General features: G+C 45.8%; 52 protein-coding genes and 3 tRNA genes (1 of these 55 running past the window's edge). 26 read left to right on the forward strand and 29 right to left on the reverse strand.

Annotated features, from left to right (window positions below):
• Positions 1–818: 818 nt before the first annotated feature.
• The 3 genes from J4N23_RS04340 to J4N23_RS04350 form a co-directional block, all read right to left on the reverse strand.
• Positions 819–1,268: a hypothetical protein gene (locus J4N23_RS04340; protein ID WP_207425805.1), complete on the reverse strand. Its 450-nt coding sequence runs from the start codon at positions 1,266–1,268 to the stop codon at positions 819–821.
• Positions 1,255–1,653 carry a hypothetical protein gene (locus J4N23_RS04345; RefSeq protein ID WP_207425806.1) on the reverse strand — a complete coding sequence of 133 codons (399 nt, stop codon included), beginning with the start codon at positions 1,651–1,653 and terminating at the stop codon, positions 1,255–1,257. The genes J4N23_RS04340 and J4N23_RS04345 overlap by 14 nt, the downstream gene beginning before the upstream one ends.
• A 260-nt stretch (positions 1,654–1,913) precedes the next feature.
• On the reverse strand, positions 1,914–2,255 hold the full coding sequence (locus J4N23_RS04350; protein WP_207425807.1) for a VOC family protein: 342 nt from the start codon (positions 2,253–2,255) through the stop codon (positions 1,914–1,916).
• 179 nt (positions 2,256–2,434) lie between these two features.
• Between J4N23_RS04350 and J4N23_RS04355 the strand changes: the two genes are divergently transcribed.
• The 5 genes from J4N23_RS04355 (at position 2,435) to J4N23_RS04375 (ending at position 6,502) form a co-directional block, all read left to right on the forward strand.
• Entirely contained in the window at positions 2,435–2,641 is a 207-nt protein-coding gene (locus tag J4N23_RS04355; protein WP_207425808.1) for a DUF551 domain-containing protein, read from the forward strand.
• A 197-nt stretch (positions 2,642–2,838) separates the two neighbouring features.
• Entirely contained in the window at positions 2,839–3,543 is a 705-nt protein-coding gene (locus J4N23_RS04360; protein ID WP_242689115.1) for a cysteine hydrolase family protein, read from the forward strand.
• A gap of 247 nt (positions 3,544–3,790) precedes the next feature.
• Positions 3,791–4,189, forward strand: a complete 399-nt coding sequence (locus J4N23_RS04365; RefSeq protein ID WP_207425809.1) for a rhodanese-like domain-containing protein — start codon at positions 3,791–3,793, stop codon at positions 4,187–4,189.
• Between the two features lie 417 nt (positions 4,190–4,606).
• Positions 4,607–5,116, forward strand: coding sequence for an AraC family transcriptional regulator (locus J4N23_RS20925; RefSeq protein WP_242689117.1), 510 nt, complete (start codon positions 4,607–4,609; stop codon positions 5,114–5,116).
• Positions 5,117–5,548: 432 nt separating this feature from the next.
• Complete coding sequence (locus tag J4N23_RS04375; protein WP_207425810.1) at positions 5,549–6,502, forward strand: hypothetical protein; 954 nt, start codon at positions 5,549–5,551, stop codon at positions 6,500–6,502.
• 64 nt (positions 6,503–6,566) lie between these two features.
• On the opposite strand, the gene J4N23_RS04380 is transcribed toward J4N23_RS04375, so the two are convergent.
• The 3 genes from J4N23_RS04380 to J4N23_RS04390 form a co-directional block, all read right to left on the reverse strand.
• Positions 6,567–6,731, reverse strand: a complete 165-nt coding sequence (locus J4N23_RS04380; protein WP_207425811.1) for a hypothetical protein — start codon at positions 6,729–6,731, stop codon at positions 6,567–6,569.
• Positions 6,732–7,085: 354 nt separating this feature from the next.
• Positions 7,086–7,409: a hypothetical protein gene (locus tag J4N23_RS04385; RefSeq protein ID WP_207425812.1), complete on the reverse strand. Its 324-nt coding sequence runs from the start codon at positions 7,407–7,409 to the stop codon at positions 7,086–7,088.
• Between the two features lie 113 nt (positions 7,410–7,522).
• Positions 7,523–8,869 carry a hypothetical protein gene (locus J4N23_RS04390; RefSeq protein ID WP_207425813.1) on the reverse strand — a complete coding sequence of 449 codons (1,347 nt, stop codon included), beginning with the start codon at positions 8,867–8,869 and terminating at the stop codon, positions 7,523–7,525.
• A 772-nt stretch (positions 8,870–9,641) separates the two neighbouring features.
• Between J4N23_RS04390 and J4N23_RS04395 the strand changes: the two genes are divergently transcribed.
• The 3 genes from J4N23_RS04395 to J4N23_RS04405 all read left to right on the forward strand — a co-directional run bounded on the left by J4N23_RS04395 (position 9,642) and on the right by J4N23_RS04405 (position 13,103).
• Complete coding sequence (locus J4N23_RS04395) at positions 9,642–11,147, forward strand: MFS transporter (RefSeq protein WP_207425814.1); 1,506 nt, start codon at positions 9,642–9,644, stop codon at positions 11,145–11,147.
• Positions 11,148–11,407: 260 nt separating this feature from the next.
• Positions 11,408–12,052: a DNA alkylation repair protein gene (locus J4N23_RS04400; RefSeq protein ID WP_207425815.1), complete on the forward strand. Its 645-nt coding sequence runs from the start codon at positions 11,408–11,410 to the stop codon at positions 12,050–12,052.
• A gap of 604 nt (positions 12,053–12,656) precedes the next feature.
• Entirely contained in the window at positions 12,657–13,103 is a 447-nt protein-coding gene (locus tag J4N23_RS04405) for a GyrI-like domain-containing protein (RefSeq protein WP_207425816.1), read from the forward strand.
• Positions 13,104–13,362: 259 nt separating this feature from the next.
• On the opposite strand, the gene J4N23_RS04410 is transcribed toward J4N23_RS04405, so the two are convergent.
• From J4N23_RS04410 to J4N23_RS04425, 4 genes are all read right to left on the reverse strand, one after another.
• On the reverse strand, positions 13,363–14,289 hold the full coding sequence (locus tag J4N23_RS04410) for a GyrI-like domain-containing protein (RefSeq protein WP_207425817.1): 927 nt from the start codon (positions 14,287–14,289) through the stop codon (positions 13,363–13,365).
• Between the two features lie 377 nt (positions 14,290–14,666).
• Positions 14,667–15,791 carry an alpha/beta fold hydrolase gene (locus J4N23_RS04415; RefSeq protein ID WP_207425818.1) on the reverse strand — a complete coding sequence of 375 codons (1,125 nt, stop codon included), beginning with the start codon at positions 15,789–15,791 and terminating at the stop codon, positions 14,667–14,669.
• Positions 15,792–15,874: 83 nt separating this feature from the next.
• The gene (locus J4N23_RS04420) at positions 15,875–16,267 is read right to left on the reverse strand and encodes an SPW repeat protein (RefSeq protein ID WP_207425819.1); all 393 of its coding nucleotides are present in this window, start codon (positions 16,265–16,267) and stop codon (positions 15,875–15,877) included.
• A gap of 369 nt (positions 16,268–16,636) precedes the next feature.
• Positions 16,637–17,152: a GNAT family N-acetyltransferase gene (locus tag J4N23_RS04425; protein WP_207425820.1), complete on the reverse strand. Its 516-nt coding sequence runs from the start codon at positions 17,150–17,152 to the stop codon at positions 16,637–16,639.
• A 267-nt stretch (positions 17,153–17,419) separates the two neighbouring features.
• Here J4N23_RS04425 and J4N23_RS04430 point away from each other — a divergent pair, with 267 nt between their 5' ends.
• The 4 genes from J4N23_RS04430 to J4N23_RS04445 all read left to right on the forward strand — a co-directional run bounded on the left by J4N23_RS04430 (position 17,420) and on the right by J4N23_RS04445 (position 22,348).
• On the forward strand, positions 17,420–17,749 hold the full coding sequence (locus tag J4N23_RS04430) for a GntR family transcriptional regulator (RefSeq protein WP_207425821.1): 330 nt from the start codon (positions 17,420–17,422) through the stop codon (positions 17,747–17,749).
• Positions 17,750–18,271: 522 nt separating this feature from the next.
• Positions 18,272–19,558, forward strand: a complete 1,287-nt coding sequence (gene tyrS, locus J4N23_RS04435) for a tyrosine--tRNA ligase (protein WP_207425822.1) — start codon at positions 18,272–18,274, stop codon at positions 19,556–19,558.
• 34 nt (positions 19,559–19,592) lie between these two features.
• A complete protein-coding gene (locus J4N23_RS04440) occupies positions 19,593–21,539 on the forward strand; it encodes a KUP/HAK/KT family potassium transporter (RefSeq protein WP_207425823.1) in 1,947 nt (648 codons plus the stop codon).
• 107 nt (positions 21,540–21,646) lie between these two features.
• Complete coding sequence (locus J4N23_RS04445) at positions 21,647–22,348, forward strand: dihydrodipicolinate reductase C-terminal domain-containing protein (RefSeq protein ID WP_207425824.1); 702 nt, start codon at positions 21,647–21,649, stop codon at positions 22,346–22,348.
• Positions 22,349–22,607: 259 nt separating this feature from the next.
• Here the strand turns inward: J4N23_RS04445 and J4N23_RS04450 are convergent, their stop codons facing one another.
• The 8 genes from J4N23_RS04450 to J4N23_RS04485 all read right to left on the reverse strand — a co-directional run bounded on the left by J4N23_RS04450 (position 22,608) and on the right by J4N23_RS04485 (position 29,835).
• Complete coding sequence (locus J4N23_RS04450; protein WP_207425825.1) at positions 22,608–24,818, reverse strand: ATP-binding protein; 2,211 nt, start codon at positions 24,816–24,818, stop codon at positions 22,608–22,610.
• A 26-nt stretch (positions 24,819–24,844) separates the two neighbouring features.
• Entirely contained in the window at positions 24,845–25,210 is a 366-nt protein-coding gene (locus J4N23_RS04455) for a PleD family two-component system response regulator (RefSeq protein WP_207425826.1), read from the reverse strand.
• A 92-nt stretch (positions 25,211–25,302) separates the two neighbouring features.
• Positions 25,303–25,548 (reverse strand): hypothetical protein, encoded by a 246-nt coding sequence (locus J4N23_RS04460; RefSeq protein ID WP_207425827.1) that lies wholly within the window; start codon positions 25,546–25,548, stop codon positions 25,303–25,305.
• A gap of 99 nt (positions 25,549–25,647) precedes the next feature.
• Entirely contained in the window at positions 25,648–26,052 is a 405-nt protein-coding gene (locus J4N23_RS04465) for a DUF2809 domain-containing protein (protein ID WP_207425828.1), read from the reverse strand.
• Positions 26,053–27,462 (reverse strand): B12-binding domain-containing radical SAM protein, encoded by a 1,410-nt coding sequence (locus J4N23_RS04470; RefSeq protein ID WP_207425829.1) that lies wholly within the window; start codon positions 27,460–27,462, stop codon positions 26,053–26,055.
• Between the two features lie 42 nt (positions 27,463–27,504).
• A complete protein-coding gene (creD, locus tag J4N23_RS04475) occupies positions 27,505–28,866 on the reverse strand; it encodes a cell envelope integrity protein CreD (RefSeq protein WP_207425830.1) in 1,362 nt (453 codons plus the stop codon).
• Between the two features lie 49 nt (positions 28,867–28,915).
• A complete protein-coding gene (locus tag J4N23_RS04480; protein WP_207425831.1) occupies positions 28,916–29,218 on the reverse strand; it encodes a transcriptional regulator in 303 nt (100 codons plus the stop codon).
• Entirely contained in the window at positions 29,215–29,835 is a 621-nt protein-coding gene (locus J4N23_RS04485; protein WP_207425832.1) for a hypothetical protein, read from the reverse strand. The genes J4N23_RS04480 and J4N23_RS04485 overlap by 4 nt, the downstream gene beginning before the upstream one ends.
• A gap of 208 nt (positions 29,836–30,043) precedes the next feature.
• Here J4N23_RS04485 and J4N23_RS04490 point away from each other — a divergent pair, with 208 nt between their 5' ends.
• Positions 30,044–32,764: an outer membrane beta-barrel protein gene (locus tag J4N23_RS04490; RefSeq protein ID WP_207425833.1), complete on the forward strand. Its 2,721-nt coding sequence runs from the start codon at positions 30,044–30,046 to the stop codon at positions 32,762–32,764.
• 62 nt (positions 32,765–32,826) lie between these two features.
• On the opposite strand, the gene J4N23_RS04495 is transcribed toward J4N23_RS04490, so the two are convergent.
• Complete coding sequence (locus J4N23_RS04495; RefSeq protein WP_207425834.1) at positions 32,827–33,693, reverse strand: SDR family oxidoreductase; 867 nt, start codon at positions 33,691–33,693, stop codon at positions 32,827–32,829.
• Positions 33,694–33,805: 112 nt separating this feature from the next.
• The gene (locus J4N23_RS04500) at positions 33,806–34,564 is read right to left on the reverse strand and encodes an oxygenase MpaB family protein (RefSeq protein WP_207425835.1); all 759 of its coding nucleotides are present in this window, start codon (positions 34,562–34,564) and stop codon (positions 33,806–33,808) included.
• An 83-nt stretch (positions 34,565–34,647) separates the two neighbouring features.
• Between J4N23_RS04500 and J4N23_RS04505 the strand changes: the two genes are divergently transcribed.
• A complete protein-coding gene (locus J4N23_RS04505; protein ID WP_207425836.1) occupies positions 34,648–35,121 on the forward strand; it encodes a YdeI/OmpD-associated family protein in 474 nt (157 codons plus the stop codon).
• Here the strand turns inward: J4N23_RS04505 and J4N23_RS04510 are convergent, their stop codons facing one another.
• Positions 35,122–37,641 carry an AsmA-like C-terminal region-containing protein gene (locus J4N23_RS04510; RefSeq protein WP_207425837.1) on the reverse strand — a complete coding sequence of 840 codons (2,520 nt, stop codon included), beginning with the start codon at positions 37,639–37,641 and terminating at the stop codon, positions 35,122–35,124.
• 138 nt (positions 37,642–37,779) lie between these two features.
• On the opposite strand from J4N23_RS04510, the gene J4N23_RS04515 reads away from it, so the two are divergent.
• Positions 37,780–38,172: a hypothetical protein gene (locus tag J4N23_RS04515; protein WP_207425838.1), complete on the forward strand. Its 393-nt coding sequence runs from the start codon at positions 37,780–37,782 to the stop codon at positions 38,170–38,172.
• 41 nt (positions 38,173–38,213) lie between these two features.
• Here the strand turns inward: J4N23_RS04515 and J4N23_RS04520 are convergent, their stop codons facing one another.
• Together J4N23_RS04520 and mnmD are read right to left on the reverse strand one after the other, a co-directional pair.
• Entirely contained in the window at positions 38,214–38,618 is a 405-nt protein-coding gene (locus tag J4N23_RS04520; RefSeq protein WP_207425839.1) for a c-type cytochrome, read from the reverse strand.
• A gap of 50 nt (positions 38,619–38,668) precedes the next feature.
• Positions 38,669–39,346, reverse strand: a complete 678-nt coding sequence (gene mnmD / locus J4N23_RS04525) for a tRNA (5-methylaminomethyl-2-thiouridine)(34)-methyltransferase MnmD (RefSeq protein ID WP_207425840.1) — start codon at positions 39,344–39,346, stop codon at positions 38,669–38,671.
• Between the two features lie 82 nt (positions 39,347–39,428).
• Here mnmD and J4N23_RS04530 point away from each other — a divergent pair, with 82 nt between their 5' ends.
• The 3 genes from J4N23_RS04530 (at position 39,429) to J4N23_RS04540 (ending at position 41,709) form a co-directional block, all read left to right on the forward strand.
• On the forward strand, positions 39,429–40,451 hold the full coding sequence (locus J4N23_RS04530; protein WP_207425841.1) for a quinone-dependent dihydroorotate dehydrogenase: 1,023 nt from the start codon (positions 39,429–39,431) through the stop codon (positions 40,449–40,451).
• 224 nt (positions 40,452–40,675) lie between these two features.
• Positions 40,676–40,951, forward strand: coding sequence for a hypothetical protein (locus tag J4N23_RS04535; RefSeq protein WP_207425842.1), 276 nt, complete (start codon positions 40,676–40,678; stop codon positions 40,949–40,951).
• On the forward strand, positions 40,948–41,709 hold the full coding sequence (locus J4N23_RS04540) for an MBL fold metallo-hydrolase (RefSeq protein WP_207425843.1): 762 nt from the start codon (positions 40,948–40,950) through the stop codon (positions 41,707–41,709). Before J4N23_RS04535 ends, J4N23_RS04540 begins: the two co-directional genes overlap by 4 nt.
• On the opposite strand, the gene J4N23_RS04545 is transcribed toward J4N23_RS04540, so the two are convergent.
• From J4N23_RS04545 to trxA, 4 genes are all read right to left on the reverse strand, one after another.
• Positions 41,664–42,209, reverse strand: a complete 546-nt coding sequence (locus J4N23_RS04545) for a hypothetical protein (RefSeq protein WP_207425844.1) — start codon at positions 42,207–42,209, stop codon at positions 41,664–41,666. The two genes, J4N23_RS04540 and J4N23_RS04545, sit on opposite strands and share 46 nt — an antisense overlap.
• Before the next feature lie 29 nt (positions 42,210–42,238).
• Positions 42,239–42,321: transfer RNA gene (locus tag J4N23_RS04550), tRNA-Leu, on the reverse strand.
• An 87-nt stretch (positions 42,322–42,408) separates the two neighbouring features.
• The gene (locus tag J4N23_RS04555; RefSeq protein ID WP_207425845.1) at positions 42,409–42,726 is read right to left on the reverse strand and encodes a hypothetical protein; all 318 of its coding nucleotides are present in this window, start codon (positions 42,724–42,726) and stop codon (positions 42,409–42,411) included.
• Between the two features lie 41 nt (positions 42,727–42,767).
• The gene (gene trxA, locus J4N23_RS04560) at positions 42,768–43,073 is read right to left on the reverse strand and encodes a thioredoxin (RefSeq protein ID WP_207425846.1); all 306 of its coding nucleotides are present in this window, start codon (positions 43,071–43,073) and stop codon (positions 42,768–42,770) included.
• Positions 43,074–43,281: 208 nt separating this feature from the next.
• On the opposite strand from trxA, the gene J4N23_RS04565 reads away from it, so the two are divergent.
• The 3 genes from J4N23_RS04565 to J4N23_RS04575 all read left to right on the forward strand — a co-directional run bounded on the left by J4N23_RS04565 (position 43,282) and on the right by J4N23_RS04575 (position 46,641).
• Positions 43,282–43,354 (forward strand) — tRNA-Lys (locus J4N23_RS04565).
• Positions 43,355–43,445: 91 nt separating this feature from the next.
• Positions 43,446–43,518, forward strand: a tRNA-Lys gene (locus J4N23_RS04570).
• A gap of 360 nt (positions 43,519–43,878) precedes the next feature.
• On the forward strand, positions 43,879–46,641 hold the full coding sequence (locus J4N23_RS04575; RefSeq protein WP_207425847.1) for a response regulator: 2,763 nt from the start codon (positions 43,879–43,881) through the stop codon (positions 46,639–46,641).
• Positions 46,642–46,874: 233 nt separating this feature from the next.
• On the opposite strand, the gene J4N23_RS04580 is transcribed toward J4N23_RS04575, so the two are convergent.
• Together J4N23_RS04580 and J4N23_RS04585 are read right to left on the reverse strand one after the other, a co-directional pair.
• Entirely contained in the window at positions 46,875–47,867 is a 993-nt protein-coding gene (locus J4N23_RS04580) for a YhdH/YhfP family quinone oxidoreductase (protein ID WP_207425848.1), read from the reverse strand.
• 41 nt (positions 47,868–47,908) lie between these two features.
• Positions 47,909–49,174 (reverse strand): ROK family transcriptional regulator, encoded by a 1,266-nt coding sequence (locus tag J4N23_RS04585; RefSeq protein ID WP_207425849.1) that lies wholly within the window; start codon positions 49,172–49,174, stop codon positions 47,909–47,911.
• 208 nt (positions 49,175–49,382) lie between these two features.
• On the opposite strand from J4N23_RS04585, the gene J4N23_RS04590 reads away from it, so the two are divergent.
• The 5 genes in view from J4N23_RS04590 to J4N23_RS04610 are tightly spaced (at most 7 nt apart) and all read left to right on the forward strand, a layout consistent with a single transcriptional unit that may run on beyond the window.
• Positions 49,383–52,466, forward strand: a complete 3,084-nt coding sequence (locus tag J4N23_RS04590) for a TonB-dependent receptor (protein ID WP_207425850.1) — start codon at positions 49,383–49,385, stop codon at positions 52,464–52,466.
• Positions 52,467–52,472: 6 nt separating this feature from the next.
• Entirely contained in the window at positions 52,473–54,125 is a 1,653-nt protein-coding gene (locus J4N23_RS04595) for a RagB/SusD family nutrient uptake outer membrane protein (RefSeq protein WP_207425851.1), read from the forward strand.
• Positions 54,126–54,953, forward strand: coding sequence for an endonuclease/exonuclease/phosphatase family protein (locus tag J4N23_RS04600; protein WP_207425852.1), 828 nt, complete (start codon positions 54,126–54,128; stop codon positions 54,951–54,953).
• On the forward strand, positions 54,954–57,188 hold the full coding sequence (locus tag J4N23_RS04605) for an alpha-N-acetylglucosaminidase (RefSeq protein ID WP_242689119.1): 2,235 nt from the start codon (positions 54,954–54,956) through the stop codon (positions 57,186–57,188).
• A gap of 7 nt (positions 57,189–57,195) precedes the next feature.
• Positions 57,196–57,671, forward strand: partial view of a Gfo/Idh/MocA family protein gene (locus tag J4N23_RS04610; RefSeq protein ID WP_207425853.1) — the 5' portion only. 913 nt of this gene lie beyond the right edge of the window; 476 of the gene's 1,389 nt are visible here — the first part of the coding sequence; its start codon is at positions 57,196–57,198; its stop codon lies beyond the right edge, outside the window.

The following is a 57,671-nucleotide window of genomic DNA, read 5'->3' on the forward strand; positions in this document are numbered from 1 at the left end:
ACTTTGGAAGCAGCTGTTCCCATATAAAAAGCGGCCGAGCTGTGTTCGTAATCTTCAATACGTTCCACCAATGCGTTTTTACAATAGGTGACTCTGCGAGGAAGCAAGTTAAGATTTGAAACATCGAAGAAAGACGCAGAGTCCCTTCCTTTGCTATGGCTGCTGCACAGGAGACTCTGCGAGGAAGCAAGGAAGACGCAGCGTCCCTTCCTTTGCTATGGCTTACGCATTGGAGACTCTGCGAGGAAGCGAGGAAAGAGCGTATTATTCTTTCTTGTAACTGCTTTTTTCCGCAGAGTCTCCTTTAGGGACTCTGCGGTTCTACTGCCCTCATTAAATCTAGATCTTGTAATTGAAGAATAGAAGTCAGTGCCACTTTGGAAGCAGCTGTTCCCATATAAAAAGCGGCCGAGCTGTGTTCGTAATCTTCAATACGTTCCACCAATGCGTTTTTACAATAGGTGACTCTGCGAGGAAGCAAGTTAAGATTTGAAACATCGAAGAAAGACGCAGAGTCCCTTCCTTTGCTATGGCTGCTGCACAGGAGACTCTGCGAGGAAGCAAGGAAGACGCAGCGTCCCTTCCTTTGCTATGGCTTACACAGAGGAGACTCTGCGAGGAAGCAAAGAATCCTGAGAAAGATTTGAAACATAGAAGGAAGACGCAGAGTCCCTTCCTTTGCTATGGCTTACGCATTGGAGACTCTGCGAGGAAGCAAACATCGGAGGAAGACTAAGAGTCCCTTCCATTGCTATGGCTGCTGCACTGGAGACTCTGCGAGGAAGCGAGTATAAGCCGCCAAGCGTTCGCTTGGTTGTTCATATCCCCTCATCCATCTGATTTGGTGTCCATTTCCTTAGTCCACCGATCAAAAATAAAAGTCCAATAAAGACAGCAATAAGCGAGTAGGTTATTTCCAGAAATTGGTTTGCTTGTTGTTTTTCCAGGTCAAAGATTAGTTCTCCGATTCCGCGCACTAAATAAATACTAGCTATTACAAAAATTACCGGTCTCAAGAATGGTAATCGTTTAAAATGTTTGCCTGCTGAAAGTCCGTACAGTCCAAAAGTGAAAAAAACGATGGCAACAAAGATTGTTAGCAAATAAGGTAATGAAGCATGTGTTTGAGCGAGTTCTGTCATTTCTTTTCCGATGCCTGTTACTTCAAACATTTTATCGGCCCAAAATAGCCCTAAAATATGTGCGAATGCAATGAGTATGTTTATGTAACCGCCAAGCTTTAGCATACCTCCCTTAATTTGTTCCAAAGTAAATAAGTCCGCTAATAACTAATAGCAAAATCCACTGTCCAAGTTTCAAATAATTCTTTGGAAACTTTTTCGAAATGGCGATAGTCAAAGCCCAGGCAATCGAATAAGCTAGAAAATAAACTGCCAATAGTTGCAGGAGCGTTTTTTCATCTTCAAAGTAGTCTGAGAAATTAATCAGTGCAAGTCCGATCGTCGCCAACAGTAAGTCTACCGAAACCAGATGCCAGCCACCTCTTGCCATGGTCCATTTCTCCCTTTTCTGATAGTTGTCGTCAGTTTCGTTTGTCGGTTCGTTTACTTTCAACTCTTTGTCTCCTACAAACGTGTGAAGCGCAAAAGCGAGAAACGTTAAGATGTTGGCTATTAATATCGGTATATTCATTTGACTTTGTCTTTTTTAAAGTTGTGAGGTTTTAGTTCCAAGGCATGCTAATGACCTGGGGTTTAGGGACTTTGCGGTAAATCCGCATAGGTGACTCTGGGTAGAAGGAAGACAAACTGCTCACTCATTGATCCACCTCCGCCTATCGGCCCCTTTCCAGAAATTACATTCGGGAAAGGCTCGCCAGCGGAGGACCGCCCTGCTCAACCAACCTACTAATCCCAATTGCTGTTTTTTAGTTAACAGTTTTTAGGCTTCCGCTATTTATCTGACCATACCGCCAACTCATTTCCCGATGGGTCCAAAAAATGAAAGCGTCTGCCGCCCGGAAAGGCAAAGATTTCTTTTGAGATTCTACCTCCGGCTTGAAGGATCTTGTCTCTGACCAGGATTAAGTCCTCATGGTATAAAATCACCAGCGCTCCATTCACCACGTGCTCGCCGGACTGTTCAAAACCTCCCTCCAGTCCGCTTTCAGAAAAAGCGATGTAGTTGGGACCATAATCAATAAAGTTCCAGTCAAAGGCCTTTTTATAAAAAATCTTTATTTCCTGAAGGTCGCCCGCTCTGAACTCCACGTAGTTGATATGATTGTTCTTCATATAGAATTAGCAATACCCAAGTATCTTAAAAATTATAGGACTGTCAAAATTAAGTTTAGCTCCCTTTCAGTTGCAGGCCGGGACCTCTTCACCCACAAGTAGTTTTCCCGTTGTCGTCTGTATTAGTACCTGATTTTGAATCAGCAGAAGCAGATGAAATAGTGACTTGTTTTATAAAGATGGCTACAGAAAACTTGAATTGGATACCGGTAGCAGAGATAACGCCTGATGACCTGGTAGATATTCTTCTATTTGACGCAAAAGAAGGGCAATCGATTGGATTTTTTTTTGAAGAAACCGGTAGGTTCGTCCGGGCTGTGGACGGAGCAAAGCTCGAGCATATTACGCATTGGATGCCCTTGCCTGCCGATCCGGGTAGTAGATGATATGCAGTTTACTGACTGCCCCGACTGCTGATGTTCCAACACTGATAAAAGCGCTGCATTGGTCGCGCTCCGCATCTGTACTACCCCAATGGCCCCTTAAAATCATGGCCCAGAACTTCCAATCGTGAATGCTTGCAGGCATTTAGCTTATTCATGTTGAAATACACAATTGGATTATACATTGACCATTACTTCATATGGGATCTGCTGTTGGAGTAGATATAATTAAGATAATAGGTGAAGCCCTGAGAGGCGTGTACTTATCAAAATGGTACTATTTCAACTACTATTGGTACCCGGCGACAGAGCCGATGGGGCTAAATTTGCAACATCAAAATAACATTAAGAAAATCACGATGGCTAAAAAAGCATTAATTCTAATAGACATTCAAAACGAATATTTTGAAAAAGGCGCACTGGAACTTGTAAATCCGGTGCCTGCCAGCGAAAACGCAAGAAAGGTGCTTGAGCGTTTCCGCGAGCAAAACCTTCCCATCGTTCATATACAACACATCATGCCAGCTGGGGCTCCTTTCTTTATCGAGGGTACTAATGCGGTTGAAATTCACGACAACGTAAAGCCGAAGGATGGTGAAAAGCTTTTTGTAAAACAGTTTCCGAATAGTTTCCGGGATACTGGTTTACTGGAGCATCTTAAATCAAATGATATTACGGATCTGGTGATCCTTGGTATGATGACGCATATGTGCGTTGACGCTACGACCAGAGCTGCGTTTGATTTCGGATTTAATTGTACCGTTATAGGCGATGCCTGCGCAAGCAAAGACCTGGAGATAAAGAATCAGAAAGTCAAAGCAATAGATGTACATAATGCGAATCTAGCTGCACTGGATTTCTTTTATGCGAAAATTCAAGATACAGAAGAATATCTTTCTGCTTAATCGGCCCTATTAAAAAGGGTGTTAAAGGACACCCTTTTTTTGTCAATTCTGTATGTTTTAATGAAGACAAAAAGGAACCTTACATCATTTTCATCCTCTGTGGTAAGTTCTGGTCATGAAGGGTTGATTTAGATAATAAAAAGTCAGAGTTTCCTGTTTAAGAATAATGCTTCCCTATTTCCTCACTATTAGTACAGACCAGTTTGGTAGGAGAGTAATATAATTCTGGAATATGTTAAGTTGCAACATGAAAAATATTCTTGTATATATTCTTACACTGCTTGTTGCGGGCAGCGCCTTTAGTCAACAGAAAGAAGCTGTGGATGTGAAGGAATTCCGAAAAGGTATTAAACGAGAAAACGCTATTATCCTCGATGTAAGAACGCCCGAAGAATATGCAGAAGGACACCTTCGAAACTCGGTTAATATAAACTGGAAGAACCAGGAGGAGTTTAAGGCCAGGGTAGCAGGACTCGAGAAAACCAAAGCCTTCTTTGTGTATTGCCGCTCAGGCAGCCGGAGTGAAAAGGCGTCCGAATGGCTGCGTGTCAACGGATTTTATAACGTGAAAGACCTCAGCGGAGGTATACAGGCCTGGGAAAAGGCAGGTAAACCAGTGGTTAAGAATAAGGATCAAAGGCGATAGACGTCCTAAGGCAAAACTTGTTAAGTATTATTTGCTAAGGATTAATGAACAAGTGTATCGAATACCCTGAAATTCCATAAGACTGAATGCGGCGTAGATTTCCTGCTGAACGTATTAGCGAGCAAGCAGGTAAAGGACAGCTATATTGCTACTGATTTTCACAATACAGATTATTTTGAGATCATTTTCTTTGAAAAAGCAAAGGGTACATTAGTACTAAACCAAAAAAGTATTCCTGTTACAGATAACTCCGTAGTTTTTATCTCCACCTTCCAGAATAGAAAATGGACGCTGGATGCAGAATGCCTGGAATTCACCACATTAGTATTCCAGGAAGACTTTTTAAATGAGTTTTTTGAAGACAAACTCTTTACTTACCGGCTCTTGTACTTTTATCAGTTTGAATACCCCCTGATTATGCCGCTTTCTACAGCCGAGATGCTAAAGGCATGCGGTCTCTTATCGGAAATAAAAACAGAGCTGGTCGAAACAAAGCCCGACAGTGTGCACATTATTCGCGCACTGCTGTATTACTTACTCCAATCGCTTAATCGCCAGTATGCGAATCGAAATAACTTATCCTTAATCAAGTCGGAAAATAACTACGCCTATCAATTCAAGAGACTACTTGAAAATCATATTCGGAAGAAGCAACGTGTAAACGACTATGCAGAGATGTTGGGTATTAGCCGGATTTTTTTAAACAAGGCCGTCAAAACGCAGTTCAACCAAACGGCCACTGATATCATAAAGCAACGTCTCCTTATTGAAATCCAAAACCTGCTGATTTATTCCAATAAAACCCTTAGCGAAATTGCTTTTGAACTGGGTTTTTCGGAACCCAACCACCTCATGCGTTTCTTCAAAAGCCAAACAAATCAGACTACTTCGCAATTTCTGGCCGATCATCGGTCAGCCTTCAAGTAGATACTTTTCGAAAGACCGGTACTTTTACCTATCTGTACGCTCTTAAAGCTGCAATAGAATCACCAATAGAGACTACAACATCCCCTCTTAGGATGTGTGAACGGCTATTCTTTCCTATTCAACCTAAAGGTTAAAATAAGCAGCACTGATATGGAGCCCAAATCCCTACCCGCTGGCTCCCCGATTTTGTATGAGCCCTCTAAACTTCCGCATTTAATCCATATTGAGTCCACCTTATTGCATAAATAGGTGGACTCAATACCGATGCTATCCCGCAATAAAGAGGGTTCGAAAGAAGTCGGGGGGCCATCAGGGCAAACTCGGGTAGCAAGAAGTAATAGTTAAAATATTCTCTTTGTTTCGTGTGATAATTAACTAGTTAGTATATTTGATCAACAAAACCTTATTCATCTATAACCTAATAATTATCCAATGGCAGTCATTGACAAAAAAGGAGTACTCCACGGCTCCGTTTCCAACATTGTTTACCGCAACTGGCGTGATCTGAACGTTGTACAACTCAAACCGCATGAAGTGCGGCAAACGCTTGCCAGTAAAGAGGCAAGTCTTGAATTTGGTCTCTGCAGCAGTACCGCTAGAGTGATCCGCGAAGCGTTTAGCTGGGCTTATAGAGGCTATGATGGCGGAATGATTAACCGCTTTAGTTCGGCCGTGAGAAGGAGCGTCTATGCTTCCTCCAAAGCCAGGGGCGAGCGCGACATCCATGATGCGGACCTGAGTTTCCTGAAAGGTTTCCAGTTTAATACCAATTCACCGCTTGACAAGGTGCTGCGAGAGCGGCCCACAGCGGAAATGGACGAGGAAAACCGCGTCAGGGTTCAGCTGCCGGCTATCCGCATGTCGGATATCAAAGCTCCCTTTGCCCACCAATACGTCGTCCGGCTGCTGCTGGTGGCCTTCGATTTCCGCAAAGAAGTGTTTAGCTATGTGGGAAAGCGGGAGATAAAGATCAACGACCAACATCCGTTTGAGGGCGGCGAGCTGGTATTCGATGAAGTGATGCCCGAAGGCCGCCTGCTGGTATTAAGTATCTCTGTTCATGGCTATAAGGAGGTGTTGTCGGGCGACCTGGAGACGGTTAATTCAGCGGCTTGGAGCCCCGCAGAGCTGCTGGGAGCATGGCAGTTAGCCCGGGAGGAATCAGACCAATCGGCAGACCAGTCGGTTAAACCAGCCAGGCAAGCGGATACACCTTACCGGAATATTCCTTTTTCCAGCGAAAGCAACCAAATGAAGCAAAACATCGCAGGGCTACGGGAAGAACACCTCAAAAAGCAAAAGCCGGAACCCAGGCGACCGAACCAGGAGGTAGCAGAACGAACGGTCTTGCCGACAGGGGATGTGAGTTTTAAAAGGGGTAGGTAGGGATATGCTGTTTTGAGGTATTTGTCTTCTAAGAGAGTTGTTGATTGAAAAACGAGTATTCGGTTTAGTAAATGGTCGAGCAGCGCTGTCCTCCGCTGGCGAGCCTGCCCCGAACGTGATTTTCGGGAAGGTGCCGAAGGCGGAGGTGGATGAATGACTCGGCAATGTACTCGCGGTTAAAATACTTACCATTTAAGGACTTGCGGTTGATATGTGATGAGTGGCTCATCACTTTCAAGCTAGTTCCAGTGTGATAGAAAGCAGCGAGAATCATATCCGGCCAACCGCCAATGGCATTCAGGAAATGTTAAGAACGGGAGTCATATTGGTCAATGTCTGTTCCCATCCTACGTACCAGATTTGTATCCTTGATTCATTTTTTTCATATCTTTAGTCAACCTCGCCTTGGTTCGTGTCGCCACGAACCAACTTATTCCTGCCGCTTTGGTTCTTTAGGCTCCATACATAAGCCGACAGGAACAATAAGAACCCTACGCTGACAGTAAATAGGTACTCCCCCTGGCACTGCAGGGGCAGTGCATCAGACAAAATCCGTTAAAGCCTATATTCCCCTTACCTCAACCTACCTTTGCTCTTTCAGTCGCGCAATCCTTTTTAAGCTCCTTATCTCCTGTTGCTTCTTCAGTGAAGAGTTATAGATCTGTTCGTCAAACTGGAGGTCATATTTTCCAAAAGAGTAGAGGAATACCTTGTTGAAGGTTTCGATGGTAGGTTCAGACATCTGCTTGATTTTTGCCACTTCCAGCAGCCAGGTATATACCGGTTCCTCATGGTGCTGCAGCTGACTGATGGAGGATTTGGGGATGAACAACCTGTTTAACGTGTTCACATTGTTTACGATTCCTCCTTGTTGGACAGACCATTTACCAATTGTCATAATGTTCATTCTTAGATAGATTAAAAAACGGGGTCGACGGTATAAAGGTAAGGATCGCAGCAAGAACAACAAAGTTCAATCGAATCAGAAAAGCTGGCTATCGCCCCACCTATTCCTCTCTTCTACAAGACCCGTTTTTTCATTTTATCCAGCGCTTTCGCGAAATGAGTAGCGCCCGGCTTCGCCAGTTTTACAGCTTTCAGCTGCGTTTGCTCGGCCTCATGGTAGAGCTCCAGACGGTACAGAATATGAGCCAGGGTATCGTAGTACTCGGGCTTTGGATCCAGTTTCAGCGACTGTTGGCTCCACAGCAGGGCTTTACTCAGTAAGGCTTTGTCTTTCGAGAACAAGTACACACGCCAGGCGGCATTGTTGAGTTCCAGGGGAGCACGAAGTATGCGATTGGCTTGGGCACGACGAGCAAAGAGCCGGTTGGTCTCTTCATCGTATAAAGCCGGTGTCTCGTTACGTTCTGCCCGCAGTTCCCGAAGGATCTCCGGAAACTCCGTCTTGTATTTTTTAGTAGAATCAGCGGAGACACCGGAAAAGTTGCGATCGATAAAGTAGGGGAGATGTCCCAGGAATCGGGCGGTGTCTTTCACTGCCAGGTAGTACCTCAGCATCTGCTGGTCGTAGGCCACCTGGCCTTCTTTATAGTCGTTCTTCCGGATGTTTCGCTGGTACTGGGCGATCTTTTCGGCCAACAACTGGTTCTTTCGTTTGACGGCCTCCTCATGAGTATTGTAAATGATATTGCGGTTGATGATAGACCGTTCCCTAAGCGGAAAGCTAATCCAGGCACTGTCGGCGATACTTCTATTGGAATAGATCAGGTTATACAAGGGGCTGGTGTATACGGGACCGGTATGAAGTAAAAAAGCGGAGACAGGGATCGTATTGATACTTCTCAGAGGAAGCTGCCCGGCGTATTCTTCTGCCAGCCGATGATTAAGCTGGATGCCTAACCGCTGCCGTTCCCGGATGTATTCTTTCAGGAAAGTAGTGTCGCGCCTGCCCTCCTCGTGGCTCTTGTTGTACCACGAAAGGGTTTTGCTGCTGTTCAGTCGCCCGCTGGCTTTTTCGATCAGGCTCAGGATGCGTTCGCGGTTGTTGAAAGGAACAAAGAAACGATCGGCAATCTCGCCGTTTTTATCTACGAAGACCAGTCGCGGGCAGCACTCAAAAGGGAACCTGCTATTGAAGGCGATCCAGGCCGAATCTTTGGAGTCGGGTATAAAGTTGATGAAGCGCTGGTTCAGAACAACCGTTATGCTTTTGTCTTTTCGCAAATCGACGTAGCCTTCTGGAACTTTCGCCGTTGCGGAAGGGATGATCAGGACGCATAGCGGCTTATCTTGCTTTTCTGCTTCTGTAAGGGCCGATTTAAAACTTCCTTCATGGAGTTGAAGTTGCGCCTGTACGCCTGTAAAGATCAGGAGGCAGGTGATAAGGAGGAAAAGGTGTTTCATGGGTGTTAAGGTTACACCGTAAACATAGGAAATTTCGCACTGGAAAAAAATAGGATGGTGGTTGGTTCGGGGAGATATGAACGCAGGTGGAGAATGATGGTTGATGGCTAAGTAATAGCAAGAATTTAAGACCAGTATCGGAATCTAGTCTTAGCGAGAAGTAAGACAAACAAAGTGCCTTCGTCCGCCCTGGTCATGAACCAAGGCAGAGGCCCTAACCCTAAGGCTCCACAGGCAATACTGACCAATGCATTACTTCTGTCAGCGTATATCCATCGCATTCACGTATAAAAGAATTCTTCGGCGCATAGTAGTAGCCGATGGCTAGTCCTTGAATCTTATCAAATAATAACACATCCTTCATACATTCTGGCAACGCCTTGTCTAACTTGTTCCAACTCATGGTACTTAAACGTTTGGGATTAGAAAAAGGTGCAGATAGATTAAGATATATTCGAGGTGCTGGAAGGGGAGGCATCGACTTCGAAAATCGATCCTTTGGTTTGTGCCCTTCCTATACACCACATTGTTGGATCATTTCCTGTCTCGGGTGGAGGCGAGCAGATAATAAGATCAGGACAGGCGATTTTTACAAACCTATGCGACTACTTTTTTGCAGCTCTAATAGCAATACCTAGAGCAGGCCCGGGAACTATAGAGGCTTCCTGCAAATAAAAAAATAAATGTTGTAACATCTTAAATCTCACTTCGTAACAGTGCCTGAAAAACAAAAGAAAGGCGGATTTGCCAAAGCTTCGCCGGAATCTACTTTATGAAATTTTTAACACCAACAGCACAGCTTTCAGCGGCACAGACACAAAGCGGACTTCGTTACATCGTTAAAGAAAGTCTGGCAGGGGAGATCATGGTTAACCTGACAGGTGGAACTTTCCTGGTTTCTATGGCCATATATATGGGGGCAAGTAATTTTCAGATCGGGTTGCTGGCTTCGCTGCCTATTTTCACTAACGTTTTCCAGTTATTATCTATCTGGTTGGTGCAGCGATACAATAACCGGAGGGCCATAGCGGTATTAACTTCGTTTGTAGCGAGGATCGCCCTGCTCGTGGTAGGTTGTCTTCCCTTACTCTTTGGAAAAAGTGTTGATGTGAATGTGATCATCGTGCTGCTTACGGTGCACTATTTGTTTGGCTCACTTGCCTCGGCCAGCTGGAATTCATGGATGAAGGATCTGGTGCCCGAGAAGATCCTGGGTCAGTATTTTTCGTACCGTACCAAGCTGATGCAAATACTGAGCGTTTCGACGAGTCTGCTCGTTGCTTTTTTTATCGACTTCGTCGAGTCGCACTATCCGCAGAATTTGAATATAGCCTATTTCGTCATGTTCCTGCTAGGTGCGGGAGTCGGCATGGTGGGCGTCTATCTATTATCCAAAGCACCCGAACCGAAGGCTAAGCTGGAGAGGACACAGCTGTTTAAGTCGTTTCAGAAGCCTTTGAAGGATAAGAATTTTCGCAAACTGATTGCCTTCAATTCCTTTTGGAGTTTCGCCCTCGATCTGGCTATTCCTTTCTTCTCTGTTTACATGATGAAGACAATCGGTCTTTCTCTATCCTATGTGATGGCCTTTGTTATTCTGGGACAGCTGAGCAGCATCTTTTCAATCAAGATGTGGGGCCGTTATACGGATCGTTACAGCAATAAGACCATCATACGGATTTGTGCTCCGGTATATATCGTCTGCATTATGGCGATGGCTTTTACAGGGCTTCCTTCGGGTAAATTATACAGCATTGTGCTGCTGGCAGTGATCAATGTCCTGAGCGGGATCTCTACGGCGGGGATCAACCTGGCCATCGGAAATATTGGTTTGAAGCTGGCGCCGAGAGAAGATGCAATGACTTATATCTCGGTAAAAAACATTATCGTTTCTTTCTGCGGTGCGGTAGCGCCGTTGGCGGGTGGACTGCTGGCCGATTTTTTCGCCCATCACGAGCTGCAGTGGAACATCGAATGGCAGGGCGCCGAAGGGCTTACGGTGATTCACCTCATCAGTTTGAAGGGCCTGAATTTCTTCTTTATCATCGGTGGTCTGCTGGCCATGTTCTCCCTGCGTCTGCTACAGGACATCAAAGAAAAGGGCGAGGTGCAGAAAGAGCGGGTGGTAGGCTATATGCGACTGAAGGTTCGTTCAAGGATCAAGGATAATGCAGCCGTTCGCGGTATCAGCAATTATCGCCCCGGCGTACTCTCGCAGGGAGTCAGAAAGATGCTGAAGCAACCCATTTTCGATAAGAACCAGGGGGCGGAGGCTTAGCTTCCCGGTTGCCGGATTTATGGATGCCGGCTTTCACATAGCGCCCGGCGGATTGACAATAGCGCCGTGTGGCAGTGGCTTCTGCTGCCAGCCTCATAAACTCATTGCTAAGCCCGCCTGCCGTCATCCCCGGCGCCCGTGGGAAGTATTTGAAGGGGGACGATGGTCGAGAAAACACGAACCAGATGCGGGGTTTAAAAATTCTCACAACTTACAGCCTTTAATGTGTGTTAGATTCGAATAACCTTATATTCTGAACTATGAAGCTCTCTCCCAAAGCTGAAAGCGTATATGCGCAGTTGAATCGTAATGCCACCAAATTGGGCGACTTACGAACCACCGCCAAAGACATCAAAAAGGACCATCAACTGGCTATGGAACTATGGTCCACCGGCGAGTACTTGCCCCGGCAACTAGCCATTTTAATTATGGATAAAAAGCTCTTGTCGCAGGAACTGATCGATAAATTCGATCAGGACATACAGTGTCACGGGGAGGAGGAGCGGCTTCAACTAATGGATTGGCTGCTGGCGAACCAACTTTCCAAAGACAAGAAAACCATAGGGCTCATGGAAACCTGGGAAAATAGCCCTTCTGTACTGCAGAGACGAACGTTCTGGTACTACCAGGCTCGTTTGAGGTGGGTAGGGCAAACACCTCCTGCTAACAGTGAAGAACTGCTTGCTGCGATCGAAGAACGAATAGAAGGGGAGAAGCCGGAAGTGCAATGGGCGATGAATTTTACTGCCGCTCAAATTGGGATCTTTCAGCCCGAACTCCGAGCCAGATGTATTGCTCTTGGTAAGCGGACGGGTTTGTACCGGGATGAAATAGTACCCAGAGGATGTACACCCAATTATTTACCTGAATTAATATCTATACAAGTGACGAAGCTGAAGAAGTAGGGCATCTTCTGGTCGTAGTGTCTCTCCACGGTCATTTTCCAATTCACCGGGCTCGTTAGAATCGTTCTCTACTATTTGTTCCCTTTCGGGTTCTATCGACTTGATTCGTATCAAGCGAACCCGAAGTAGGGAGGAATAGTTCTCTTATGAGCTGTACTCAAACGGCACCTCATTAGAAAACATAAACCCTAATTTGCTTTCCTTTATTAATTCAAGCTATGGACATTAATAAGGCCTATGAATTAATAAACGCCAAGCTTAACCTTTGGCTACGCGAGTTTATCCGTCTGCTGCCCAATCTTGCAATAGCTGCACTGGTATTGGTTTTGAGGATATCTTGCACGACTGGCGAAAAAACTGGCCTCCGTGCTCTTCCGGCGGATTACTCATCATCAGGTCCTTAACTCTCTTTTTGCAAATTTTATTCATGTATTGGGAATCGTTATTTTTGAATTACATGATGCTCGAGAGGTGCCAGGTGGCGGCAAGCTGGTTCTCGAAAGTTTCTCTACATTAACTTTGTTTCAAGTGATAATGAGTGCTTAACCGCAAAACCTTACAATATTAGCGCTGAACTTGAAAAAACTTAAAGTCAAATTTCACAATGAAAGGTTTCAAACTGATAGGACTAAAATTAAAAGGCAAAACAAAGAACGAACACGGACAATCAGGAAAAGACTGTGGCGAATTGTGGCAGTATTTCGAAGCAAACAAGATTGCAGAACTAATACCGAATAAAACTTCGGGTGCAATTTATGCTGTTTACTATGACTATGAAAATGACGAGAACGGGCTTTTTTCGTATTTCATTGGCTGTAAAGTGGAAGAAAACACGGAAAAACCCGAAAATCTCGATGAACTAGTAATTCCCGAGCAGAGCTACCAGAAAGAAACTGCAAAAGGTCAGATGACTGCTTGTATAACAGAGGCCTGGAAACGGATTTGGAATTCGCCAACAAACCGAAAATTTGGGTTTGACTTTGAAGTGTATGACGAAAGAAGTCAGAATTGGAAGGATGCAGAAGTCGATATTTTCATCTCGGTAAAGTAAACACCTGCTGCTGGTCAAACCTCTCGCTACGATTATTTTCGTTGCGGCTCGAGTTGTTTAGTATTACCTATGATCCTTGCCTTTCCGACGAAGAAGGAGGAATCTTTCCTACTAATACTAGTCGATCTCTCCTGCTTCGAGATGACAAAGAAAGCGGTGACAAATGAAGACTAGTCTTATTGATCAAAGTGAAAAAAGCTCAGGATTCGGCTTTGTCCGTAATCCTGAGCTCCCGACCTGTCAGCTGCGGGTCCTGCAATTATCTCCTTACTGCTGCCTGAATAGACACCCACATCTCAAATACGAACAATCCCCTCGGATGCGTTTTGGGAGTGTCCAGGTGATTTAGGAATACCCCGCGGCTGTCTGGCTGGTAGCCACTCTCCGGCAGCCATTCCTTATACAAATAATCCCAGGCCTGGAAGCACTCAGCCATCGTCCCTTCTTTGTGCAGGACAACGTATTTGCCTCCCGGTATTAGTGTCTTCCCGATGGGGCCTTCAGCACGGGTCTGCCCCGGCACTGTCAAACAGACATCTGCCTGCACCCGTCCATCTTCATCGGGCATACTCCGATAAACCGTCAGAGCCTTCGTCTCTGGGAAATTGATAAGCTCTTTGGGTTTCGCCCAGGTGAATAAGGTTTCGAACATCGTTTCGAATCCTGCCGCATCATGTACGTGTATAGATAGATTTCTAAGATATACCACGTGCTGATCGCGTAGTTCTTTCACCTGGCAGTTGAAAAGATTTTTTTGTTCCATATCACTTGATTTTGGTAATACGGAACGAAAGTATTTGTCCTCCGCCTGCTGATGGTGTCCAATCTTGCTATATTTATTTAAATACATCATTCGCCAGTCGGAGGGACTCATCTGCGTACTTTTTTTAAAGCTTTTGCTGAACGAGGAGGTACTTGAAAAGCCAAGGTCGTAGGCAATTCTATTTATAAAGACCTCCCGGGGGAAGATCAACTGATAGCGGGCCCGCCCCAAACGCAGGCGCTGGTTGTACTCTCCCGGCGAACATCCGAGAAGGGTTTTAAATACCCGTGAAAAATGAAACTTTGAGAGTTGAGCTACTTCTGACAATTCCTCCAGTGACACCTGTCTGTCCAAATGAAGCCTCATAAAGTCGATCGCTGCATTGACCCTTTTTTGATACTCTATAAGCGACTGCTCCTTCATTATTTGTTAAATGACGAGCAAAACTAGGATCTTTGAGATGCTGGTCAAGTGTTTTTTTATCCCCTCATCCCTAACGTTTCTTCAATGGGAGAAGGGGAGCAAGCACTGCATGATTGGAAAAGCTATGCTTGGTATTCTTGTAGTAGTGGCTGTTATAGTCATTGTTGGCTTCTGGTTGAGTTGTTGGTATTGCTTACCTTCCTTGTCATTCCGACGAAGGAGGAATCTATTTCACCTATTGCTAGTAGATCTCTCCTACGTCGAGATGACAAAGTAAGTGCTGGCTAATCTTCATCGGTTCGAACTCCTCGGCCATATTTAAAAGAAGGCCAGTCTTAAATTTTTAAAGAAAAACGGGAGGAATAGCACGCTGCTCATCATGCGCCGCGGGAGCGAATAAATTCTGCTACCCCGTTATTCACCTCCTCGTGTCGCTCCATCAATCCCATGTGTCCGGCCGGTTTTAGAATTATCAATTCGCTACCAGGGATCCTGCCATTCATTTGTTCACTTGCTTCCGCTTTAGTTAAGCGATCAGAGCTGGCCGCAAAGATCATCACAGGGATATTGATCTCACTTAGTACAGGAGTAGCATCATAATTGAACATACCTAACACTCCTCTGGCCGTTACAGCAGGCGGCGCCATTGCCGATAGAAGGCTGGCAAAGTCAAGTTGAGATGGCGATTGAGTTCCTGCAAAGGTTAAGAATCGCGTCATTAGAAGCATGTTACCGTTGGCATAACTCATCCATCTGCTCAGCCAAACGAGTGGGGAGAACACAATCATTAACCAACAGATTGGTTTGAGAACCGGGTTTTGAATGGCGGCTAAAAGGCCGCTTAAAATAGCCGTTTTAGTAGGGTTGGTATAGGTAGTGTGTTGCAGAACCAGTCCTTTTATGCCGTTTAACTTTTGCCTGAACACCTTGCAGAAAGTTAAAATCGTCATTCCCCCAATACTGTGACCCCATAAAACAGGGTTTACTGGTTTCGTTTTTTCCAGCACATCATTTAATACCGACGCAAAATTCTCCAAAGAGAAATCCTTATTATCAGGCCTCCGCGATTTCCCCAAGCCGGGCAGATCAATCAAAATCAGATGGTAATCCTTTTCGAAGTATTTTTTTTGATAATACCATTGCATGCTGTTCGAATTCCAGCCATGAACAAATACAATAGCCTGTCGGCCCTTTATACCATAATGTTCTATATTAATGAGGGAACCATCAGCGCGTCTAAGTTCCTCTTGTTCCCGGCTCTTTTCCGGTCGTGGATCATCCTCATTCTGTCTCTTTTTGCTAAACAGGGCTTTAATGATGCTTTTGCCACCAAGAAAGATATAGATCAAAAGTGCAACTGCTCCAATCAGGCACTTGCGGGCGTATTCGTCATCCAATGTGTCGCGATTCAAGTACCACTCCCGCCAGAGGAAAATGTCCACTCCGAGGAAGACCAGAGACAATAAATCGGCAGCTAATAATCCTAGCAATAGTAAAGGCATAGTAAGATGTTGAGGTTATTTAACGTTTTGTTGCTTTCAAAAACAAAAAGCCTCCGGCAGGAAGCTTTTTGTCATTTAAATCACTAGTGGGAAGTGCTTATTCCTCTGTCTATATGATGGGTATGGGAGTGTTCCGATTGAGTAACGGTGAACAATCCTGCACCAATTTCCAGAATCCCCATAATCAGGTGAGGCAGATACACTTGTTCGTCAAAGTTGAGTAACCATGGAGATGCTGCGAGGAAGATACCGGCAATGACGTCCATGGTTAAGTGTCCCGACATAGGAAGGACCTTTTTTCCACCGCCCTCGTAATCTGTGATGAAAGACATCACAAGAATTAATACACCTACAATGACTGCCGACCACTTAGCCGCTTCAACATCTGCAAACCCTAAAATCCAGGGAGCTGCAATTAGTATGATCCCCGCCATATAATCTAATACTGCGTGGAACTTTCTGCTTATGAATCTCATAGATAAAAAAATTTAATTTCCACCTATGTAGACAATAGGCATGCCAGTTATGGAACGTGTAGAAATAAGAGTGAGAATGAGTAGGATTTGTATGAAAAGTCAATGGGGATTTACCTGTATCTATCGCCTTGGTACCTGTTTCCACAAATCAATTTGATGGTTTCATCGTCTGCTTAGATCTCTCCTGTATCGAGATGAAAAAGTAGGGGGAGGTAGACGAAGATGTGTCTTATTCGTACTGGGTCTAGAATCGGTATTGCGCACTTTCCTAGTCATTCTGACAAAGGAGGAATCTATGCCCAAGGATTACCAGAGGATCACTCCTGCCTCGAGATGACAAAGTATTATCTAACCTTACTACATCACCTGTTAAACTGCCTTCTGCAATACTTTCTCGTAGGCCCTTCTCGGGCTGCCTCTGAAGTACACTTCTCCGCAGTAGACATAGTCCAGTTTTTCAAAAGTCTTCATCATGGCGATATTGTCAAAATTCGTATCTGCTTTGATGCTATAGATCTCATTGCTAACAGCATAGTCTTCCACAAACCCAAGTATGCGTTTTGCTAAGCCTTTTCCTACGTGGCTTTCTGAAATGGCTACCCGGTGAATCACCACAAAATCGTCATTCGTTAGCCAGGTTCCTTCGATCTCGGCATAAGCTGGCTCGTCATTCACCAGCACTGTGCAATAACCAATAACAGTATCCCCCTCAGTCAGCACAAATCCAGCTCCCGCTTCAATGTCTTTTTTTATTACCTCCGGATTGGGATACCCATCCTGCCATTGATTGCTGCCATCCTCTTTTCTCCGAATAATAGCCTGGCGGATTATATCCCATATCGGTTGCAGCTCTTCCATTACTGCCTTCCTGAACGCGTATTCCATAAATGTCTAGTTGATGTGTAACCTGTAAGCTTTAATTTGTATGTCTTGATGCGGGTCCGTAAAAATACAAGCAGAAACGTCAAATGCGGAATTGCTGCAAGAAGAAATCAGAGAAATATCCTCGGGCGCCTCAAAAAAAGCGATCTTTTCGGAATGCTTCCAGATGTTTTTTGGCAAGAATGACTGTTTGGATCAAATAAATAACTTATAGTGCAAATCAAATTAGCATTTCACTACTAAGTTTGAATCGAATTATCAGACATCGTCATGAACCAATTCGATTTCAAACTTAATGTTATTTCTCTCCAACCCGTGCACTTGCAGCTAGCTTATGTACTGGAGCGAGCGATAGATTTGGGGAGGTTACCAGCCCATTCACGCTTGCCCTCGGTCAGAAGTCTTGCCGCTACATTTTCAATCTCAAAAACTGCTGTTCTGGAGGTTTATGGTAGCCTGGAGGATCAGGGTAAATTATACCGAGGAACTGAGGGGGATTTTTATGTAAGTGAAAGATATGATTTAAAAGGAAGAGCAGCTGCAGGTCTGAGGGGGCAGAATAAATTCAGACCGGTATCTGCAGGGCTTCCTTCCTCGTAGGGTCTCCTGTGTGGAAAAGCCACAGAAGGAAGGGACTTTGCGTCTTCCTTCGATGTTCTCAATCTTTCAGGATTCTTAAAACGTATGCTTGTCAAAAGAACTATTGATGCGGCAGGACATACTTACTGAAGGCAGTAGAACCGTAAAGTCCCGTAAAGGAGACGCTGCGGAGAAAGGAATGTCCTTTTTCTGGTCGTGCTGTTTCGCTTTAGCCCCCATGGTGCCCAATTTTTCCGGGTTGGGATCTTATCAAAAAAACTTACCTTTGCTGGCACAATGAAAACACCCATTTCTCATATCGATCTTAGGTATATGAGCCCTGTTCTTCCCAAAATCAGGGTGGTTGGTGTTATTCATACCCGCTGGAAGTAGTACTCTCTTCTGCAGTCAAAGTCTGATACTTTAATAAATAGCTTTTAATACTGTTAATCGGGATAAGTACGCCTCTCCATGGGTTCAGGTCTGCTTGTGAATGACTGCTCTATCACGATGCTCAATTGATAACATGATATTTAAATTAAAATGAATTTTATAGAGGAACTACGCTGGCGCGGAATGATTCAGGATATAATGCCCGGGACGGAGGATGAATTAACTAAAGAAATTGTTAGCGGGTATATCGGTTTTGACCCCACTGCAGAATCCCTGCACGTTGGGCACTTAACACAAATCATGACCCTGACCCACTTTCAACGCGCAGGACACAAGCCTTTCGCCCTGGTTGGTGGGGCCACAGGTATGATCGGCGACCCAAGTTTTAAAAGTCAAGAGCGAAACTTGTTGGATGAGGAAACCCTGCAAAAAAATGTAGCCGGGATTAAGGGACAATTGGAAAAGTTTCTTGATTTCGATTGCGGCGAGAATAGCGCCGAGATGGTAAACAATTACGACTGGTTCAAGGACTTCACTTTTCTGGATTTCATAAGGGATATCGGAAAATTAATCACCGTCAATTACATGATGGCTAAAGATTCGGTAAAAAAACGATTGGACGGAACCTCCGGCTTGTCTTTTACCGAATTTTCATACCAGCTATTACAGGGATACGATTTTTACTGGCTATGGAAGAATAAGGATATTAAGATCCAGATGGGTGGTTCTGACCAGTGGGGTAATATTGTTACCGGTACAGAAATCATAAGAAGAAAGGCTCAGGGAACCGCTTTTGGACTCACTACTCAGCTGATTAAGAAAGCAGACGGCACCAAGTTTGGGAAAACCGAAAGCGGTGCGGTTTGGCTAGATTCTAAAAGGACCTCGCCCTACAACTTTTACCAGTTCTGGCTAAATACAGCCGATTCGGATGCGAAGAACTGGATTAAAGTCTTTTCGGTGAAATCAAGGGCTGAAATAGAAACCCTGGAAGCCGAACATGATGCAGCTCCCCACTTGCGGGTTCTTCAAAAAGCCTTAGCTGCCGAAATCACAGAACGGGTACATAGTAAACACGCTTTGGAAACGGCGATCAAAACGTCAGAGTTTTTGTTTGGAAATGGGACTATTGACTTTATGAATGAACTGGAGGCAGATGAAATTATCAGCATATTTGAAGGACTTCCACAGTTCGAGGTGAAGGCGGCTATTTCGCAGTCAGGGATGGAAGTCGTTCCTTTGCTCACCGAACATTCTAGTGTTTTTTCTTCCAGAAGCGAATTAAGAAAATTGATAAGTGCCGGAGGATTATCGATAAACAAAGAAAAAGTAGAGAGTCCGGAAATGGTGATTAAAAGTGAAAAGCTAATCAAGGATCGATTCCTGGTAGTGCAAAAGGGCAAGAAGACATACTTCCTTTTAGTTTTTAACAGGTAAAACAGAAATACAAAGAAGGCTCTTTGGCTTCAAAATGGAACAACATAAGCATCAGGAACACAAACTTTCGGGAGCCGGCCTTTTAATTAGCCTTGGCATTATTTATGGGGATATTGGCACGTCCCCTTTATATGTTTTCAAGTCAATCATCGGAGACCGGTTAATTACAGAAGATCTAGTTCTGGGCGGTCTTTCCTGCGTATTCTGGACGCTCACGCTCTTAACGACTATTAAATATGTAATTATCACGCTAAGGGCAGATAACAAAGGCGAAGGGGGGATTTTTTCGCTCTACTCGCTTGTCAAAAATAAAGCGAAGTGGACGATCATTCCGGCAACTATCGGAGGTGCTGCGTTACTTGCCGACGGCATCATTACCCCGCCCTTTACTGTTTCTGCAGCAATAGAGGGATTAGCCATACGCTATCCCGATATTTCCACGCTTCCCATTGTCTTGGCTATACTAATGGCCATCTTTATTATTCAGCAGTTTGGAACCAATTTCATCGGAAAGGCCTTTGGCCCCGTCATGTGGGTATGGTTTACCATGCTGGCGGTGTTGGGTTCAGTCCATATTGCCGCCCATCCGGAAATTATCAAGAGTATTAATCCCTGGTACGCCTATCACATTCTGAGCGAGCATCCCCAATCTTTTGCCATTGTTGGGGGAGTATTTCTTTGTACCACCGGAGCAGAGGCGCTTTATTCAGACCTTGGCCATTGCGGCCGCGCTAATATTCGGATCAGCTGGATGTATGTGAAATTGTGTTTGATGCTAAACTATTGGGGACAGGGCGTGTGGCTCTTAAGTCAGACGGGACATTATCTGGATGGTAAGGTGCCGTTTTATAGCATCATGCCTGAATGGTTTTTATTTTATGGCATTGCTATCGCTACACTCGCAGCTATCATAGCCAGCCAGGCCTTGATTTCCGGTTCGTTCACGCTAATCAGTGAAGCCGTTCGATTGAACCTCTGGCCTAAAGTAAAGATCAACTATCCTTCTCTTCAAAAAGGACAGATCTATGTTCCGTCCATTAACCTGATCTTGTTCCTTGGTTGCCTCGCAGTGCTCGCCTTATTCCAAACCTCGGAGCATATGGAGCATGCTTATGGTTTGTCCATCACGATCACCATGTTAATGACCACGATTTTAGTATGCGTTTTCCTAAAAAAGAGACACGTTTCATTCTATTTGATTGTCCTTTTTGCGGTGGTCTATTTCATAGTGGAACTTACCTTCCTGGCGGGCAATCTTCCACGTATAACCCATGGGGGATGGTTTACAGTGTTATTGGGATCCCTACTGTTTGTAATTTCATGGACCTGGTATCAGGGAAGAAGAATCCGCAATAGCCAGGTGAACTTTGTGGATCTTGAAAAACACGCAGAGATTTTAAAAGACCTGAGTGAGGATAATTCCATCCCCAAGTTTGCTTCCCAGCTGGTATATCTTACCAACTCGCACTTTAAAAATGAGATTGAACAGTCTATTATTTATTCCATTCTTCAAAAGCAACCCAAGCGGGCTGACGTTTATTGGTTCCTGCATGTATCAGTGACCGGAGAACCGTATACCTCCGAATATAAGGTAACGCATATAGAAAAGGGAAAGATCATCCGTATTGATTTTCGTTTGGGATTTCGTATTGCACCGGCTATTAACGTGTTATTCCGGAAAGCTGTTGAAGATTTGGTGAGTGCAAAAGAAGTAGATATTGTAAGTCGATATACCACGATGAAAAAATATGGAATTACCGGAGATTTTAAATTTATAGTGTTGGAAAAGGACATTTCTGATTATTCCGTTTTTAGTTTGAAGGACAGGCTTTTGATGCGCTTTAATAATTTCCTTCGGCGATTTAGTGTGCCGATTGATAAAGGATTTGGCCTTGATATGAGTTTTGTCAACACAGAGAAAGTTCCGCTGGCTGTAAATCGGAGACCAAACGTTAGTTTAACCAGGATGATTGATTCATAAGTGTCTTCAGATTTTCATAAGACACATTTACTGAAGGCAGTAGAACCGTAAAGAGAATTTTTAAATAGGGAGATAAAGAACTACAGGGAAACCTAGCGGAGCTGCTTGTGAACAGCCACCTTTTTTGCATCTTCGCAGAAAAACATCCCATGGATATCGTCGTAGTTGGAGCTGGCAAGCTTGCACAGGCAATAATAAATTCAGATTTAAGTTTGGAAAATTGCAATGTTATTCAGTGGGAGCTGTTTAACGAAAAAGAGGGCAGCGCTCGGGCTATTCTGGTGCATGCAGGCTCGGGAAGGCAGCTGGATGAAGCAATTGAATTTTGCCGTCGGACTAAATCTGTATTTATTGAACTCTCAACAGGGCTCAAAACAGAACATTTAAGCCCGGATTTTCCGCTTATTATTTGTCCCAATACCTCCATCTTACTTCTTAAGACTATCAAACTGTTAAGCCTGGCTGGACCCTATTTTTCGACTGAAAAGATAAGAATCATTGAGTCTCACCAGGAATCTAAAACATCTGCTCCGGGCACAGCCTATAAAATAGCAGAGGCGCTTAATGTCCCCCTAGGGGAAATTGAATCAGTAAGAAACAGCGATGTTCAATTAAACCAGATCGGTATCCCTAAAGAATTTTTAGACAGACACGCCTATCATAAAATTATTGTTGGCCAAGGAAGTGAACAGATATCCATTGAAACAAAGGTGTTGGGACATGACTCGTATGTTTCGGGTATTAGGAGAATAATCGGGGCAGTTCTGAACAATTCCTTGAGGAAAAACGATATTCTGTTGTGGATTTGATTGATGAAAACATGCTGTAGATTTCAAAACCTCGCCAGCTTTTAGATTTCTGTGCTAGTGACATGCCACCTACAGGGCTTAACCTAAATTGGTTTTAGTAGGATAAGAGGCTAGTTTCGTTGATTGTAGCCTTACAATCTTAAAACAGAAGGCGGAAGTGGTCGCTTGGGCCATTATAGCGCTTGCCCATATTAAAGCTTAGGCATAAGCCTTCATCAATCTAATGCCGTCAGCGAAACACAGCAACTATTCCTCAGGGTTATTCAAATTTTCTGAATTTGATCCAGAAGATAGACCCTATGCCCGGGCGCCCCTCAATCCAGATAGTTGCCTTGTGTTTTTCTAAAATACGCTTGACAATAGCCAGGCCCACCCCCGTACCTTCGTAGTCGCTCTGTACGTTCACACGCTTGAACAGTTCGAATACTTTGTTGTAGTGTTTCGGGTCAATGCCTATTCCGTTATCCTCCACCTTATACACCACCTCAAATTCGTTCTCGGAACCCTCAACAGTAACAATGGAAGGAACGGACAAATGGGAATATTTGACGGCATTACTGATGAGATTAAGAAATACCTGGTAGATCATTGTTTGATCTCCTGAGACCGGGGGGGTATTTCCGATGCTGAAAACCAGGTTCGGATTGTTGAAGGCCGTGCCTACTTCGTTTTTTATCGTCGAAAGAAGGCTGGCCATATCGATAGGTTGAAAGTTGATTTCCGCGCGGCCGATCTTTGAATAGTCCAGTACTTCGGCAATCAGCGTATTCATTCGCTGGATTCCCACGCTGATACGGGCCGCAAACTGTTTGCCTTGGTCGTCGAGCGTTTTGTTGCGCTCCAGCAGCTGTGCATAACTTTTGATAACGGCGAGCGGGGTTTTCAAGTCGTGGGAGATGGTGCTGCTAAAGGTCTCCAGTTCATCATAAGCTTCCTTTAGTTTTTCGTTCAGAGCCCGTATTTCGCTCGCTTTTTTATTGATGATGTACAATAATTCTTCTTTGAAACGTTCTGCCAGATGTTGTTCGTAAGCTTTCCATCGTTCTGCCGTGTTTTCTACAATGGTCCGGAAGTTTTCGAACGACTTTCGCGGCGAGATGCGTTGTTCTCCTTTCTCGTCAAGTTCTACCGGTTTTTCAGGGTTGCCAGCCCAGGTAATGCTTTGCATATATTCGGGTCTGAACCAGATGATGTATTCACGGAGCTCGCGGGAGATGGTACAAGCGAGTATTCCGCTTGCTACTGCCGCGAATTCTTTTGCTGCGGGTAGCAGATCAACCAGCTTATTAGTCTGAAATACGGAAGCTTCTTTTGTTTCGGAGAGCCATTGTATGATGCTTTCAATCTGTTCCTCGCTAGGGGTGCGACCGTCTTTTAGGGTGCGTCCCTCGTAGCGCATAAATACACCTTCTGCCTTGACAATATCTTTAAAAGACACGGACGGGTTTAGCACCGCATCTTTGATGTCAGTGCCCGTTCTTAGTTCCGAGATGATCTTCTCGAACACCGCCTTATGCTTTTTCTGTTCGGCATTAACCATTTCCTCCTCCTTAAATTCAATAGAAGAGGAGATGATTTGCCCTAACAGCCGGGCGCCCTCCCGGAGTCGATGATTGATGAATTTCGGAGTGTAGTGATGACAGGAGATGAGGCCCCAGAGCTCGCCCTTACACATCAGCGAGACGCTAAAGCTGGAGGCGACCTCCATATTCTTCAGATACTGGATATGCAGGGGAGAAACGGCCCGGAGCACCGAATGACTGAGGTCAAGGGGCACATCGGTCATCGCCAAAAGGCTGGAGGTGGGGGCATTTACATCGGCAATCAAACGCATTTTGTTCAGTTTGTAAAGCTGTCGAGCCTGCGCCGGAATATCCGAAGCAGGATAGTGGAGGCCAAGAAAAGGATCAAGCTCTTCGTTCCGTGCTTCTGCTACCACTTTGCCGTGCGCGTCTTCCATGAACTTGTAGATCATAACCCGGTCGTAGCCGATCAGTTGCTTGATAATTACCGCCGCCCGGTCCAGTATATCAGACAGGTTATTAGTAGCTAAGATATTGCTTACATGCCGGCCGATCTGATTGTGGATATTCAGACCGGACAGAGGCGACTTCGATTCAAATTCCAGGTAAATATGCTGGCCGAAAGTATGGATCAGCAGGTCAAAGAAAGTCTCTTCTATTTGGACCTCGTAGGCTTCGGCTTCCTGTTTTCTTTTCGCAGCTTCTACAAAGGCACTCAGGGGATTCTTGTTTTCCCTGCCGGAGATTTGCGCTTCAAAGGCAGACAAGGGCTGTCCAAGGACTGAGCCCGCCGTAATATTGAGGTAGTCCAGGATGTTTGCACTAACGTACTGAATGATGTTCGTACTGACCTTGACGACCACGAGAAAGCCCCACGATTGGATAGAACCAGGGATGTGTATTGGTTCTCTGTCGCAGTTGCTTAGATCTGCTTGAAACTTAGACATTATAAAAACTTAAAATTGGAATTTCACTAGCTCAATAAGATATTGGCTTTATTTACTAACTCATCTATATCAAAAGGTTTTGCCAGAAAATCATTGGCGCCGGCTTCTCTTGCGATCTGAGCACCATCCCGACTAGCCGACATGACGACGACCGGTATATCCGAAATCGCAGCATCTTCCCGTATTGTTTTTAGCACCTGATCGCCTGGGAGCTGGGGCATCCATAGATCGAGGAATATTAAGTCGGGATTTTCTTTTGCTATTTGGTTGAAAACTTCGAAGCTATTCTGGACGCGGACGGTTTGAAAGCCGCTCTCTTCGAGGATAATCGATACGAGATCCAATATCCCTTCATCGTCGTCGCAGATCAGGATCGTTTTTGTATTATTCATTTTTAGGGATAATTTTTAAAGGTAGGGTAAAACTGAAAGTAGTTCACTTTCCTGGTTCACTGCTACCCAGATGGTGCCACCGTGGTTACCTACTACCTGCTCACATATGTAAAAGCCCATACCGGAAATTGTTTTTGCGTTTCCCTGACCCCGCTGAAATGCTGGAATATCCGGGCCTGATCTTCCGGGGCTGCATTACAGTGAATTATAGAGTTGTCTTCCAGTTGATGGTCGCTAGTGATAATGCCCGTGATACTGCCATCCAACGCTTTCTTCATCAGCTTCTGATTCATGTCATCCCACGGAGGAGAGGTCAGCGTGTGTGTCCCTTCTTTCAATATAGCAAAGTGTATTTATTAAAAATAACCCAATGCTTGTCCATATGTTTGACCTACCCGGCTTCAAATTGTTTTTAGAGCAGCGAGCAGGCAAAATCTTTATCGCTCTCCTGCAATCAGGCTGCTGTTGCGGGGGAGGCCTCTGTCTATACCGATAATTGTTATGATCCCAAAGGTGTAGGCCAGCAGATCCAGCCATGAAAAATAGCTTCCGATGACGATGGCGGCAATGTTTGAACCTTCCAGGCCGAGGCGGTGCACCAGATCAAGGTACTGGAGGATTTCGATGAGGTAGGAAAAAAGCAGGACAGAAAGGCCCGCTGTAGCCGGCTTTAGGTCCAGGACACTTTTCAGCAGGCAGTACAGGAGAATAACGACCAGGAAGTCGCCCCCGTAGGGTCGGATAAAATGATCGCTGATGAAGCAAGCAATCAACACTTCCGTGGCGAAGAGCAGCAGCGCTGCGAGGAAGTAAGCGGTTCGGAATTTGAGCAGACGTTTCATTTAGATCGCTTTTTCAGGTAGTAAAATTTCGGAGGGAGCGGTCGCTTTCTGTCCCTTTACCTTCGCCAGAATAGATTCGAGGAGGGGGAGCATATGGTTTAGGTTGCCCGTTTTGATAAGGAAGTTCCAGAGCGGCTCAAATTTTTTCCAGCCGCCGCTATAGAAGAAATGCTTCAGCATGTGTTTGATCGAGTCGTGCTGCACGCTGGCTTTGACGATATTGCTCCAGCTGTAGAAGTCGCGGTAGGCCTGCCAATATCCGGCTTCCAGTTCTTGAGCGCTCAGGTTTTCTGTGCGATAGACGACATGCCGGGTGTCGTACAGATCCCAGTTCCTGCTGGTGATGCGGCCCTGCATTTCCATGCTTTTATAAAGGACAGTGCCGGGGTAGGGGGTAAGGATGTGATAGGTGGCGGTGGTTATGCCGTTGCTTACGCCCCAGTCGACCGTTCTTTTGAACACATCTTTGTCGTCGTCATCCAGACCGAAGACAAAGCTGCCGTTGATCATGATCCCCAGCGAATGCAGTCGCTGTACCGCCTTCCGGTAGTCTTTCTCCAGGTTCTGCTTTTTATTACTCTGTTTCAGGTTTTGTGGTGAAAAGGTTTCAAAGCCAACGAAGAGACTTCTTAGTCCCGCCGCTGCGGCTTTTTCAATCAGGTTGCCCCTTAGTATGGAATCGACGGTAGCAGCTCCCTGGAATACCCGGTCCATTCCGCGCATTCCCGCAAACAGCGCTTCTGAGAATTTGGCGTTGCCCAGCAGGTGATCGTCGAGGAAATAAAGGTGTCTGCCGGGGAGACGATCAATTTCGGCAAGCGCGTCGTCTACCAGCTGCGTGTAGAAGCCCTTACCGCCTTCAAAAAAGGCATCCTTGTAGCAGAAGCTGCAATGGTGAGGGCATCCTCTGGACACTACAATGGAGTTAGGCACCAGGTAGCGGTTGCGCTTGATAAGGTCGCGGCGGATAGGAGGGACACCGCTGAGCGTTCGGATTTTGGAGCGATAGATTTTCTGTGGATGCCCCGCTTTAAAATCCTTCAGGAACTCGGGGAAGGTGTCTTCTCCCGGACCGATAAAAATAGCGTCAGCAAAAGGAAGGGCTTCCTCTGGCAGCGAAGAAACATGTAGCCCGCCCAGAATGACGAACGCGCCTTTACTGCGATAATGGCTGGCGATCTCGTAGGAACGATAGGCGTTGGTGATGTAGACCTGGATGATAACCAGGTCGGGTTCGTCACTCAGGTTCAGCTCCTCCACGTGTTGGTCCTGCAGGTCGATCTCATCCTCATCACTTAAATAGGCAGCCAGCGTGGCTAATTCCAGGGGAGGGAACAGTGAATATTTGATAGGTCTCCATAAAGGGCTCTCTGCTTCTGCAAGGGCCGGGAGAATCAGTTTTACTTTCATAGTGGATACATTAATGGAAGAGGGCTCAGCGCCCTCTTTCGCTTATGCAAGTTCAGCCGTTGTTTTTCTGTTCCAGTCGATTTTAGCAGAGAGGTACATCATCACTGCTACTACCACAAAGAGTCCGATGCTTCCGAACAGAAGCGCCATGTCCTGCAGCTGGATGATCACATAGATAAAGCTATAGAAGAGAGTAAGTATGGCTGCGAACAGGAGGGCCGGCTTTTTATTATTCAGGATGGCGGCAATGAAGCAGCCGATCAATGCAACAGTAGCCACCGAAGCAATCAGGTAAGCGACATTAAAGCCGACCTGTTCACTGAAGGATAGCAGGAGGGTGTAATAAATCGTCATTGCTGCACCGATCAGTACGTATTGGAGCAAATGAACTTTTTTCCTGGTCACTAGTTCGGTGAAGAAGAGCGAAATGAAGGTCAGCAGAATGATTAAGATGGCATACTTAGCCGAGCGCATGGTTTTCTGGTATTGATCCACGGGCAGGATAAACTTTACACCGAAAGAAGCATCCGTGGCTTTGGGATGGAGGGACGTATTCGCTTCGATCCATTGCTGGGGGAAGGGCCGGTTGAAATAGGGCATTTTCCAGGTGGCCGAAAAGCCGGAGGCGGTTACTTCCCGCTCTTCAGGCAAGTAATTTCCGGAAAAACTAGGATTGTTCCAGTCGCCTTCCACGGTCACGTTCGTGCTCTTACCGAGATGCAGAAAGTTTAATTCGGAGCTTCCTCTCATATCCAGCTCGAAGCTGAAAGGGAGAGCTGTATTCTTTTCAGCACTTAAGTCGGGTTGAATGATCAGGTTGTTTGGGAAGAGTTTAAGTCCGCTAAAATCCGGCTCCACCTGGTAGCTGGTCGAGGAGAGCTTCATCACCGGGTTACTTTTCAAACCCTTTAAGTCGCTGAGACCGATGGCTAGTTTCACCTTATCCCATAAAATGTTATCGGGATTAATCCCTGCTTTTTTCAGCTCTAGCTTACCGAAGGAGCCATTTACCCGCACTTTGGTGCTATACACCACAGCATCAAAGATACCCCTGTGCAATACAGTTGGATCTGCTTTGCTGACTATATTCAGTGCTTCGGGAAGTAGATAGATATTGGTTAAGATTTCCCGGTAGCTCGTTTTACCTGCGGCATCCACCTGCGTGGCGATGGTTTTATAGGGCAGGACCATGACAGGGCCTTCCACCAGCTGGCTCCCTGACCATTTATCGGTGATTTCTTTGATCACTTCGCGTTGTCTGTCCTGGCGTTCCCAGATCAGATCCTGTATCATGCTGGAGGGGATGAGCAGGAGCAACGTCAGTATGCCGATCAATCCCAATTTAATAATCACTGACTCCTGGAACCAGCGTTGTAGTGCATTTCTTTCTACTTGGTCAATCATTTTTGTAGTTTTAAAGTACTTTGAAATTCAAAGTAAACGGGTAAAAAAATTATAGTTTCTGTTGTTTAATCAAATTTTCAAGGGCTTCCAAATGCTTCCGGAAAGCTTCCCGGCCCTTGGGAGAGGCGGCATATTGCGTATTCGGCTTTCTTCCGATAAAGCTTTTCGTAACGACGATATACTCTTCCTTCTCCAATGCTTTCAAATGGGAAGCCAGGTTGCCGTCGGTTACGTTTAGGAGGTCTTTTAGCGAGTTGAAGTCGTAACTTTCGTTCGCCACTAACACACTCATAGTCTGTAAACGGATGCGGTTTTCAAATGCTTTATCAAACTGTTCTAACGATACCTTCACTGATTGTATTTAAAATGCATAATAGAACCATAGAGGATGTGCAGAACACCGAAGCCGATCACCCAAAAAAGCAGGCCATAGCCGGGTAGTAATGCAGCTAAGAGTCCGAGAAGGATCTCGCATAAACCAAGCCATTTGACATCCGAAAAGGTATATTGACTGCCTGCAACTAATGCGAGACCATAGAAAACAAGACAGGCGGAGGAGACGATGCCGTAATACCCGCGGAAGAGCAGGATCAGGATAAGAAGTCCGCCCGTGATTAATGGCACTGCCATATTGAGGAGGAGGCGTCTGCTTACCGGGTTCCAGGCGCTTTCTCCTGTTTTCCTAGCCTGGCGTACCGTCAGCCAAAGACCGGTACTGAGTGAGAGGACCAGGATCACCAGTGCAACCAGGAGCAGGGGCCACCAAACCAGCGGGTCGTTGACATATACGTCGCGAAAGCGCATGCGGCTATTCGGCGTGTACACCATTTTATATCCAATGAAAGCTCCAATCAGGGCATAAATGCCGGCAAGAATTCCGGAGAGTCCGCTGAGGGAGATGAACTTGGTGGAGCGCTCCATCAAATGACGGATAGAGCTTAGCTCGGAGTAAATATCATTTTCTTTCATTGAAAAGAACTTTGTAGTGCAAAGTAAATGCAAGTATTGCTGAGATGCAAGAAAAAATTGAAATATTTTTTAAGAAGGCAACTATTCTTCAGGGTTTTGAATTTGAAGTGTTAAATAAAGTTAACTGATTGGATAATTTTTATCTGATTTGTACCTTGGTCCCTAAATTAAATCAATCTCATTATCCTAACCTTATCAAATTAAACCTATGCCCTTTTTTCGATACCTCCTATGCCTTGTCCTTAGTATTTCCTCGGTTTTGACCCTTGCGCAGAACCGGGCGTCTATAAAAGGGAAGTTACTCGATTCTATAGACCGCGCTCCTTTAGAGTTTGCCACTGTCGCCGTAACAGAACCGCGGGACTCCTCCCTGATTTCATATACGCTGACTACAAAGGATGGCGCTTTTGCATTGAGGAACCTGCCCACCGACCGACCCTTAAAGCTGATGGTTTCCTTTGTGGGCTATGAGAATTTCCGGAAGATCATCACCCTCGAAAAAGGGCAGACGGAAGACTTCGGGCTGATCTATTTGAATCGCAGGAGTTTGAAAGAAGTGGTTATAACCGGAGAGCGGCAGGCCATTGTCATCAAGAAAGATACGATTGAGTTTAGTCCGGAGGCATTTAAAACCAGGCCAAACGCCGTGCTGGAAGACCTCCTGAAGAAACTACCCGGATTGCAGGTGGATTTGGATGGAACGATAACGGTGAACGGCAGGAAGGTCAATAAAATCACAATAGACGGCAAAGATTTTTTTGCCAGCGACTTAACCATTGCCTCGAAGAACATCAATGTAGAACTGATCGATAAGATTCAGGTGGTAGACGATCGGGAAGATGATCCGGACAAGCTGAAAGATGCTTCACAGGTGGATAAGATTATCAATCTGAGAATGAAGAAGGCGATTAAAAAGAGCGCCTTTGGAAAGATTTATGGAGGAGGAGGTTCTGCCGGGCGCTTTGAGGGCGGAGGCTTGCTTAACTTCTTCAGGGATACCTTGCAGGTAAGTTTGATCGGCTTTGGCAATAATGTAAACCGCAGTGCCTTTAGCAGCAGTGAGCTTTCCAGCATGGGTGGCTTTGACCGTAGCAGTGGCGGTGCTAATAATAGCGGGATCAACTTCGGCGGCAGGAGCTGGGGTTTGCAGCAGATCGGCTCGGGCGGCTTTAATGTGAACTATGACATCAAAAAGAAGCTGAAGCTCAACCTGATGTATTTCTACGGCCACACCGTAAACGATCACGAAAATAAAGGCATCAGTCAAACCTTCATCAAAGACACCACGCTTAGCTCCCAGTCGTCCAGTATCAATACCCAGGTAGCCAACCGTCATAATATCAATGGTCTTCTGGAATGGAAGATCGACACCGTGTCCAACATTCGGTTTTTGCCCAAGATCACGCTCAGTTATTCCAACTCCAGCTCGCAGTCGCTTTCGGATAATTTCAGCAGCTCAAAGGGGATGATCAACAGTAGTAACAATACAAGCAGTGGTGAGGACAACGGGAGATCTTATGAACACCGGTTTAACTATTACCGGCGGCTCAAGAAAAAGAACCAAAGCATCACCATTGCAAATAACGTCAGGATCAATCCTCGGTTTATTGATCAGTATACCAACGGAAGGTCCACTTTTGTCATTACCAACAAGGACAGTATCCTTAATCAGAATTTAAGGAGGGAAGATTCAGGAAACTCGGCCAATATTGAACTGGGCTACCGGCATCCGCTGACTAAAAAGCTGATAGGAGATGTAAGCCTCCATACTTCTTTCGATAATAACCTGCGCACAGTAGTGGCAACGCGACTGAATCCAAACACGAGTGATTACGACCTGCTACTGCCCAACCAGAGCAGTGATATTAATCGGGATCAGTGGACCTACCGGGTTCGGCCAGGCATCACCTGGAATGTAAGCAAAGAGGCTTCCATCCGGGCGGGCATCGTTTTTCAGAAGCTGGATGTCTACAACAGCTTTCACAGCCTGTCGCAGAAGCTGAACAAAACCTACTATAACATTTTCCCTTCGCTGCGGTATTCGTCCAGAGAATGGTCGATAAATTATGATGTCTCCTCCCGCCAGCCCGGGGTAACCGACCTGGTTCCGGTCGAGCTGTCTTACTCCACCCTGTACTCTTACAAAGGAAATCCCGACCTGGACCAGGTCATCACGCATAACGGGAATATCTATTACAATAAATTCGTTCCCTCTTCACAGGTAGGCATTTCTTTTTATACTAACCTCAGCTATGATTTCAACAATATCATTTGGGCAGACAGAACCGATGCTACCAGAGGGGCAACGCTAAGTTATCCGGTAAATGTGGATGGTACCTACTACTGGAACAGTTACATCAATTTTAACAAGCGATTTAAGAAAGTAAAAGACTGGCAATTCCGCTGGACCTCAGGTTTAAACAGCTACGTAAGCAAGAGGGCATTTTTGCAAAACGAACAGGCGGATAATCTGAATTCCTATGAGCTGCGGTTACGGGCTGGTTTTGGCTTGGGCCATAAAGAGCTGATCCAGTTCGAGCCGAATTATACCATCGGCAGAAATATAAATAACTACAGCGTACGGAAAGATAAGAACAGGGACTTCTACAACCACGGGCTGAACAACCAGCTGATCGTGCATTGGCCTAAAAAAGTGACGCTGGAGCTGAACCATAACTTTACCTACGACGCGCAGATTGCGAGGGGCTACAACCGGGTGAACAACCTGCTGAACGCCTCTATCGGCTTACAGATGCTGAAGAAGGACCGCGGACAAATAAAGCTGACGGGCTATGACCTGCTGGATCAGAATACGGGGATTTATAGCTGGGTGGGAAGCAATGTTTATAACACCGGAAGTCAGCTGGTGCTGCATCGCTACTTCCTGTTGAGCTACGTATATAACTTCAACAAGACTATTACAAAGTAGGGAGAGGGGGGGAATTAGTGATCGGATGACTTAGAGTCGTCCGATCACAAGCAGAAAAACGCCTACGCGTTTACGATCGATCCTCCGTTCGGGTGAAGCACCTGTCCGGTAATGAAACTCGCTTCCTTCGAGGCAAGAAATACATAGCAGGGAGCAATCTCCACTGGCTGAGCGGGTCTTCCCAATAAGGTGTCTTTCCCAAAGGATTCTACCTGATCAGCAGGGAAAGAGGCGGGAATAAGTGGTGTCCAAACCGGTCCCGGCGCTACACCGTTTACCCTGATCCCTTTTTCCGCAACCGCCTGTGCCAGACTCCGGGTGAATGCAACAATGGCGCCCTTGGTGGATGAGTAATCCATCAACATACCGTTACCCCGGTAGGCATTCACCGAGGCACTGTTAATGATGCTGCTACCGGCTTTCATGTGGGGAATTGCATGCTTTACCAGGTAAAATTGCGAGAAGATGTTCACTTTAAACGTATGTTCCAGCTGCTCGGCGGATATTTCCTGAATATTGGTAGTGGGATACTGAACAGCAGCATTATTCACGACAATGTCAATCTTTCCAAACTTTTCAATGGTGCGGTCGACCAGCATTTTGCAGCTTTCTTCGGTGCTGATGTCCGAGGCAATGGTCATGGCCTCTTTGCCATACTTTTTGACCATTTCTGCCGTTTCCTGCGCATCCTGGTCTTCGTCCAGGTAGGATATCACGACGTCTGCGCCTTCTTTCGCAAAACTCACGGCTACCGCTCTCCCGATACCGCTGTCTCCACCGGTAATGATGGCCACCATTCCTGTAAGACGGCCACACCCGGCATCATCCGTATCGTAGATGGGTCTGGGGTTCATCTCAGATTCCAGTCCGGGTTGCCTTTCCTGTTCCTGAGCAGGAATCGACTCAGGCATTTTTGTTGTGTTTTCCATAGTAGTTGTAAGATAGATGTTCGCCTCATCCCTACCAACATCGTGCCTTTTCGTCTCGCCGGAATTGAAGTTTTTGTAAATAAAAGGCGACTAAGGAGGAGTGCTTAGTCTCCTATTTTACATCCAGCTCCCGGATCTGATCTTTGTACTCCTCCGGTAGGATTACGGCTTTGACCAGCCAGTCCAGTTTTAATTTCTGGCTCAGTTTATAGGGTGGGATGGCCAGACTTAGCAGCGAAGTTTTGCTGAGTTGCAATAACTCTTTTACCCGTTCGGGTACCACCAGGATCTGTGCTTGCTTCAGCAACCTAAACCGCACCTTACCCAGGTGTTTTTCATACTGCTTGTAGAGGTCTCCGGTGAATTTGCTGAAGATCGTGTTCTCCTGAAGATGTTCTTGGCGCATGATCAGCCAGTCGCGGTAGTTTGCCGGAAGTGCGGGGATGTGCATACGAGTGCCGACGCGGTTGAAGACATCAAACACTTCCTCTTTCTCCGCGTCGCTTAGTGTACGCTCTAACAGTTCGAATGACCGGACTGAATAGTCGATCAGCATAAATAATACGTCGCGGTAGGCCCAGTCGGGGATTTTGGCACCGCGACTGTTTTCTACTGCAGCGTGAATAGCAGCGATCTTGTCAATCGCCTGCAGTGCTGCCTGCTCTTCTGAAAACACAATTTCCCTCGCATAGTTCACCGTCGAGAATAACCTGCCGAGCGGATCCGCCGGCAAACGGCCGGTGAAGTAGAGCCAGTCGACCGCCTTGTTCAAAGCGAATTCTGCTGAAGCCCCGGCAAAGATGAAGAGAATAGTATCTGCCTTGCCCCAGATCTCTCTGACTATTGAACCCTTTTTTACAAAAAATTCCATATCTGGTTGAACGCTAAAAAGGGATAAACCTTTTCTGATTTTTATACAATTACTAATTTAGACAATATCTTTACCACCAGGTTATGCAACAACTGTTAGTTGATAAAGAGGTACTGCTGGAAAAATTTCCGGGCAAAGGAGGCTGGACGTTTGCCCGTATTCCTGAAATCTCCCAGGATAAAAAAAAGCACTTTGGTGCCCGCAAGGTAAGTGGTTTTATTGACAGCTTCGAACTGAAGGAATATAACCTATTACCGATGGGCAAGGGACAGTTGTTTCTGCCAGTCAAAGCCGAAATCAGAAAGGCAATCAAAAAGCAGGAGGGGGATTGGGTAAGGATTGTCCTTTACAGTGATGCCCTCCCGGAAATAGCCGCCAGCGATTTTTACCTCTGCCTGGAAGACGATCCGGAGGCCCGGCTCATTTTTCAGCAGTTTACTGAAGAGGAGCAGAAAAAATATATCGACTGGATTTACGCAGCAAAAACAGACGAGCTCGTGGTAGAGCGCATGGCCGAAGCGCTAAGCCGGATTAGCAAAGGCATCAGGATGAAATAGCTAGTCCTTTTTCTTCTCTTCCTTAAGTTTTTCCTGCTGGCGTAATTCCCTTCGTTGCTCCTTCTGGCGTTTCTTTTCCCGTTCCTGTTTATCTTCTTCGATGTCGTCTTCCTCCTTAGTACCCAAACGGATGGCCACCTTTCCGTTGTCTCCGTCTACCGCACTTAGGTTAAGTACAATGCCCCGTGTTATGCGTTTTTCCTGTACGCTATCTGGCAGGTTTTTATCTTTCTCAGGATTTCTCAGCGGTACTTTCAAGGAGATATTAGTTCCCTCGTTCAGATTGTACACTCCTGAAACGAACAGGTTGAGCACACTTGAGCGGATAGTCATGGGAGGGATGATAATTTTACTTCCCTGAATCTCCAGCGTATTCTCTAATTGAGAGAAGGAGATATCGGAAAAATTGCGGTTGGGAAAAGCAAAGTTGCCGATCTTTTGCATTGGTTCAAAATTGATCAGCGAGCCATTCTGGAAGTCAAAAGTCACCTTTCCATGGATAGACCTTGGTACGATCTGACCGTTTTCCCTTATCGTCCCGCGGATGGAAGACCGGGCATAAAAAAGGCCTTTCAGGTTCTCATGGGTTAAGGCGTCCTGTCCGAAATCTTCAAAGGCATAAAAGAGCTTTTTGACGTCCACCCTGTTGATTTTCGATGTCAGGCTGAACTCGTTGCTGTTGCCCCGCTGATCGATCTCTCCTTGTAAAGTAAGACTACCTCCTGCGTGGCTCAGGCCGATATTCTTTATGCTGATTCCCGATTCTCTTAACAGCACATCAGAGTTGATGTGGGATGCATTAAATCGCTTGTAGTGCAGCCGGTTTACATTAATGGCGAGGTGAATGTTGGATTGCTCCAGCACCTGATCCAGCTGCCGGAACAGTCGGGCCGTACTTCTTCTGGAGCCGCTGGCTGACCGCGCTGCTTGTCGCCGCCCCAGAAAGCTGAGATACTCGATCAAATTGATTTGCGGGCTGGTAACTTTCAGGTCGAAAACCATCTTCTTGGGGTCGGTGTAGTAGAGGTTGACGAAGTTGTTGATAAAGCCGTTGAGAGTCAATCGGCTCTGAGCAGTATTTACACCGATGTTCTTCAAGGCCAGGTGTTGTCCTTTGAACTGGATAGTGCCATGTACGTTCCGGAACCTCAGTTTGCGTGGCAAATAGGTAAAAGCTCCTGCCCGCAGGTTTACCGCACCGTAGATATAAGGTTCTACCTTGCTTTTTTGCAGCAGGGCGGCTTTGTAAACCAGATCGAGTGAGGCTTGCCCGCTGCTGATGGCGAAGGTTTGCGATCCCGATAAGGCATTAATACGCGTGAGCGGGAAGTTGGACTTGAAGTGACCCTGAAAAACGGGTTGGCTTAGATTGATTACATTTACCTTCGCCGCAGTGAAAGGAATGGAGGACCAGGTTCCCTTTACCGACTTCAGCCCTATCCCTGAGTTAGGATCCAAACGGGGCAGTTTTGGATCCAGTTCGTTGGTGAACGTTCCGGTAAAACTGCAGTTCGAGATCCGCTCGCCCAAGACAAAGACCTCGGCATTTTTTACAGTCCAGCCCGCCTTTACCAGAGGAATATTCCGGCCTTTCAATTTCCCCTGGATGCGAACATCAACGGCCATCTGACCGCTGATGTTATATTTCGAAAGTTTTGGATGAAGGTTAGTGGAGAGCATGGAAACCGCGTTCTTATAGGCTATTCGTTTAGCACGGATGCGAAGATTGAACATGGGAGAGCGCTCGTTCAAGTCGAACGTTCCCCCTACAAGAAGCTCGTCCTTGTTCAGCTTGAGGGCCTGTTCCGGTATAAAAAGCTGATGCTTTGCCTTGTCATAGCGAAGCTTCAGGGTTGTCCTGAGTTCCATGTTACTGATGAAACTTCCACGAGCAGTGTTGAACGTGAGGGATTCGGCCTTCGTTGCAAGATCCGCCCGCGCAGTCCAGTTACTCCCCTTATAGTCGATATCGCCCGCAAACTTTCTCACGAAAAAACGGAAATACTTGCTCTTTAACTTGTTTTCGTAAATCACGACCACATTCTTAAAGTTCATGCTGCTTATTTTCCTGTCGCTTTTCTGGTTTGTTTGTGTACCTGGTTTTGCTTTGAAAAGCCTGGTATTGCTATAGCCCTCTTCATCCGTAAAAAGGTAGATTCTGCCATTACTGACACTAATGTTTCTGATTCTTGGGTTACCCTTGAGGATGGAGAAAATGTTCACGTCGACAAAAACCTCGGCGGCTTTCAATAAGTCATGATGGTGCTCGTCGTACAGGCTATCTCGCAGCAGCACATTCTTCAATGAGACGGAAATCCCGGGAAAGCCTTTCAGGAAGGCGGGCTCCATGCTTTCTATCGTTAGTTCGCCCGTGATATTTTCGTTCAGCTGTGCTGTCACTGCTTCCAGGACCTGCTCTTTATGAGTGTTTACATAGCTGGCTACTCCCACCCAGAGCAGCAGCACAAGGGCAACCAGTGCCACCACAATTTTTAGTGCGAGTTTTATCGAGCCTGACATTAAATTAAAGGGAATATCTTTTTCACGTTAACAGTTGCAGATGAAAAACATATTATAGGTCAACATGTTCGGTGTTTTATTCACTATTCCTCATTTCTTCTTTTTAAACAATATGCTTTTATCGCTGTACTAGACATAATGGGACTTGGAGAACAAATAACATGGCTATTTCTGCTGGCAATACCGATTGCCTGCGTTGCATGGACTGTGACACATGAGGAAGTATTTCGGGAACCACGGGAATTCTGCGTGGATCAGTCGAAAAACGGCCGGTCACTACTTCAGCGCAAGTTTTTCTACCTGTTTACCTGCGAATATTGCTTTAGCCACTACGTAACGATCTTTTTTCTGATCCTTACCGGCTACCAGCTTCTATTTGACGACTGGAGGGGTTATCTCATTGCCGGATTCTCCCTGGTATGGATCGCCAACATATATATGAGCCTCTACGCCCTGATCCGCATAGACCTGAAAAAAGAAAGACTTATTGCTAAACAAGAGGAGAAGAAGATAGAAGAGGGGGGGGAATAAAGAGCAGAGTGAGCGGATGTGCTCACCCTGTAAAACATTTGTTATCCTTCCGGATGGGCTTTTCCACGATGGCAGGTATTGCAGCTTACCTCCATGACCGCCTGGTTATGAACCTTTTTCTCGGTGCCAAAATATTTCTGATTCAGCTTGTTGGTCATTTTCATCATATTTCTGGCGATAGTTTTTTCTTCTTTTTCGTCACTGGCGAAATCCAGCCCTTTTTCTCCATTCTTATTCGGCGCATGGCAGAAGTTACATCGCACCCCCAGCGCATTGTTGTAATGCTTCATGACTTTATCCAGCTCCTCGTGGCTGATATTTTTGGGCAGTACTTTCAGATTTTTGTATTCCGGTTTTTCTTCTGCTTTTTCTGGCATGGTGGCAGAAGTGATGGTGATTACTGTAGCCAGTAGTGATAGTACAATGGCGGTTCTTTTTCTTAGCATCAAATGAATGTTTCTCCTAAATTAAAGAAAAATGACGAAAATCAAACAAATCACAGTTTTGTTGCACGGAGCATCTCGCGCTTGCCGGGGGCTCCGGGAGCCTTTTCAATTCGAAAGCCGAGTGATTTCATCGAGCGCTTCAGGTTACCAGTGATGGCATAGGTGACAAAGACGCCATCCCTTTTCAAGTAATTGCAGCACTGAGCCAGTGCTTCTGTCGTCCACATCTCCGGTTGATGAATCGCCGCAAAGGCATCAAAGTACAGCACATCGAAGTGTTTGGTACTCTCGAATTGCATCAGTTGGGTCTGGTCAATAAAAAGACGTGCCCTTTCATTTACCTGCACTTCTTCCTGCAACGCTTTTTCATAGTTATTGAGCAGGCCCTGCCAGGTTGGGGGAGAAACGAAGTTGCCGTAGCCGGTTTGCTCCAGCAGTTCTTTTTTGATGGGAAAGGCTTCAATGCCCACATAGTCCAGTTGCTGCCCCTGCTGCAGGCAGTAGTCCACGGTCAGAAGGAAGTTTAACCCCGTTCCAAAGCCCACCTCCAGCAAGCTGACCGTCTGCCGCTCCTGCTGCTCCAGGAAATACTGCAGTCCCGACTTTAAAAACACGTGTTTGCTTTCCTGCAAGGCGCCGTGTTTGGAATGATAATGCTCGCCCACCTGTTCATTCCATAAGGTGGTCGACCCATCCGCTGTTGTTACAATTCTAAGCTCCTGTTCCATAATTCTGTCGGCAATACTACATATAAAGGAATAAATTCATAAACGTCTTCTAAAATCGTTGGCAGTGATGTAATTTCGCCACATGTACCAGATCATTAAGCCCCTGCTCTTTAAATTCGATCCCGAAGATATTCATCACTTTGTTACCGCCGCTCTGAAAACTGTTAGTAAGGTATGGGGACTGGCTTCTCTTCAAAAGAAAGCCTTTCAGCTTGATGATCCTCGCCTAGAGCGGGAAGTGTTCGGCTTGAAGTTTAAGAACCCGGTGGGGCTGGGAGCTGGCTTCGATAAGAATGCCTCCCTGGTGAGCGAACTGTCGAATTTCGGCTTTGGTTTCATTGAAATTGGTACGGTAACTCCTTTGCCTCAGCCGGGAAACGACAAACCGCGAATGTTTCGCCTTCCCCAGGATGCAGCCCTGATTAATCGGATGGGTTTCAACAATCAGGGAGTTGACGTGGTTGCCCACCGTCTGCGACAACTGAAACGGGACGGACTCATTATCGGGGGTAATATTGGTAAGAATAAGAATACCCCGAATGAAGATGCGGTGAGCGACTATATCAAATGTTTTGATGCCTTATTCGATGTAGTTGATTATTTTGTAGTGAATGTCAGCTCTCCGAATACTCCCGGACTGCGCGAACTACAAGAGAAGGAGCCATTGAAACGTATTTTGAACACGTTGCAGCAGCGGAACAGTAAAAATGGGATTTCTCGGCCCGTTCTTCTTAAAATAGCTCCGGATCTGAGCAATGACCAGCTGGACGACATCATCGAGATTGTGCAGGAAACAAAAATTGCAGGGCTTATCGCCACCAATACTACCATCTCCCGCGAGGGGCTTCGTTCTGACACTGCACTTAAAGGACAAACAGGCGGCCTGAGTGGAAAACCACTGACAGAAAGATCGACCGAAGTGATCAGGTACCTGTCTGAAAAGTCCAACAAGGCGTTCCCGATCATTGGGGTGGGAGGGATCCATTCCCCTGCCGATGCAAAGGAAAAGTTGGAGGCGGGAGCGTCGCTGGTGCAAATCTATACCGGCTTTATTTATGAAGGCCCCGGACTAATCAAGCGGATCAATAAAGCGCTTTTGAAGTAGTTTTTCTAAAACATTCCGAGCTCGCCCTGTCGGTTTCCGCCCTTCCAGCCAAGGTGCGCGGGATTTATACGGGGGTGTCTTTTTACTGCGGGTTTTCGTTTTGACCCGAAACCAAGCCGGGCAAACAGGGCGTCAATAGGACTATGTCCTACCCCTTTCCTTTAAATTTCGGTTAAATGACCTGCCTTGCTGAAAAGCTTAGCCGAATATTTTTATTTTTGTTTATGTCACTTAATTACACACAACACACGCTGGAGAAATTGGAGCAGATACTGAAGGTGCTTAATTATAGGGTCAGGTATGAGAAGGGGAATTTTAAAACAGGAGCGTGCCTGCTGCAAAGCAGCAGGGTTGTGGTAGTGAACAAGTTTTCGAACATTGAAAGCAAAATTAACGCCCTGGTGTTGTTGTTGCAGCAGATTAAAGCGGATGAGAGTCTGCTCGACGAAAAGCAAACTCAGTTTTTATACTCGTTGAAACAAACTACTTTGCAATTGTGAGAATAACATTTCTAGGTACGGGGACATCTCAGGGTGTTCCTGTAATTGCTTGTGATTGTGAAGTATGTACTTCCTCCGACGCCCGCGATAGCCGGTTGCGGGTGTCTGTGCTGATCGAAATTTTTGGTAAAACGATCGTCATCGATGCAGGACCAGATTTCAGATACCAGATGCTGCGGGCCAAGGTAAAGCAACTGGACGCGGTGTTGTTAACACATGAGCATAAAGATCATATAGCCGGACTTGACGATGTTCGGGCTTTCAATTTCAAGCAGCAGCGAGCCATGGACGTATTTGCCCATGCCCGCGTGCAGCAGGCCCTGCAAAGAGAGTTCTACTATGCCTTTGAAGAGAAGAAATATCCGGGCGTGCCCTCAATCAATCTGCATGAAATAGGGAAGGAGCCTTTTTTTGTGGGCGACCTGCAGGTGACGCCGGTAGAAGTGCTACATTACAAGCTACCCGTTCTCGGTTTCCGTATACAAGATTTTACCTATATCACCGATGCTAAAACTATTACCAGCGAGGAAAAGGAAAAAATCAAAGGAACCAGGGTGCTGGTGGTAAATGCGCTTCAGCGGGAAAAACACATTTCTCATTTTACCCTTCAAGAGGCGGTTGATTTTGCCAGAGAAATCAATGCGGAAAAGACCTATTTTACACATATCAGTCACCGGTTGGGGAAATACACGGATCTCCAGCAGGAGCTGCCTCAGGGAGTGGAACTGGCTTGGGACGGTATGGTGCTTGCTTTGTAAAAGTGGAGCGCATTAAGGCAGTAGAAGGAGTCGATAATATCCTGCCGGTGCCCTCTGAAGATGACATCTCCCCCGGTGCTACCCCTGTCCCCGGTAACGCTGAACGTGCTGATTTTCTTGGAAGTAAGTCGCTCAAACTCCTCAGGGCTAAGATCTGCCGTAAATTCCAGGCTCGTAAATTGAATAGCCAGCGACATGTTTTTTGCTACTTTGCCGAAGCCGATGCATTTGAAAGAAACAGAGCTGCGATCCAGAAAGTGAAAGGTCACCTCCCGGATGTTCAGAAGCATCTCACGCGGACTTCTCCGGTTGCTAAATTGGTCGGATCTGTATTTGAGGTAATAAAGGCTGTCTTCTTTTGCCAGGATAAGTTCGCCTGCTTCGGTGGGGACTGCTATTGCGGGAATCGATTTTCCTGAGTTGGTATAAAAACTGTCAACTTTGCATTGTGCCGCTGCGAACAGCGGTACTAACAAAAGCAGTGAAAATAGGAGTTTCATTTAGCAGTCTGTCGGTACAGATTTGCTTGTGCCCGGAAGCGGATTCGAACCGCTACACCTAAAAGGCGCCACCCCCTCAAGATGGTGCGTCTACCAATTTCGCCACCCGGGCAGGGTGTGCAAATATATAACCTAGTTTTTAAAAATCTAAATAATTTGTAATACTGCTAATACGAGCTTTGGATTAATATTGTTGCTCTTAATTATAAAAATCATCGCCGTCCGAAATTCGGGGGTCTTCGGCCAAGATTTCCATGCGGGGATTATCGATATAGTCGGCGTACCATCGTATAGCTTCTATGACCAGGAGCGGATCTGATCCATCGTAACCAGATGTTTCAAAGGCCAGCAGGTCACCATTGTCGTTGCCATAAAACTGAAGCTCGCCAGGGTCTGGCTCAAACTCTTCCCGGTTGAGGCAAAATACTTTTATTCGCAGGTTTCCATCCCGGTGCCTGATCACATCTCTGCATGGATCGTGAGAATCTTGTACCAGTAAAAAAATCGATTGGTCCATAATCACTATATCTTTAATAAGAGTTACTCAGGTAAAATGTTTTAAGAATACCTGTTAATAACCTGTTGTAACTCGGCGGCACCCAGCACGCCCGATTGCCTCCATTTTACCGCTCCTTCTTTAAATAGAATCAAAGTGGGGACTCCCTGTACATTGTATGCTCTTGCTGCTTCCGGGTTTTTGTCCACATCCACTTTAAGTATAGTTACCTTATCGGTCAGCGCTTGTTTTACCTGATTTAAAATAGGGGCCATGGTTTTACAAGGTCCACACCATTCAGCAAAGAAATCCACCAGAACCGGGCGTTCACTATTGATAATATCTGTAAATCTCGTTCTCGTTTCCATTGTTTTTCTTGGTATAACAGGGCACTCCGCTGTCGGTTTTCCTTTTGATTCGATTGCTTTTTGAATTATCTAAAACAATTTTCTCCCTGACAATTAATTGATTAATCTGTTAAATGAAAAAATACATTAATACCACTTGCGCTGTATAGATAATAGCCGTACATTTGCATCACTTTAACGGAAACGGTTAAACGTTCTGAAAAAAGTTGATTCCGTAGCTCAGCTGGTAGAGCATTACACTTTTAATGTAGTGGTCCTGGGTTCGAATCCCAGCGGGATCACTTAAGAACAAAGCCTCTTGCAAAACAGAGGCTTTTTCTTTTCAGTGTCGGGATTGGAAAGAGAAGTTTAACGTTTTTTATTTAAAGGAATGATTCCGTAGCTCAGCTGGTAGAGCATTACACTTTTAATGTAGTGGTCCTGGGTTCGAATCCCAGCGGGATCACAAAAAGCGCACTAAGGTGCGCTTTTTTCGTTTAAGGCATGCTCGTTCTGAGCGTGTTAGCCAAACAAAAAGGAAGGTCAAGGTAAACTAAAGTTATTCAAGCTATATGGAGCCCCATTTAGTGCCCCTTTATTAATCTTAAATCGGGGCACCGAATTTCTAAATCCTGTTGAATGCTTCATTTCGGGGATCAATGTGTTCGGCTTTGGCTGAAGTATTGATAACTAATAGAGGCAGAAATGAAAACAATCAGAAACTTCTGAAAAAAAAAAGCGCCCGGCTATACCAGGTAACTACCCAAGTTAAGAGGTGAGGTGGAAGATAGGGAACATTTTTTTCCTGACTTGCGTAAAATAATTTATGCGTATAGATGAGCTAAGGAAGCATCCGAAATATAAAAACATTCCGGATGAGTACGTGACCATGTTTGAAGAGATTATTAGGGGTAGTGTCTTGAATGGGTTTGAAGAAGATGTATCAGAACAAGAGTGTGAAATTGAACGGATACTAGCTGGGACCATAGGAAACCTCAGCGGAAATATCGCTGCATATAATAAAGCCTGTCAGTCTCGCCTCACTGGGATCCTGGACTTGGCCAAGCTTTTAGAGCAGGAGGTTTCGATAATAAAGCATCAAAAGGACGAGCTTGTGCTGCATGCTAAACATAGAGAAACCATGCTGGCCGTAGGCAGGGCAGGGAGCTGGGAAGTTGGTATGGGGGGAGATGTGTATGCAAACCAAAACTTTTGGTCCGATGAGCTTTTTCGTATACTGGGTATTGAGCCCAACAGTATCGATTTGAATTATGAAACCTATCTGAGTTTTATTCACCCGGAAGATGTAGGACGTTTTGAAAAAGAAGTACATCAAGCTGTGGAATTAAATGGCAGGTATGATATTGAATACCGTATTGTAAGGAGAAACGGGTTGGTAAGACACGTAAGGGATATCGCAGAAGTTATCTTCGATAAGGTTTCTGGTCACCCTGTTAAGCTTGTTGGAATTACGTTTGATATCACTGATTTAAAGGTCGCCCAGGCCGAAGTTAAAAAGAGCGAAATTAAATATAAGTCGCTGTTCGATAATAATCCTGACATGGTTTATTATCAAAACAGGGAAGGTTACATTCTAGATATAAATGATTCTGTCCGCCAGTTATACGGGCTGCCGAAAGAAGCCGTCATTAACAAACATTACTCATGCTTTGTCGAAACAGACAAGTTGGAGATGTCTGAGAATCACTTGAAAATCGCTTTCGAGGGGAAAGCTGTAAAATTCGAACAAGAGCTATTTATTCCTTCGAGAGGGAAAAGATATTTCATAGACGTTACTAAGATCCCGGTCATAGTTGACGGTGAGGTAATTGGGGTTCATACAGTATCAAAAGACATTACAGATTTTAAACTAAGTTTAGAAACCGTTCAAAGCCAGGCTGAAGAATTGCAGGCAATCAACGAAGAGCTGCAAGCTCAGGCTGAAGAACTTACTGCCCAGGCCGAGAACTTGAATGAGCTGAACAGGGAGTTGGCGGAAGAAAGAGTTAAAGCAGATAAAGCGAATCAGGCGAAGAGCGCTTTTCTGGCCACTATGAGTCATGAGATCAGAACTCCGATGAACGGGGTGATCGGGATGGCCAAGCTTCTGTCATCTACGGATTTGAATAGCGAGCAGGAAGAATACGTGAACATTGTGGGCAAAAGTGGAGAGGCGCTGCTTGAACTGATCAATGATATTCTTGATTACTCGAAGATAGAAGCGGGGCACCTTGAGGTGGAACAACACGAATTTAACTTAACGGAATGCGTAGAATCTGTGATGGACGTTTTTGCTGTAAAGGCAGCTAGTCAGGGATTAGACTTGATTTATAAAATTAATCCGGCTATTCCAACAAGCATTATGGGCGATAGTCACCGCTTACGGCAGGTGCTTATCAACCTGGTAAATAATGCTATCAAGTTTACAGTTTCCGGGGAGGTTTTCGTAAAAGTAGATTTGAAAGACTTCAGCTCCAACGAAATTGATTTGGCTTTTGACGTTATTGATACAGGCATTGGAATTCCAAAAGAGAAAATATCGCGTCTCTTTAAGGCCTTTTCACAGGTAGACTCTTCGACAACCAGAAAATATGGAGGCACCGGACTAGGGTTAGTTATTTCCGAAAGACTGGTCAAACTAATGGGGGGAGAAATCGGAGTGGAAAGTACTGTAGGTGTTGGGACTACTTTTTTTTTCAATGTAAAATGCAGGGTGTCGGCAGAATCTATGATGCTTGGTATCCAGACTAATTTTAAAAGCATTGAGAATAGAAGGATCCTCATTGTTGATGATAACGTTAACTATCTGGAAATTCTCAGAACTCAGCTAGAGCAATGGGGATTGAAAGTAGATCTGGCAGAATCGGGTAGCCAAGCCCTTGCTATTCTCTCGCAGCAAAATAATTTTGACCTGATTATCACGGATATGCTTATGCCAGGTATGGACGGGTTGGAACTGTCGAAAGCTATTAGAGGAAAGATACCACATGTTCCCATCATTCTTTTGAGCGCCGTAGGCGATATAAATCGTTCGAAATATCCTGAATTATTTTCTTCTGTTTTAACAAAACCAGTAAAGGAAAACTTGTTAGATAGCTCAATCCGGATGGCACTCAATAGGAATACCGCTGTTGACGGAAAGCAGGAGACAAAAAAGGCAGTGCCGGTTTTCTCGGAAGATTTTGCGAACGAAAACCCTCTTACGATCCTATTAGCGGAGGATAATCTAATCAATCAAAAGCTAATCATCCGTATTTTGAACAAATTGGGGTATACGCTCGATGTCGCAAACAATGGAGTTGAAGCGGTGAGTTTATGCAAAACAAAGCAGTACGACCTTGTTCTAATGGATGTCCTGATGCCGGATATGGATGGGCTAGAGGCGACAAGAACTATAAGATCGATGCATATAAAACAGCCTCAAATTATAGCGTTGACAGCCAACGCGTTACCAGAAGACCGCGTTGCTTGTATTGGCGCCGGGATGGACGACTTTATGACGAAACCAGTTAAGCTAGAGGAGTTGATGAAATTGTTGATGAAGGCAGCAGTGGCCGAATCAAAGAGAAGGTCCGAGTATGCGAACTAGAATCTTTTCGATAAGAATTGATTAAGGGTTTTATCCTAGACACGATTAGTGAGTGTCAAGGATTTTGATTTCGAGAACTTCAGCAGAGGTAATCAAAGGTATGTACGCAGGCCAGCCGCTTACACAAAGTGTCAAAATATTGGCTGGACGGGGCACGGAGTACTATCTAAAGCAATTCTTGCAGGACAGGCAAATAAAAATAGTATAATTTTATATCAGCAGTGTCGGGCGACTTAGTTTGAAATCCGTACCAATACGCGCCCCTGCATCCCTCCATCCAATATAGTCTGAATAGCTTCAGGCACTTGCTCTAACGTGATCTCTTTGACCTGCTCTTGCAGCGTCTCCGGCTTCCAGTCGGTTGCAAGGTGTTTCCAAATACTGTTGCGGGGCTGCAAAGGCATTTCCACGGAGTCGACGCCGATCAGTTGTACACCTTTAAGGATGAAGGGAAAAACAGAGGTTGGCACTTCCGGCCCGTTCACCATTCCGCAGGCAGTAACTACGCCCCCGTAATGTAAGCTCTTCAAAAGGGTAGCCAGCACCCTTCCCCCGACAGTGTCGATGGCAGCAGCGAAGCGTGGCTTCAGCAGAAACTTTGACGAGCTGTCTTCCATCTCTGTTCTGGAAATGATTTCATCAGCGCCAATACGCGAGAGGAAGGCTTGCGCATCGGTTTTACTGCTGATGGCAGCCACGCTGAATCCCAAACGCTTCAGAATAGCAATGGCTATTGAGCCAACACCACCTGTGGCTCCTGAAACAGCTACTGAACCCGAAGCCGGAATGATTCCGCTTTTAAGTAAGGCAGCGACACTGAGCCCGGCAGTAAAGCCGGCAGTTCCGTAGCTCATACTGTCTTTCATGCTCAGCTCCGGGGGGAGGAGGAGCACCCATGCTGCAGGTACTCGAATGTATTCAGAGAAGCCACCGCTGGTGTTCATTCCCAAATCGAAACCCGTTACCAGCACTTCGTCGCCTGCCTGGAAGTCGCCTACTGCAGATTCCACCACTACTCCGGCAGCGTCTACACCCGGCGTATGAGGATAACGGCGTGTAACGCCCTTATTGCCGGTTGCCGACAATGCATCCTTATAATTGACAGAAGAATAGTGTACCCGAATAAGTACTTCTCCGGCTGGTAGTTCATCCATAGGTCTTTCGACGATTGCCATGGAGTACCGTCCTTCTTGCTCGATGACCTGCAGGCTTTTGAATCGATTCATTTCTTTTTAACCTAAAGAATGTCCCTTCAGTTTTTCAGTGTTTAACTCAATTTATCTACCATCATCAGTTGAATCTGCGCATCGATCACATTTTCAAAAACAGTATAAGCTGCGCCAAAAATGACTGAGTGCGGGCCAATATCTGATACTGCTATCGCTACTTGCTCTCGCAACTCCGTCATGCAATACGTATTGATGGCTTGACGTGTGGGGATGGTCAGGTACTGTTTAGCTTCCGCCATGATACCTCCCAGAATGATGAGCTCGGGGTTAAATAGTTGGATCAGAGTAGAAAGGCCCTTGCCCAGGTGTGTGCCGAACTCCGATAGAAGCTCAATAGCGAACTGGTCGCCTCTGTTTGCTGCCTCAATGATTTGTTTAGGTTCTATATTCTCCAGGTCGCTGGCCGCCAGCTGATTCAATATAGAATCTTTGCCAGATTTGATAGCTTCTTTCGCTTTGCGAGCGATGGCTACTCCCGAGGCTACTGTTTCCAGGCAGCCACGCTTTCCGCAGTAGCACAGGTCCCCGTTATCTACAAAAGGAATGTGGCCAATCTCACCAAAAAATCCGGTGCTGCCTGTACAAATCTTTCCGTCCACAATTGCACCCAATCCGATCCCCCAATCTAATAGTACAACCAGAACATTTTGCTTCCCCTTAGCAATACCACGCCGACACTCTGCCATCGTACTGCTTTTGACATCGTGTTGAATAAAAACCGGCTTTTTTAGCTGGCTTTCCAGCTCTTCTCTCAGGGTGGAGGAAGCACCCGCTTCGTAGAGGTAGGAGTAATTATTTCCTTTCTTAGGATCTACCAGCCCTGGCATACTTAATCCTACTCCTACCAGGTTAGCCGGGTCGACACCCGACCGTTCAATAAAATCTTCAGTCAGAACGACCAGCTGTTTCAATGCGGCTCGGTTGGTAGTAATTTTCAGATTAAACACCTGTACGCCTGTTATATTATTATGGTTGTTGTCCAGGATGCACATTTTGGTTTCAAATCTGCCGATCTCAATACTTAATACATAAATGGATCCGGCTCTCAGCGAGTGCAGATCGGGCTTTCTTCCGCCCACCGAAATCCCCTTTCCTTTTTTCTCTAACAGTCCTTCTCCCAGCATTTCGTTGATCAGCGCGAGGGAGGTAGGCAGACTGATGTTTAGGTTAACAGCCAATTCTACCGACGACTTCGGGCCATGAACATAGATCTGTTTAAGAAGGCGGGTTTTGTTTAGATGTTTCTTTTTCTCGAGGTAACTCAACCCTTCAATGTATTCTTTTTCTAATATCAGCGACTTCATGATAAAGTTTCTGCATAATTAATATTCCCAGATTAACCTACCGTTAAATAATTACTTCTATAAAAATTTTAATGAACTTACTATTGTTAAATTAAAAATTCAGCGAACAGCGATCCTTAACCAAAATTTTTTCTTGATCTAATTTCGGCTTTAAACAGCCCCTCTACCTTAGGTCCCGGTAATTGGAAAATTAATCAATCGAAAAAACATGAAAATCCTTAAAACCGCCAGCCCAAGTAGCAGCCTCCTGTTTATGCTCTTGCTGTCAATTTTGAATTTGCCTCAACTGGCTCATGCACAATCATTGAGGGTGCTGACTGGGGTGGTAAATGATGCAAAAACCGGCGAAACACTCCCGGGTGTAACGGTAACCGCTACCAGGTCAGGTAAATCAGTGTCAAGCGATGCCAATGGGCGATTTTCTATAGAGGTGATGCCCGCTGATCTATTAGTAGTAAAAATGATTGGTTTTGAGGATCAGTCGCTTGAAGTTACTGATCAGCAGCATGTGACCGTCTCTCTGTCTTTTGTTTCAGCTAATTTGCAGGAGGTGGTAGTAGTGGGGTACGGTACCCAGAAAAAAGCAAACCTGACAGGTTCAGTAGCGGTGATTAATTCAGGAGACCTGGCAGGAAGGCCTGCCACCTCTGTAAATAACGCTATTCAGGGTCTGATGCCAGGAGTAACCGTTACTAATTCAACTGCCTTACCCGGTCAAAATTCAGGAACTATTCGTATCCGCGGTATTGGAACTCTCGGGAACTCTGAGCCTCTGGTTGTGATAGATGGTATTCCCGGCGGGAGTTTAAGTATTCTTAATCCTGATGATATTGAAAGTATTTCTGTGTTAAAAGACGCTGCTTCATCGTCCATCTACGGAGTAAGAGGAGCAAACGGGGTTATTTTGGTGACAACAAAAACTGGAAAAGAGGGGAGAGCACCGGCTATCAGCTATACCAATTATTTTGGCTGGCAAACACCTACCGCGTTGCCTGAGATGTTAGGTTCAGTAGATTATATGACTCTTTTGAATGAGTCACAAAGGAATGTGGGGCGGACGCCAACTTATACAGACGCAGAAATTGAAAAGGCACGCACCGGTTCAGATCCTAACAGTTTTGCTAATACTAACTGGATAGATGAAATCTATCGGAAAAATGCGGGGCAGCAAAATCACAATTTTAACATAACCGGCGGCGCAAAAGATGTTACTTATTACGCGTCCTATGGCTACCTGAAAGAAGGTGGTTTAATTACCGGCGATAACTTTTCGGCCGGAAGGCACAACCTCCGACTTCGGCTTAACACGACTTTAGTAGATCGGCTTAAGATAGATGCAAATATCGGATATATTGATAGGAAATATTCCGGATCCTCCGAAGGACTCGGATCAGGAGCAGGTCCTATTTATGCCGCTCACCAAATATTACCCTTAGTTCCTGTACGCTTTACTACTGGCGGCTGGGGATATATTGGAGGGCAGAGAAATCCGGTAGCAGTAACTACAGACGGAGGCACTAATGCTTTCGGCTCTCAGGAGATCACAGGAAATCTGGCAGCCACGCTCACTCTGGCAAAAGGCCTGAACATCAGAGGGCAGTACGGAGTGGTCCGATATAATTCGGCAAGGACGATCTTTTCCAAAACGATCAATTACTACAGTCCCGTAGATGGTTCATTGATCTATCAAACGAATGCAAAAAATAAGATCGATGAGAGGGATTACCGGGGGACTTACCAGACATTCATCGGTTATGCGGAGTATGAGCGGACCATCGGTGGCCGGCATTATTTTAAGGCGATGACAGGGGCATCACGGGAAGAGGATCTTGGAGCAGACTTTGGAGCTACAAGAGAGGTTTTACCCACGCAGGATGTGCCTTCATTAAACATCGGAACTCAGAATCAGTTGAATAACGGAAGTGCCAGCCAAAATGCCCTGCAATCTTTGTTTGGTAGGTTTAATTATGGGTACAAGGATCGGTATCTGGCTGAGCTGAACTTTCGCTATGATGGATCTTCTCGTTTCGCGAAAGACGTGCGCTGGAACTTATTTGGATCGGCATCTCTTGGATGGACCCTATCCGAGGAACGGTTTTTTGAAAAAATCCGTCCTGTTGTTGGACTTGCAAAGATTCGTGCTTCCTATGGAACTCTTGGAAACGACAGGGTAGGCAGTGATTTCCCTTCGATCGCAACGATCATTCCTGTTACCACCATGCCGATCGGAAATGTACTTACATCCGCCTACGCGCAAACAACGTTACCTAATCCTATTCTCACCTGGGAGTCGGTAGAAAAGCAAAATATCGGCTTGGATCTGGCCTTCCTGAGAAACCGGCTGTCCGTTACTGCTGATTATTTCATACATAAGACAAACGATATTTTGTTAAGGGTTGACTACCCGGATGTTTTGGGAGCAACGGAACCTTCGCAGAATGCGGGGAAGGTAGAAAACCGCGGATGGGAACTGCAAACAGGATGGCAGGATAACATAAAAGGATTCCGGTACGGCTTTAATTTCAATCTTTCAGATGTTAATAATAAGGTAGTTAGTCTTGGTGGAGTGCCGCCAACTTTCGGAGATCGAGTACGCTTTGTTGGAGAAGCCATTGATTCTTTTTATGGCTTGGTGGCTGATCGAATTGCCCAAGTTTCAGACTTTGATTTCAATCCTACGACCAATACTTATACTCCTAAATTCCCTTTTATCAGTGGAGATCCGGTGCAACCGGGCGATCTGATCTACAAAGATTTGAACAATGACGGAAAGCTAACGCTTGCAGACGACAGGAAGGTAATCGGTGATGCTATTCCAAGGTACACTTTCGGTTTTCGTGCTGATGCCGCATGGAAGGGTATCGATTTGAGCATTTTCCTGCAGGGTGTCGGCAAAGCAAGCGGATACATTGGAGGTGCCGCCAGGCATGCTTATATTAATGAGGGAAGTCTGCCCCAGAAGGTTCACCTCGATCGCTGGACCCCCGATAACACCGATGCTTCCTATCCAAGATTTACTTACCAACAGAGCCATAACCAGCGTCTTTCTACCTACTGGCTGGAGGATGCTTCCTACCTGCGACTAAAAAATGTGCAGATAGGCTATACGCTCCCTGCTGCTTTCACCCAAAAATACCGCATCAATCGCTTCAGACTGTACGCTTCTGCAGATAACCTGTTTACCAGCACCAACTTTTTTTACGGCTATGATCCCGAGTCGCCGGTAAGTACAGGAGGATTCTACCCGCAGGTGAAAACAGTGGTTTTCGGACTTAACCTTACTTTAAATTAAACTCCAATGAAAAAGAAAGTACTATTAGGGCTGCTTGCCTTCTCACTTATATCACAATCCTGCCAGAAAGATTTTCTGGAAAGGGTGCCTTTGGACGAAATTGTTGACGAAACATTCTGGAAAACGGAAGATCAGCTTTTGCTTGCTGTCAACGCCTGTTATGCCTACCTGAAAGCGAAAAATACAGTAGACATGGAAAATCTGGGCGACAATACATTGTGGCCTTCCGTAACCGACTACCAGCGGATCTCTACTGGAAATTTTAATAGTGATTTGGGTGGGATTAACGCAGAGTGGACCAGCGCGTATGACGGGATCAGAAGGTGTAATGCTTTTCTTGAAAACTATGAGAAGGCCGATGTAGCCGTTCCCGCAAGGAAAGAAGCACTGGCAGCAGAAGTGCGTGTGATCAGAGCTTATCTTTACAACTATCTAACCCTCTTCTTCGGTGATGTACAACTGATTACCAAAACGCTGACGACCACCGATCCGGAAGTTTTTGGTAGCCGTACCTCTAAAGCAGAGGTGGTAGACTTTATGCTTGTAGAGCTGGAAGATGCCGCTCAAAAATTGTCACCCACCATTCCGACAGGTGCCAACCTGGGCCGCATTAACCGCGGGGCTGCCTTGGCCTTGAAAGCCCGTATCGCCCTTTATAACGGTCGGTGGGCAGTAGCAGAAAAGGCTGCAGCTGATGTAATGGCTTTGAACGTGTATGAGCTCTACAAAGCGGGAGGTACAGCGAACGCCTATCGCGACTTATTCACCTATAAAGGGAAATTGTCTGCCGGAGCAAACAGGGAAACAATTTTGGCCCGTACCCATCTTGCAGATATAAGCATGCACAATTTAAGCCGCGAAATCCAGGTGCCGGATCAGAATGCCCGGTGGAACCCTACCAAGTCTTTGGTAGACGCCTATCTGGCTGTTGACGGACTTCCAATTACTATGTCTCCGCTGTATAAAGAAACGTCGTACGAGGATGTCTTCAAGAACCGTGACCCGAGGATGGTACAAACAATCCTTCAACCCGGAGCTACTTGGGGCGGAAGGGTAGATGGTAATCCGGCCAATACCAATCCTAACATTTATACGGCTCCCAAATTCCGTTCGGACAGACGGGGATCGGTAACTGTTACCGGTTACTATTTTACCAAATATGTAGAGCCTTCTACGGTTGCTCAGGTATCCAGAGATGCTAATGACATCCATCTTATCCGGCTGGCAGAAGTTTATCTGACTTATGCGGAGGCAAAGCTAGAGCAGGGAACGCTGACTCAACAGGACATTGATGCTACTATCAACAAGCTGCGGGACAGGGTAGGTATGAAACGAATGGTGATTACCGAGCTCGAGGCAAATGGACTTGATCTGCGTACAGAAATAAGACGAGAACGAAGGGTTGAGTTAGCTCTGGAAGGACAGCGCTACTTTGATATTCTGCGTTGGAAACAGGGGGATTTACTTGCTCAGGACGTAAAAGGAATGAAAAAGGCATGGGCCAAGATCTCATCAGACGTAGCTAATATCCCCGCTGATGAAAACGGATATATCATTGCAAACACCGGGAGAATCTTTGAGGAGAGAAATTACCTCTGGCCAATTCCGCTCATTCAGTTTCAGCGCAATCCAAAGTTAGGTCAGAACAAAGACTGGTAGATGAAAAAGAGCCTTTTAACACTAGTGGCAGGAGCTGTTTTACTGGCAGTCTCCTGCTCCAAAAAATCCCATACGGCAAGCCTTGAAAAAGCTGCAGCAGCACAAGAGGTAAGTATTCGGGTAATGTCGTACAACGTGCACCACTGTAATCCTCCCGACAAGCCTGGAGTAATTGACATAGATGGAATTGCTGCAGTAATCAATGAGCAAAGCCCGGACCTGGTTGCTTTACAGGAAATTGACGTAAACACCGGTCGGTCCGGATCATTGAATCAGGCCGAAGAGCTGGGAAAGAAAACGGGCATGAAGTATTTCTTCGGAAAAGCGATAGACTATGATGGAGGCGCCTACGGTGTAGCTATATTATCCAAATACGATATCGCGGCACCTACTGTTCATAAACTTCCTACCCTTGCAGGTACTAATGGCGAGCCAAGAGTACTCGCTACCGTTAAAGTTAGCCTGCCTGGTGGTGCTACTATTCGCTTTGCGAGTACTCACCTCGACGCCCAAAGGGCCGACACGAACCGCGATCTCCAGATTAAAGAAATTAATCGCTTGGTCTCGGCAGATAGCCTTCCCTTTGTAATAGCGGGCGACTTTAATGCCATACCCGGGTCTTCCATTATCGAGCAGCTTGACAGCAAGTTTACACGCAGCTGCCAGAACTGTGACCCGACTATCCCCATTGTCAATCCCAACAAGACCATCGACTTTATAGCTTTTAGACCTGCCGAAAAAATCAGGGCAAAGTCAACAAAGGTATTGACAGGAATACAGGCATCTGATCATTTGCCGGTAGTGGCAGAACTTACTTTGACTCCCTAGATGAAAAAAAAGGAGATGATAAAAGGAGTGGGCGTATGTGTTATCGCAATTCTTTTATGCTGCTTTCTTTCTCAGGCCAGGGCGCAGACCTCCACCGCGGCAGTGAAAGAGGCGGCCGAGGATCTGGTGAAAAGGATACTGCCCAAGCACGCAAACAGGTTCCGGGTAGAGATTATCAGTTCAGCCGATGGGAAAGATGTGTTTGAGCTAAGTAGCAGCGGAAAAAAGATTATCCTGAAGGGAAATAATGGCGTTTCGGTAGCAAGTGCGCTCAATTATTACCTGAAGAATTACGCGCACTGCCGTATTACCTGGAACGGCACTAATTTGAAGCTGCCGGCTACTTTACCTGAAGTCTCTAAACCCATTCGGAAGGAAAGCCCGCATCAATACCGGTATTATTTAAACTATTGTACCTTTAATTACACGATGAGCTGGTGGGATTGGGATCGCTGGCAATGGGAAATAGATTATATGGCTTTGAACGGGATTAATACCCCGCTGGCCATAACCGGGCAAAATTCGGTATGGAGTAGGGTGTACAAGTCTTTTGGATTTACTGATAAGGAGCTGGAAAGCTTTTTTAGTGGTCCCGCTTATTTCAACTGGTTTTATATGGGCAACCTGGATGGCTGGGGAGGACCGCTTCCGCAGAGCCATATGCGCCGACATGAGGAGCTGCAAAAGAAGATCCTTGCAAGGGAGCGCTCCCTGGGTATGAGGCCTATTCTCCCGGCATTTACGGGGCACGTTCCTCCTGCGTTTAGTGAGAGGTTTCCGGATGCAAGTTTGAAAAAGACGCGTTGGTCTACCTTTCCTGAAGTAGCTATTCTGGCACCGGAAGACCCTATGTTTACAGAGATCGGAAAGCGATTTATAGAGGAACAAACTAAAACTTACGGGACCGACCATTTATATACTGCAGATACCTTTAACGAAAATACACCTCCTTCCAACGATTCGGTCTTCCTCAGCAATATCAGTAGGAAGGTTTACCAGTCGATGGCTACAGCCGATCCAAAAGCGGTGTGGTTTATGCAGGGGTGGCTGTTTCATCACGGTCGCAAATTCTGGCAACCTACGCAGATCAAAGCTTTGCTTAATGCTGTCCCGGATGACAAAATGGTGGTACTTGATTTATGGACGGAAAACCATCCCGTCTGGAACAGGACAGAGGCCTACTACGGGAAGCCCTGGATCTGGAACATGCTGCACAATTTCGGAGGGAACATCAGCATGTACGGACGGATGAAAGAAGTTGCCAACGGGCCTGCCCGAACGAAGAAAGATCCGCGAGCGGGAAGGATGTCAGGGATAGGACTTACGCCTGAAGCCATTGAGCAAAATCCCCTGATGTATGAGCTGATGCTCGAAAATGTATGGTCGGATGAGCCAATTGATTTAGAGAAGTGGCTCAATAGTTATTGCCATAGCCGCTATGGGAAGCAAAGCCGTCAGGCGGAAGAAGCATGGCAAATCCTATCCCGGACGGTATATGAAGGCGGGGTGTTGCCAGGTGGACCGGAATCGATCATCACCGGTAGGCCTACGCTTGCTAAAAGCACGGGAGGTACCCGGCCGGCAAAAAATTACGACCCAAAAGATCTTTTACCTGCCTGGGCGCTGCTTATTGATGCTTCCAAGAAGCTGAAGTCGAGCGAGGGGTTCCGGTACGACCTGGTAGACCTGACGCGGCAGGTGCTGGTCAATTATGCAGATTCGCTGCAACACCAGTTTGCCGGTGACTACCACCGGAAGGATACCGCTGCTTTTCGACGCCATACTGCGCGTTTTCTGCAAGTAATGGAGGATACCGACCGTCTGCTGGGCACCAGAAAGGACTTTCTACTGGGTAAATGGTTGAGCGATGCCAGAAGCTGGGGCACCAACGACGCGGAAAAAGACCTGTTTGAAAAGAATGCCAGGAACCTAATCACCCTTTGGGGCGACCAGAACAGCAGGCTATATGAGTACTCCTGCAGGCAATGGTCAGGGATGCTAAGAGGGTTTTACAAGCCCAGGTGGGAGCAATACTTTGCCTATCTCGAAGCGCAGCTGAAAGCTAATAAGGAACCTGATCAGAAGGCGTTTGAAGCAGGAATAAAGGAGTGGGAGTGGAACTGGATACATGGAAAAGAGGTTTATCGGGATCAGCCTTCCGGGGATGCGGTGGCGACTTCTTTTGAGCTTTACAAAAAGTATTACCCGGCTATCAGCACCTTATATCATAATTAAATTAAAAATGAACCGCAGAAATCTCTTAAAAACGCTCAGTATTGGTTTTGGCTCCTCCATCATCAGTACTGACGTGCTTGCCAGGCTGGCTGATAATACTTTCAGCTTTAATATTCCTGAAAATTTGCTTCATAAACCTCTTGATAAGGCTGTTACAGCGATTACTCTTGGAGCAGGAAACCGGGGAACGGTTTACGGCAACTATGCAGGCAAGTTTCCAGAGGAATTAAAAATAGTCGGCGTAGCAGAACCGAATGTGTTCAGGAACGAACGCTACGCCGAAAAGCATCGTATTCCTGCAGCAAACCGCTTTGATACTTGGGAGAAGGTGTTCGAGCGGCCGAAGTTTGCCGACGCGATCATCATCTCAACACCCGATCGGCTGCACTACGGGCCTTGTATGAAAGCGCTGGAAATGGGCTACGACATCCTGCTGGAGAAACCAATTGCCCCTTCGGAAAAGGAATGCAGGGATATCCTGTC

It is taken from the genome of Pedobacter sp. SYSU D00535, assembly GCF_017355855.1.
Taxonomy (GTDB): Bacteria; Bacteroidota; Bacteroidia; order Sphingobacteriales; family Sphingobacteriaceae; genus Desertivirga.

Coding starts and splice junctions, on each gene's coding strand:
- J4N23_RS04355 (WP_207425808.1), top strand. CDS start 2,435: ATGGCTACAGAAAACTTGAATTGGATACCGGTAGCAGAGATAACGCCT.
- J4N23_RS04470 (WP_207425829.1), bottom strand. CDS start 27,462: ATGAAAGTAAAACTGATTCTCCCGGCCCTTGCAGAAGCAGAGAGCCCT.
- creD (WP_207425830.1), bottom strand. CDS start 28,866: ATGATTGACCAAGTAGAAAGAAATGCACTACAACGCTGGTTCCAGGAG.
- J4N23_RS04520 (WP_207425839.1), bottom strand. CDS start 38,618: ATGCTAAGAAAAAGAACCGCCATTGTACTATCACTACTGGCTACAGTA.
- J4N23_RS04595 (WP_207425851.1), top strand. CDS start 52,473: ATGAAAAAGAAAGTACTATTAGGGCTGCTTGCCTTCTCACTTATATCA.
- J4N23_RS04425 (WP_207425820.1), bottom strand. CDS start 17,152: ATGGAATACGCGTTCAGGAAGGCAGTAATGGAAGAGCTGCAACCGATA.
- J4N23_RS04410 (WP_207425817.1), bottom strand. CDS start 14,289: ATGAAGGAGCAGTCGCTTATAGAGTATCAAAAAAGGGTCAATGCAGCG.
- J4N23_RS04530 (WP_207425841.1), top strand. CDS start 39,429: ATGTACCAGATCATTAAGCCCCTGCTCTTTAAATTCGATCCCGAAGAT.
- J4N23_RS04430 (WP_207425821.1), top strand. CDS start 17,420: ATGAACCAATTCGATTTCAAACTTAATGTTATTTCTCTCCAACCCGTG.
- J4N23_RS04555 (WP_207425845.1), bottom strand. CDS start 42,726: ATGGACCAATCGATTTTTTTACTGGTACAAGATTCTCACGATCCATGC.
- J4N23_RS04395 (WP_207425814.1), top strand. CDS start 9,642: ATGAAATTTTTAACACCAACAGCACAGCTTTCAGCGGCACAGACACAA.
- J4N23_RS04450 (WP_207425825.1), bottom strand. CDS start 24,818: ATGTCTAAGTTTCAAGCAGATCTAAGCAACTGCGACAGAGAACCAATA.
- J4N23_RS04575 (WP_207425847.1), top strand. CDS start 43,879: ATGCGTATAGATGAGCTAAGGAAGCATCCGAAATATAAAAACATTCCG.
- J4N23_RS04600 (WP_207425852.1), top strand. CDS start 54,126: ATGAAAAAGAGCCTTTTAACACTAGTGGCAGGAGCTGTTTTACTGGCA.
- J4N23_RS04500 (WP_207425835.1), bottom strand. CDS start 34,564: ATGGAATTTTTTGTAAAAAAGGGTTCAATAGTCAGAGAGATCTGGGGC.
- J4N23_RS04580 (WP_207425848.1), bottom strand. CDS start 47,867: ATGAATCGATTCAAAAGCCTGCAGGTCATCGAGCAAGAAGGACGGTAC.
- mnmD (WP_207425840.1), bottom strand. CDS start 39,346: ATGGAACAGGAGCTTAGAATTGTAACAACAGCGGATGGGTCGACCACC.
- J4N23_RS04360 (WP_242689115.1), top strand. CDS start 2,839: ATGGGATCTGCTGTTGGAGTAGATATAATTAAGATAATAGGTGAAGCC.
- J4N23_RS04415 (WP_207425818.1), bottom strand. CDS start 15,791: ATGCCTTTACTATTGCTAGGATTATTAGCTGCCGATTTATTGTCTCTG.
- J4N23_RS04535 (WP_207425842.1), top strand. CDS start 40,676: ATGTCACTTAATTACACACAACACACGCTGGAGAAATTGGAGCAGATA.
- J4N23_RS04345 (WP_207425806.1), bottom strand. CDS start 1,653: ATGAATATACCGATATTAATAGCCAACATCTTAACGTTTCTCGCTTTT.
- J4N23_RS04400 (WP_207425815.1), top strand. CDS start 11,408: ATGAAGCTCTCTCCCAAAGCTGAAAGCGTATATGCGCAGTTGAATCGT.
- J4N23_RS04350 (WP_207425807.1), bottom strand. CDS start 2,255: ATGAAGAACAATCATATCAACTACGTGGAGTTCAGAGCGGGCGACCTT.
- J4N23_RS04545 (WP_207425844.1), bottom strand. CDS start 42,209: ATGAAACTCCTATTTTCACTGCTTTTGTTAGTACCGCTGTTCGCAGCG.
- J4N23_RS04420 (WP_207425819.1), bottom strand. CDS start 16,267: ATGAGATTCATAAGCAGAAAGTTCCACGCAGTATTAGATTATATGGCG.
- J4N23_RS04390 (WP_207425813.1), bottom strand. CDS start 8,869: ATGAAACACCTTTTCCTCCTTATCACCTGCCTCCTGATCTTTACAGGC.
- J4N23_RS20925 (WP_242689117.1), top strand. CDS start 4,607: ATGCCGCTTTCTACAGCCGAGATGCTAAAGGCATGCGGTCTCTTATCG.
- J4N23_RS04590 (WP_207425850.1), top strand. CDS start 49,383: ATGAAAATCCTTAAAACCGCCAGCCCAAGTAGCAGCCTCCTGTTTATG.
- J4N23_RS04440 (WP_207425823.1), top strand. CDS start 19,593: ATGGAACAACATAAGCATCAGGAACACAAACTTTCGGGAGCCGGCCTT.
- J4N23_RS04485 (WP_207425832.1), bottom strand. CDS start 29,835: ATGAAAGAAAATGATATTTACTCCGAGCTAAGCTCTATCCGTCATTTG.
- J4N23_RS04380 (WP_207425811.1), bottom strand. CDS start 6,731: ATGAGCCACTCATCACATATCAACCGCAAGTCCTTAAATGGTAAGTAT.
- J4N23_RS04365 (WP_207425809.1), top strand. CDS start 3,791: ATGAAAAATATTCTTGTATATATTCTTACACTGCTTGTTGCGGGCAGC.
- J4N23_RS04455 (WP_207425826.1), bottom strand. CDS start 25,210: ATGAATAATACAAAAACGATCCTGATCTGCGACGACGATGAAGGGATA.
- J4N23_RS04505 (WP_207425836.1), top strand. CDS start 34,648: ATGCAACAACTGTTAGTTGATAAAGAGGTACTGCTGGAAAAATTTCCG.
- J4N23_RS04490 (WP_207425833.1), top strand. CDS start 30,044: ATGCCCTTTTTTCGATACCTCCTATGCCTTGTCCTTAGTATTTCCTCG.
- J4N23_RS04465 (WP_207425828.1), bottom strand. CDS start 26,052: ATGAAACGTCTGCTCAAATTCCGAACCGCTTACTTCCTCGCAGCGCTG.
- J4N23_RS04405 (WP_207425816.1), top strand. CDS start 12,657: ATGAAAGGTTTCAAACTGATAGGACTAAAATTAAAAGGCAAAACAAAG.
- J4N23_RS04495 (WP_207425834.1), bottom strand. CDS start 33,693: ATGGAAAACACAACAAAAATGCCTGAGTCGATTCCTGCTCAGGAACAG.
- J4N23_RS04510 (WP_207425837.1), bottom strand. CDS start 37,641: ATGTCAGGCTCGATAAAACTCGCACTAAAAATTGTGGTGGCACTGGTT.
- tyrS (WP_207425822.1), top strand. CDS start 18,272: ATGAATTTTATAGAGGAACTACGCTGGCGCGGAATGATTCAGGATATA.
- J4N23_RS04375 (WP_207425810.1), top strand. CDS start 5,549: ATGGCAGTCATTGACAAAAAAGGAGTACTCCACGGCTCCGTTTCCAAC.
- J4N23_RS04605 (WP_242689119.1), top strand. CDS start 54,954: ATGAAAAAAAAGGAGATGATAAAAGGAGTGGGCGTATGTGTTATCGCA.
- J4N23_RS04585 (WP_207425849.1), bottom strand. CDS start 49,174: ATGAAGTCGCTGATATTAGAAAAAGAATACATTGAAGGGTTGAGTTAC.
- J4N23_RS04515 (WP_207425838.1), top strand. CDS start 37,780: ATGGGACTTGGAGAACAAATAACATGGCTATTTCTGCTGGCAATACCG.
- J4N23_RS04385 (WP_207425812.1), bottom strand. CDS start 7,409: ATGAACATTATGACAATTGGTAAATGGTCTGTCCAACAAGGAGGAATC.
- trxA (WP_207425846.1), bottom strand. CDS start 43,073: ATGGAAACGAGAACGAGATTTACAGATATTATCAATAGTGAACGCCCG.